The 57,671-nt window shown below is 45.3% G+C and carries 54 protein-coding genes and 1 pseudogene (2 of these 55 cut by a window edge); 38 read left to right on the top strand and 17 right to left on the bottom strand.

Annotation, left to right across the window (positions count from 1 at the left end):
- The 11 genes from AC1RR2_RS10385 to AC1RR2_RS10335 form a co-directional block, all read left to right on the top strand.
- Positions 1-201: the end of a three-Cys-motif partner protein TcmP gene (locus AC1RR2_RS10385; protein ID WP_493222184.1), read on the top strand. 1,083 nt of this gene lie to the left of the window's left edge; the window shows 201 of its 1,284 coding nt (coding positions 1,084-1,284); its start codon lies off the left edge, out of view; it ends in the stop codon at positions 199-201.
- Positions 202-257: 56 nt separating this feature from the next.
- Positions 258-1,451 (top strand): three-Cys-motif partner protein TcmP, encoded by a 1,194-nt coding sequence (tcmP, locus tag AC1RR2_RS10380; protein WP_493222183.1) that lies wholly within the window; start codon positions 258-260, stop codon positions 1,449-1,451.
- 99 nt (positions 1,452-1,550) lie between these two features.
- Complete coding sequence (locus tag AC1RR2_RS10375; RefSeq protein WP_493222182.1) at positions 1,551-3,488, top strand: HsdM family class I SAM-dependent methyltransferase; 1,938 nt, start codon at positions 1,551-1,553, stop codon at positions 3,486-3,488.
- Complete coding sequence (locus AC1RR2_RS10370; RefSeq protein ID WP_493222181.1) at positions 3,475-4,431, top strand: restriction endonuclease subunit S; 957 nt, start codon at positions 3,475-3,477, stop codon at positions 4,429-4,431. Before AC1RR2_RS10375 ends, AC1RR2_RS10370 begins: the two co-directional genes overlap by 14 nt.
- A 152-nt stretch (positions 4,432-4,583) precedes the next feature.
- A complete protein-coding gene (locus tag AC1RR2_RS10365) occupies positions 4,584-5,168 on the top strand; it encodes a phospholipase D-like domain-containing protein (protein WP_493222180.1) in 585 nt (194 codons plus the stop codon).
- 240 nt (positions 5,169-5,408) lie between these two features.
- A complete protein-coding gene (locus AC1RR2_RS10360; RefSeq protein ID WP_493222179.1) occupies positions 5,409-5,867 on the top strand; it encodes a helix-turn-helix domain-containing protein in 459 nt (152 codons plus the stop codon).
- Positions 5,868-6,564: 697 nt separating this feature from the next.
- Positions 6,565-7,821, top strand: a complete 1,257-nt coding sequence (locus AC1RR2_RS10355; RefSeq protein WP_493222178.1) for a nucleotidyltransferase domain-containing protein — start codon at positions 6,565-6,567, stop codon at positions 7,819-7,821.
- Positions 7,818-8,252, top strand: a complete 435-nt coding sequence (locus AC1RR2_RS10350) for a type II CBASS E2 protein (RefSeq protein ID WP_493222177.1) — start codon at positions 7,818-7,820, stop codon at positions 8,250-8,252. Before AC1RR2_RS10355 ends, AC1RR2_RS10350 begins: the two co-directional genes overlap by 4 nt.
- A gap of 102 nt (positions 8,253-8,354) precedes the next feature.
- Positions 8,355-9,134 carry a hypothetical protein gene (locus AC1RR2_RS10345; RefSeq protein ID WP_493222176.1) on the top strand — a complete coding sequence of 260 codons (780 nt, stop codon included), beginning with the start codon at positions 8,355-8,357 and terminating at the stop codon, positions 9,132-9,134.
- 197 nt (positions 9,135-9,331) lie between these two features.
- A complete protein-coding gene (locus tag AC1RR2_RS10340; RefSeq protein ID WP_493222175.1) occupies positions 9,332-9,490 on the top strand; it encodes a hypothetical protein in 159 nt (52 codons plus the stop codon).
- A 110-nt stretch (positions 9,491-9,600) separates the two neighbouring features.
- Complete coding sequence (locus AC1RR2_RS10335; RefSeq protein WP_493222174.1) at positions 9,601-9,876, top strand: hypothetical protein; 276 nt, start codon at positions 9,601-9,603, stop codon at positions 9,874-9,876.
- 146 nt (positions 9,877-10,022) lie between these two features.
- Here the strand turns inward: AC1RR2_RS10335 and AC1RR2_RS10330 are convergent, their stop codons facing one another.
- Positions 10,023-10,679 (bottom strand): ArsR/SmtB family transcription factor, encoded by a 657-nt coding sequence (locus tag AC1RR2_RS10330; protein WP_493222173.1) that lies wholly within the window; start codon positions 10,677-10,679, stop codon positions 10,023-10,025.
- Positions 10,680-10,935: 256 nt separating this feature from the next.
- Between AC1RR2_RS10330 and AC1RR2_RS10325 the strand changes: the two genes are divergently transcribed.
- Genes AC1RR2_RS10325 through AC1RR2_RS10315 form a run of 3 tightly spaced genes read left to right on the top strand, consistent with a single transcriptional unit; the run spans position 10,936 to position 13,352 of the window.
- Entirely contained in the window at positions 10,936-11,289 is a 354-nt protein-coding gene (locus AC1RR2_RS10325) for a DsrE/DsrF/TusD sulfur relay family protein (RefSeq protein WP_493222172.1), read from the top strand.
- A 34-nt stretch (positions 11,290-11,323) separates the two neighbouring features.
- Entirely contained in the window at positions 11,324-12,073 is a 750-nt protein-coding gene (locus tag AC1RR2_RS10320) for an MBL fold metallo-hydrolase (protein WP_493222171.1), read from the top strand.
- A 4-nt stretch (positions 12,074-12,077) separates the two neighbouring features.
- A complete protein-coding gene (locus AC1RR2_RS10315) occupies positions 12,078-13,352 on the top strand; it encodes an MFS transporter (protein WP_493222170.1) in 1,275 nt (424 codons plus the stop codon).
- A 19-nt stretch (positions 13,353-13,371) separates the two neighbouring features.
- On the opposite strand, the gene AC1RR2_RS10310 is transcribed toward AC1RR2_RS10315, so the two are convergent.
- The 3 genes and pseudogenes from AC1RR2_RS10310 to AC1RR2_RS10300 all read right to left on the bottom strand — a co-directional run bounded on the left by AC1RR2_RS10310 (position 13,372) and on the right by AC1RR2_RS10300 (position 15,772).
- On the bottom strand, positions 13,372-15,180 hold the full coding sequence (locus AC1RR2_RS10310) for a hypothetical protein (protein WP_493222169.1): 1,809 nt from the start codon (positions 15,178-15,180) through the stop codon (positions 13,372-13,374).
- Between the two features lie 93 nt (positions 15,181-15,273).
- A pseudogene (locus AC1RR2_RS10305) lies at positions 15,274-15,507 on the bottom strand (magnesium chelatase domain-containing protein); the annotation flags it as partial.
- A 22-nt stretch (positions 15,508-15,529) separates the two neighbouring features.
- Positions 15,530-15,772, bottom strand: a complete 243-nt coding sequence (locus AC1RR2_RS10300; protein ID WP_493222168.1) for an accessory factor UbiK family protein — start codon at positions 15,770-15,772, stop codon at positions 15,530-15,532.
- Between the two features lie 496 nt (positions 15,773-16,268).
- Between AC1RR2_RS10300 and AC1RR2_RS10295 the strand changes: the two genes are divergently transcribed.
- The 3 genes from AC1RR2_RS10295 to AC1RR2_RS10285 all read left to right on the top strand — a co-directional run bounded on the left by AC1RR2_RS10295 (position 16,269) and on the right by AC1RR2_RS10285 (position 19,117).
- Positions 16,269-17,027: a TorF family putative porin gene (locus AC1RR2_RS10295; RefSeq protein ID WP_493222167.1), complete on the top strand. Its 759-nt coding sequence runs from the start codon at positions 16,269-16,271 to the stop codon at positions 17,025-17,027.
- Between the two features lie 82 nt (positions 17,028-17,109).
- Positions 17,110-17,448 carry a P-II family nitrogen regulator gene (locus tag AC1RR2_RS10290; protein ID WP_314862757.1) on the top strand — a complete coding sequence of 113 codons (339 nt, stop codon included), beginning with the start codon at positions 17,110-17,112 and terminating at the stop codon, positions 17,446-17,448.
- Positions 17,449-17,512: 64 nt separating this feature from the next.
- Positions 17,513-19,117, top strand: a complete 1,605-nt coding sequence (locus AC1RR2_RS10285; protein WP_493222166.1) for an ammonium transporter — start codon at positions 17,513-17,515, stop codon at positions 19,115-19,117.
- A 111-nt stretch (positions 19,118-19,228) separates the two neighbouring features.
- Here the strand turns inward: AC1RR2_RS10285 and AC1RR2_RS10280 are convergent, their stop codons facing one another.
- A complete protein-coding gene (locus tag AC1RR2_RS10280; protein ID WP_493222165.1) occupies positions 19,229-22,117 on the bottom strand; it encodes an ATP-binding protein in 2,889 nt (962 codons plus the stop codon).
- Positions 22,118-22,331: 214 nt separating this feature from the next.
- Here AC1RR2_RS10280 and AC1RR2_RS10275 point away from each other — a divergent pair, with 214 nt between their 5' ends.
- The 4 genes from AC1RR2_RS10275 to AC1RR2_RS10260 all read left to right on the top strand — a co-directional run bounded on the left by AC1RR2_RS10275 (position 22,332) and on the right by AC1RR2_RS10260 (position 26,578).
- A complete protein-coding gene (locus tag AC1RR2_RS10275; protein WP_493222164.1) occupies positions 22,332-23,804 on the top strand; it encodes an AlkA N-terminal domain-containing protein in 1,473 nt (490 codons plus the stop codon).
- 22 nt (positions 23,805-23,826) lie between these two features.
- Positions 23,827-24,315, top strand: a complete 489-nt coding sequence (locus tag AC1RR2_RS10270) for a methylated-DNA--[protein]-cysteine S-methyltransferase (protein ID WP_493222163.1) — start codon at positions 23,827-23,829, stop codon at positions 24,313-24,315.
- Between the two features lie 217 nt (positions 24,316-24,532).
- Positions 24,533-25,099, top strand: a complete 567-nt coding sequence (locus AC1RR2_RS10265; RefSeq protein ID WP_422993345.1) for a phasin family protein — start codon at positions 24,533-24,535, stop codon at positions 25,097-25,099.
- Between the two features lie 300 nt (positions 25,100-25,399).
- Positions 25,400-26,578 carry an acetyl-CoA C-acetyltransferase gene (locus AC1RR2_RS10260; RefSeq protein WP_493222162.1) on the top strand — a complete coding sequence of 393 codons (1,179 nt, stop codon included), beginning with the start codon at positions 25,400-25,402 and terminating at the stop codon, positions 26,576-26,578.
- Positions 26,579-26,642: 64 nt separating this feature from the next.
- On the opposite strand, the gene AC1RR2_RS10255 is transcribed toward AC1RR2_RS10260, so the two are convergent.
- The 4 genes from AC1RR2_RS10255 to AC1RR2_RS10240 are packed head-to-tail and all read right to left on the bottom strand — an operon-like array spanning position 26,643 to position 31,521.
- A complete protein-coding gene (locus AC1RR2_RS10255; RefSeq protein WP_493222161.1) occupies positions 26,643-27,512 on the bottom strand; it encodes a M48 family metalloprotease in 870 nt (289 codons plus the stop codon).
- Positions 27,512-28,024, bottom strand: a complete 513-nt coding sequence (locus AC1RR2_RS10250) for an SH3 domain-containing protein (protein WP_493222160.1) — start codon at positions 28,022-28,024, stop codon at positions 27,512-27,514. Before AC1RR2_RS10250 ends, AC1RR2_RS10255 begins: the two co-directional genes overlap by 1 nt.
- Positions 28,021-29,862, bottom strand: a complete 1,842-nt coding sequence (locus AC1RR2_RS10245) for a CHASE2 domain-containing protein (RefSeq protein ID WP_493222159.1) — start codon at positions 29,860-29,862, stop codon at positions 28,021-28,023. The genes AC1RR2_RS10250 and AC1RR2_RS10245 overlap by 4 nt, the downstream gene beginning before the upstream one ends.
- 15 nt (positions 29,863-29,877) lie before the next feature.
- Positions 29,878-31,521, bottom strand: coding sequence for an HD domain-containing phosphohydrolase (locus AC1RR2_RS10240; protein WP_493222158.1), 1,644 nt, complete (start codon positions 31,519-31,521; stop codon positions 29,878-29,880).
- 572 nt (positions 31,522-32,093) lie between these two features.
- Here AC1RR2_RS10240 and AC1RR2_RS10235 point away from each other — a divergent pair.
- The 4 genes from AC1RR2_RS10235 to AC1RR2_RS10220 all read left to right on the top strand — a co-directional run bounded on the left by AC1RR2_RS10235 (position 32,094) and on the right by AC1RR2_RS10220 (position 37,395).
- Positions 32,094-34,583, top strand: coding sequence for an alpha/beta hydrolase family protein (locus AC1RR2_RS10235; protein ID WP_493222157.1), 2,490 nt, complete (start codon positions 32,094-32,096; stop codon positions 34,581-34,583).
- Positions 34,584-34,672: 89 nt separating this feature from the next.
- Positions 34,673-35,116 carry an ANTAR domain-containing response regulator gene (locus AC1RR2_RS10230; protein WP_493222156.1) on the top strand — a complete coding sequence of 148 codons (444 nt, stop codon included), beginning with the start codon at positions 34,673-34,675 and terminating at the stop codon, positions 35,114-35,116.
- 109 nt (positions 35,117-35,225) lie between these two features.
- Positions 35,226-36,569: a sensor histidine kinase gene (locus tag AC1RR2_RS10225; RefSeq protein WP_493222155.1), complete on the top strand. Its 1,344-nt coding sequence runs from the start codon at positions 35,226-35,228 to the stop codon at positions 36,567-36,569.
- A gap of 70 nt (positions 36,570-36,639) precedes the next feature.
- Positions 36,640-37,395 (top strand): LytR/AlgR family response regulator transcription factor, encoded by a 756-nt coding sequence (locus tag AC1RR2_RS10220; RefSeq protein WP_493222154.1) that lies wholly within the window; start codon positions 36,640-36,642, stop codon positions 37,393-37,395.
- A 24-nt stretch (positions 37,396-37,419) separates the two neighbouring features.
- Here AC1RR2_RS10220 and AC1RR2_RS10215 read toward each other — a convergent pair whose 3' ends face one another.
- Both AC1RR2_RS10215 and AC1RR2_RS10210 read right to left on the bottom strand, forming a co-directional pair.
- Complete coding sequence (locus AC1RR2_RS10215; RefSeq protein ID WP_493222153.1) at positions 37,420-39,588, bottom strand: peptidase domain-containing ABC transporter; 2,169 nt, start codon at positions 39,586-39,588, stop codon at positions 37,420-37,422.
- Between the two features lie 208 nt (positions 39,589-39,796).
- On the bottom strand, positions 39,797-41,110 hold the full coding sequence (locus tag AC1RR2_RS10210) for an HlyD family secretion protein (protein ID WP_493222152.1): 1,314 nt from the start codon (positions 41,108-41,110) through the stop codon (positions 39,797-39,799).
- 137 nt (positions 41,111-41,247) lie between these two features.
- Here AC1RR2_RS10210 and AC1RR2_RS10205 point away from each other — a divergent pair, with 137 nt between their 5' ends.
- Genes AC1RR2_RS10205 through AC1RR2_RS10195 form a run of 3 tightly spaced genes read left to right on the top strand, consistent with a single transcriptional unit; the run spans position 41,248 to position 41,764 of the window.
- Positions 41,248-41,418 (top strand): hypothetical protein, encoded by a 171-nt coding sequence (locus AC1RR2_RS10205; RefSeq protein WP_493222151.1) that lies wholly within the window; start codon positions 41,248-41,250, stop codon positions 41,416-41,418.
- Between the two features lie 51 nt (positions 41,419-41,469).
- Positions 41,470-41,607, top strand: a complete 138-nt coding sequence (locus tag AC1RR2_RS10200; RefSeq protein ID WP_493222150.1) for a class IIb bacteriocin, lactobin A/cerein 7B family — start codon at positions 41,470-41,472, stop codon at positions 41,605-41,607.
- 16 nt (positions 41,608-41,623) lie between these two features.
- Positions 41,624-41,764, top strand: a complete 141-nt coding sequence (locus AC1RR2_RS10195; RefSeq protein ID WP_493222149.1) for a class IIb bacteriocin, lactobin A/cerein 7B family — start codon at positions 41,624-41,626, stop codon at positions 41,762-41,764.
- A 615-nt stretch (positions 41,765-42,379) separates the two neighbouring features.
- On the opposite strand, the gene AC1RR2_RS10190 is transcribed toward AC1RR2_RS10195, so the two are convergent.
- Entirely contained in the window at positions 42,380-42,901 is a 522-nt protein-coding gene (locus AC1RR2_RS10190) for a hypothetical protein (protein ID WP_493222148.1), read from the bottom strand.
- A 137-nt stretch (positions 42,902-43,038) separates the two neighbouring features.
- Between AC1RR2_RS10190 and AC1RR2_RS10185 the strand changes: the two genes are divergently transcribed.
- The 3 genes from AC1RR2_RS10185 to AC1RR2_RS10175 all read left to right on the top strand — a co-directional run bounded on the left by AC1RR2_RS10185 (position 43,039) and on the right by AC1RR2_RS10175 (position 44,679).
- Complete coding sequence (locus AC1RR2_RS10185; protein WP_493222147.1) at positions 43,039-43,233, top strand: hypothetical protein; 195 nt, start codon at positions 43,039-43,041, stop codon at positions 43,231-43,233.
- Positions 43,234-43,361: 128 nt separating this feature from the next.
- A complete protein-coding gene (locus tag AC1RR2_RS10180; protein ID WP_493222146.1) occupies positions 43,362-44,225 on the top strand; it encodes a hypothetical protein in 864 nt (287 codons plus the stop codon).
- 13 nt (positions 44,226-44,238) lie between these two features.
- On the top strand, positions 44,239-44,679 hold the full coding sequence (locus AC1RR2_RS10175; RefSeq protein WP_493222145.1) for a hypothetical protein: 441 nt from the start codon (positions 44,239-44,241) through the stop codon (positions 44,677-44,679).
- A 759-nt stretch (positions 44,680-45,438) separates the two neighbouring features.
- Here the strand turns inward: AC1RR2_RS10175 and AC1RR2_RS10170 are convergent.
- Complete coding sequence (locus AC1RR2_RS10170) at positions 45,439-46,347, bottom strand: LysR family transcriptional regulator (RefSeq protein WP_493222144.1); 909 nt, start codon at positions 46,345-46,347, stop codon at positions 45,439-45,441.
- 118 nt (positions 46,348-46,465) lie between these two features.
- Between AC1RR2_RS10170 and AC1RR2_RS10165 the strand changes: the two genes are divergently transcribed.
- Positions 46,466-47,881 (top strand): S41 family peptidase, encoded by a 1,416-nt coding sequence (locus tag AC1RR2_RS10165; RefSeq protein WP_493222143.1) that lies wholly within the window; start codon positions 46,466-46,468, stop codon positions 47,879-47,881.
- Between the two features lie 113 nt (positions 47,882-47,994).
- Here AC1RR2_RS10165 and AC1RR2_RS10160 read toward each other — a convergent pair whose 3' ends face one another.
- The 3 genes from AC1RR2_RS10160 to AC1RR2_RS10150 all read right to left on the bottom strand — a co-directional run bounded on the left by AC1RR2_RS10160 (position 47,995) and on the right by AC1RR2_RS10150 (position 51,553).
- Positions 47,995-48,417, bottom strand: coding sequence for a fucose-binding lectin II (locus tag AC1RR2_RS10160; protein WP_493222142.1), 423 nt, complete (start codon positions 48,415-48,417; stop codon positions 47,995-47,997).
- Between the two features lie 592 nt (positions 48,418-49,009).
- Complete coding sequence (locus AC1RR2_RS10155) at positions 49,010-50,518, bottom strand: M35 family metallo-endopeptidase (RefSeq protein ID WP_493222141.1); 1,509 nt, start codon at positions 50,516-50,518, stop codon at positions 49,010-49,012.
- Positions 50,519-51,034: 516 nt separating this feature from the next.
- On the bottom strand, positions 51,035-51,553 hold the full coding sequence (locus tag AC1RR2_RS10150; protein ID WP_493222140.1) for a hypothetical protein: 519 nt from the start codon (positions 51,551-51,553) through the stop codon (positions 51,035-51,037).
- Positions 51,554-51,692: 139 nt separating this feature from the next.
- Here AC1RR2_RS10150 and AC1RR2_RS10145 point away from each other — a divergent pair, with 139 nt between their 5' ends.
- From AC1RR2_RS10145 to AC1RR2_RS10130, 4 genes are read left to right on the top strand one after another with little or no spacing between them, the layout of a single operon-like run.
- On the top strand, positions 51,693-52,055 hold the full coding sequence (locus AC1RR2_RS10145; protein ID WP_493222139.1) for a bleomycin resistance protein: 363 nt from the start codon (positions 51,693-51,695) through the stop codon (positions 52,053-52,055).
- Positions 52,052-52,486 carry a hypothetical protein gene (locus AC1RR2_RS10140; RefSeq protein ID WP_493222138.1) on the top strand — a complete coding sequence of 145 codons (435 nt, stop codon included), beginning with the start codon at positions 52,052-52,054 and terminating at the stop codon, positions 52,484-52,486. The genes AC1RR2_RS10145 and AC1RR2_RS10140 overlap by 4 nt, the downstream gene beginning before the upstream one ends.
- Before the next feature lie 35 nt (positions 52,487-52,521).
- Positions 52,522-53,079, top strand: coding sequence for a hypothetical protein (locus tag AC1RR2_RS10135; protein WP_493222137.1), 558 nt, complete (start codon positions 52,522-52,524; stop codon positions 53,077-53,079).
- A gap of 30 nt (positions 53,080-53,109) precedes the next feature.
- Positions 53,110-53,460 carry a DUF6404 family protein gene (locus AC1RR2_RS10130; protein ID WP_493222136.1) on the top strand — a complete coding sequence of 117 codons (351 nt, stop codon included), beginning with the start codon at positions 53,110-53,112 and terminating at the stop codon, positions 53,458-53,460.
- An 84-nt stretch (positions 53,461-53,544) separates the two neighbouring features.
- On the opposite strand, the gene AC1RR2_RS10125 is transcribed toward AC1RR2_RS10130, so the two are convergent.
- Positions 53,545-55,854 carry a carbohydrate binding family 9 domain-containing protein gene (locus AC1RR2_RS10125; RefSeq protein ID WP_493222135.1) on the bottom strand — a complete coding sequence of 770 codons (2,310 nt, stop codon included), beginning with the start codon at positions 55,852-55,854 and terminating at the stop codon, positions 53,545-53,547.
- A gap of 346 nt (positions 55,855-56,200) precedes the next feature.
- On the opposite strand from AC1RR2_RS10125, the gene AC1RR2_RS10120 reads away from it, so the two are divergent.
- Entirely contained in the window at positions 56,201-56,395 is a 195-nt protein-coding gene (locus AC1RR2_RS10120) for a hypothetical protein (RefSeq protein WP_493222134.1), read from the top strand.
- A gap of 47 nt (positions 56,396-56,442) precedes the next feature.
- Positions 56,443-57,671, top strand: the 5' portion of a protein-coding gene (locus AC1RR2_RS10115) for a penicillin acylase family protein (protein WP_493222133.1). It continues 1,006 nt past the right edge of the window; only the first 1,229 of its 2,235 coding nucleotides appear in the window; the start codon lies at positions 56,443-56,445; the stop codon falls past the right edge of the window.

Raw genomic sequence — 57,671 nt, 5'->3', positions numbered from 1 at the left:
TTTATTCAATTGCTGGAAAATATTGCAAACCAGACGAATGCGACGTCGGATATTGTCCGCGAAGCTCTGCACGAACATATTAGGACTAAAGATCTATGTGCGTTGAAAACAGACGGTGGCGCTAGGATAAAAGCGAGTGCTATCCATCAGAACGACATCTTAATTCCCAATAGACAAAAATCAATATTTTTGTTTGGTTAAACGAAAAACATTGTACATCCGTGGGTGAAATCCCGAACTCATTGTACCGATCACTTATGACACTATTCGCACCACACGAGATTATTCCAACAGCATATCGCGGACGAGAGCAAGCATACATAAAGCATCTCTTACTTGAAGGGTATCTTGAGAGGTTACTTTACATAATTGGATGGAATGCGAGCAATTTGGGGCTGAGTGAGGTTGCGTTTGTCGATTGTTTTTCTGGGCCATGGCAAGACGAGAGTGAAGACTTATCTTCTACTTCAATTGCGATTTCTTTAAAGCTTCTTGAAAAAATCCAAGTTAATTTGGCTGAAGTTGGTCACTCAGTAAAATTTAGAGCGATCTATGTTGAACAAAACCCCAAATCTTTTGCTCGTTTAAAGAAATTTCTTCTTGAAAGCTCCCCAAAAAATGTAACGACAACGGCTATTAATGGTGACTTTGTCGAACAGATTCCAGTACTGCTAACGATGCTTCATTCTGACAGTTTTGCGTTCTTCTTTATTGATCCAAAAGGATGGCTTACTGTTCGACCAAATATTCTTGAAGCCCTATTGAATAGGCCTAATAGTGAATTTTTGATCAATTTTATGTACGACTTTGTGAACCGTACAGTGTCAATGCCGGATTTGAAAAAACAGATTTCAGAGCTATTTGATGGCGCAATTAATCTTGATCTATTACCTCAGGAACCGACTGAGCGAGAACGCTTCTTACTAGAAAAATTTAGATTAGCCGTGACTTCTCGATCACAAATTAATAATTTTCGAACGATGTCCGCCTATGTCACTATCCTCGATCCGTTGAGGGATCGAACGAAATACCATCTTTTATATATTACTCGCCATCCACTAGGAGTTATTGAATTTTTGAAGCAATCAGAAATTTTGGATGGCATTCAAAACACGGTTCGAGCGGCGGCGAAACTTGAAAAAAATAATGCGAACAAAGGAATGGATGATTTGTTTGGTATTGATACTGATCAGATTGAAATGATTGGTGGGTCAGATTTAGAACATGTCGGAAATTATGTACTAACCCTTTTTAAAGATAACTCGATCACTATGAATCGAGATGTATTCGCCAGCATTCTTTGTAAAACAAATTGTTACCCATCAGAGCTTCAAGTTGCAATCAAAAATTTAATTGACAAAAATGTCGTGACAATTCCAGGTGTGAATATTTCACGCCGAAGGAAAAATTTTATAAATTATGAAAAGAGCGAACAATTGAGACGAATGTAGTAAATAGAAACGTCAAGAAGTTAGATAATTTACTTTCAATGCTAGTGAGCATGGAAGGAATTAGTTGTGTAAACGTGGGAAAAAAATTGAAAAGTCAAAATGCTGAAAAATACTTTGAAAGTCAAACCAAGCCAAACCAAGCAAAGCCGAAATGAGAAAATCACTGAAAATTTAGTTCGTGATCAACTGCGAGCCTTAAGCTACAGCGAACCCGACAACGGTATCACGGTAGAAGAGCAAAAGTCGGAAATTGCTAAGGTTAGATCACTACTTTCAAAAGCCAGCAAAAATGCCAAAGGCAATGCGGGTTATCCTGAATTTATTATATCGAACCGAAGGGATACAGCATTTCTAATTGTGTTTGAGTGTAAGCCAGACGTAAAGAAACATGAAAGTCCCACTAGGGGAAAGCCGGTTGATTTCGCAGTTGATGGTGTCTTGCACTATGCCAAACATCTTTCCAAGCATTACACAGTCGTTGCTGTTGCTGTCAGTGGCTCAACCTCTAGTTCCCTTAAGGTATCTAATTTTTTAATTCCAGCTGGTACGGTCGAAACAAAGAACCTTACCAATGAGTCTGGGATGTGTGTCACGGATATTCTTCCATACGATGACTACTACCGTCTGTCTTCATTCGATCCAGATGTGGCTAAGAAGCGCCATTCTGATCTTTTAGCTTTTTCTAGGGAGCTTCACGAACTGATTTGGACGAAAGCAAAGGTATCTGAAGAAGATAAACCGCTATTGGTGAGCGGAACATTGATTGCACTGATGAATTTGCCATTCATGAAGACATTCTCTGCTTTACCCGCTGAAGATCTACAAGATGCATGGCTTGGCGCAATCAAAAAGGAACTGGATAAGGCTGAAATACCGCAAGCCAAGAAGGACACAATGCTTCAGCCCTATTCAACAATCGCTGTGCATCCTGTGCTTGGTAAACCCGATAGCAAAACAGCCAAAGAGTATCCAGATGGAGTTTTTAAAGAAATTATTACACGCATTTGCGATAACGTATGGCCATACATCAACGTTTATCATGATTTTGATGTTGTGGGACAGTTTTATGGCGAATTTTTGAAATACACCGCTGGCGACAAAAAAGCATTGGGAATTGTCTTGACACCGCGCCATGTCGCCGAATTGTTCTCCTTGATTGCTAATGTTGGTCCAGAATCGAAGGTGTTAGATATTTGTGCAGGGACAGGCGGCTTCCTCATCTCTGCAATGCAGCACATGCTGAGAAAAGCTGTTACTGAAGAACAGCGAACCGATATCAAGAAAAATCGTCTGATTGGTATCGAAAATAGCCCCAAGATGTTTGCCTTGGCTGCATCGAATATGATTTTAAGGGGAGACGGAAAGGCTAATTTGCACCAAGCAAGCTGCTTCGATGATGCCATTATTAAGGCAGTAAAAAAATTGAAGCCTAATGTAGGCATGCTCAATCCGCCTTACGCCCAGTCCAAAAGCGATGCTGAATTGCATGAGCTCTATTTCGTGAAGCAGATGCTTGACTGCTTGGTGCCCGGTGCTATTGGCATAGCTATCGTCCCAATGTCGTGTGCTATTTCAGCCAATCCGGTGCGTGAAGAATTGATGAGGCATCATACTTTAGACGCGGTGATGTCGATGCCGCAGGAGCTTTTCTATCCTGTAGGTACTGTCACCTGCATTATGGTCTGGATTGCAGGTAAACCTCACGCAAAGTCAGATCGGAAGACGTGGTTTGGTTATTGGCGTGATGACGGCTTCTTAAAAACCAAGCACAAAGGCCGCATTGACCAAAATGATACTTGGGCTATGATTCGTGACCGATGGGTGGAGTTATATCGAAACCGTGAAGTTCACGCTGGCGAAAGTGTGATGCAGGTAGTGTCTGCCGCCGAAGAATGGTGCGCTGAGGCTTATATGGAAACGGATTACCAAACGCTTACTCAGGCCGATTTCGAGTGTGTAGTGAGGAACTACGCGATGTTTCGCCTATTTGGTTTGGAAGGCGAACTTGAACAAGAGGTACCAAGTGCCAACGATTAATGAACTCTTCACTTTAGAGTATGGTCACAGCTTAGAGTTGAACCGCTTAGAGCAGTCGTCTGGGCATGATGCGGTCAATTTCGTCGGGCGCGCAGCCCGAAACAACGGTGTGACCGCACGTGTCAGTCCAATTACGAATTTGGCTCCAGCGCGAGCAGGAACAATCACCGTCGCACTTAATGGTCAGGGCGGCGCTGGAGTCGCGTTTTTACAGCCATTTCCCTATTACAGTGGCTTTCACGTAATGATTCTTACTCCAAGACGGGCAATGACCGATCAGGAAAAGCTCTGGTGGGTTTTGTGCATCACAGCCAATCGGTTCCGATTCGGTTTTGGCCGTCAGGCGAATAGAACGCTCAAAGACCTAGAACTTCCTGAACAAGAAATAATTCCAACTTGGGTAGCGAAAACTGATATTGACCGATATCAAGGTGCTGACGCCCCTGCGCAGTTTGACGGAAAAATTCCTTTAAATACAAGTTTGTGGAGAGAATTTGCCCTTAAGAAATTGTTTGACCTTAGAAAGGGACAGCGATTGACAAAGGCCGACATGCTCACTGGAATCACTCCCTATGTAGGTGCCTCGGATACTGCAAATGGCGTCACAGCCAAGGTTGGACAGAAGGCCATTCATGAAGGTGGAACGATCAGCGTAAGCTATAACGGCTCAGTTGCTGAAGCATTTTTCCAACCAGATCCGTATTGGGCCACTGACGATGTGAATGTATTGTATCCAAGAGATTTCAAGCTGACGTCAGCCACCGCATTATTTTTCTGTACGATTATCCGCAAGGAAAAATATCGTTTCAATTATGGGCGAAAGTGGCATCTTGATCGAATGCGAGAGTCAATCATTAGATTGCCAGTTCTGAACGATGGCAGTCCCGACTTCGCCTATATGGAGAAATATATTAAATCTCTACCATATAGCTCGCAAATTTGAAGTCCGTGTATGCGAATTAAGAGTTCAATATTGGAATATATTTTATAGCAAACAGTCATGCCTTTAATCGAGAAAGATCTGAGTGACTTCAATTTTCTAAAATGACTTGTCTAGAATTCGTGTGCAAATTTTATATGAAAGCTTGATATTCAATGATAGATCGATTGCCGGCATTGATTTGCAAAACGCTTATTTTCATGAGTGTTGTTTTTTTTCATGAAACAAACGCACAGTGCTTTACTGCTGAGGGAAATTTGGTCGCTCTTAATTCTGGGACTTGCATTGAAAGCGCATTTTCGCCAGAGTTGAACGCTGAGAAATTGGTGCTAAAGGCGATTTCGTCTTCAGCATTTAGTATCCGCTTAGCAGCATATTCATTCACATCTCCTGCAATCGTGGCTGCATTACTAGAAGCGAAAAAGCGTGGCGTAGATGTAAAAGTTGTTGTCGATGAAAAAGGTAATCAGTCAAAAGCAAGTCTGGCTGCGCTGAATGTATTGATGCTTGCTGATATTCCGACCAGGGCAATTTCAATTTATTCGATTCACCATGACAAGTACATCATCATTGACGAATTGCACGTTCAAACAGGTAGTTTTAACTACAGCAGAGCAGCAGCAAAATCAAATAGTGAAAATGTTATTGTTGTTTGGAATAATTCGAAATTAGCCTCTTCATATATGACGCATTGGCAAAGTCGGTTTGATCAAGCAAATACTTTAAAAATCTCATATTAATTTAATGAGTTAACGGATTTTGACGCTTACCCACTGGTCACAAAGGTCTTGTACTAGTTTGTAGTAGTTGGTATGCCATTAGCTTGGTGTACTTTATTTGCGTATTACTTTAGAAGACATCTAGACCCCCTACCCTAAAGTCAAATACACCTCTTCCGATTAGTCGTTCTTGACTAGTCCTAATCTATTCCGTTTCCTCATTTTACCCAGTATATTGTTACAAACTGAATTGGAGAGGTTATGGCAAAAATATTAGAAAGCGTTGATCGAACAACACCTGATGCTATCAGCATTTCTGACAAGAAATGGGGAAAGCAAGTGATGAAATTAGGGTTTTGTATCATTCCTTCGATGTTGCTTCAAGCTCAACAAAGATTAGGCCTTTCCCCAACTCAGCTAGCCGTACTCCTACAATTAGCTGATTTTTGGTGGGATAACGACCGCAAACCGTATCCAAGTAAGGAGGCACTCAAAGATAGATTGGGGCTAAGTACACGCCAAATTCAACGCCATATCGCAGACTTAGAAAAGGCGGGTTTGGTAAAGCGTATTGAACGTCGTGCCGCAAACCAAGGAAAAATCAGTAATGAATACGATTTATCAGGGTTAGTCGAGCGATTGAAAGCGATTGCTCCTGATCTAGAGAAGGCAAAAGAAATTAAGCGGCAAGCAACTCGCAAAGGAGGGCTTCACAAATAGATTGATTCTGAAAAGCAATAAATTGCCATTGGTTGACCTGATTGGATACACAGTATATTCTGTAATGCCATAAATATTTCAGATAAAATAAGGTTTATGACATAAGTCGTCTAAAGTAATCTAAAGGTGTTTTTGGGGTGTTGGTCTGAATTGATTGCCGACTATACCAAATGGTAAAAAGCGGCTAAAAATGGCCTCAAATGGCTTTTAAATCGATATTATTTAGGGGAAATGGAAATATTTTTAATTTTGTTAGCACTCTTTGTTATTGAGTGCTAAAATTGTAGCGTTAGAAAAAGAAAAACCGGCAATGCCGATGGCATGCCGGTTATCTTTCGAAACATTGTCAAAGCGCTAGCATTGAATCTTGGCGGACCTATGCGAGCGCTTGTTTTTCTTAACAGCGAAGGAAATTATATGATGTGAAAGTACATCAGTAAAGAGAAATTTAACGGTTATTGATTGAGATTTTTGTTTGTCAACCGCTTTTTTTTAGATTTCTGATGCTCTTTTTGATCATTTAATGACCTTTGCTTTGGCGTTAAAAGGAGACTCCTATGCCAAAGTGTGTCATTACGTGCAATGCTCAAAATTTGAGTAAATGCATATACTTATCTTCATCTTTCGATATTTCGTCCGAAATATCTTTATGCCAATTAAAAAATAGCCTGTCGGTGATTTGGAAGGAAAGCTTCCAATGAACAAGAACATTTCTATTTTTCCAAATAGGGCTCACATCTCGACAAATTCATCTGCGCGGTTTTTTTATCTTATCGATGCAATAGCGCGAAACAATGAGCCAACAGCAACACAGTTGGATTCTTTGGAATCTTCTTACCGAAGTACAGGTGATTTTCTGTCCGAATGCCCCGAATTTTCAGACTTACTTCAACATATTCACCCTCAAGGATCGCGCCAACTTGGAACAATTATTCGACCAATGAATAATTCGAGAGACGGTTTTGATATTGACCTTGTTGCGCGCTTGGATCGACGTGCAATGCAGAAATATGGCGGTGAAAATGGCCCATCTTTGCTTCTAAAAAATCTTGGCGATGCACTTAGTCGATATGCAGATAAGCATCAACTTGGGATTAAACGTTGGGAGCGTTGTATCACATTGGAATATGCAGGTGGAATGTGCGCTGATATTGCACCAATTATTGACGATCCAATGTTGGCGACACGTTTCGGCGATACGCATGGAAGAATTCCTGACCGCAAATTGAAGTTGTATGACTCCACTAACCCACGGGGGTACGCAAAATTTTTTGACGAAATTGCTGCAATTTCTCCTCGCTATATAGCGATGGAGGCACTAACAAAGACATTTGACAGTGTAAGGGCGGAAATTATGCCATTGTCCGAACCACAGGAAGTTTTCAACCGCCTACTGAGTCGGTTGGTTCAGATTATGAAATTGCATCGAAATCTGGCGTTTTCTTCGGAAGGCATAGATCAAAACCTAATACCGTCTTCGACCTTTATTACATCTTTGGCGGCGATGTGTTACGCCAAAAATGCAATAAATGAACACTTTAGCCCGCTTGATCTCATGCTGGACATTGTGGAAGACATGCCAACAGCATTTCAAAGAAACGTCTACCCAGATGGCACCGAAGAATGGGTGTTAGAAAATCCTTCTGCTCCAAACGACAACCTTGCTAGCGGTATGAACACATCAACGAAACAAGCTGCATTTATTTGGTGGCATGAGCGTCTGGTTAGTGACTTACGTGGATTGCTCGAAGCGATAGAAGGTCGATATGGAATGAATGTTTTATTGGAGCGAATCAGAGATGCCTTTGGTGAACGAGCTGTTGCAGCAATTCAACGAATTGAATCCGACAAATTTAGTAGGCTAAAAAATGTAGGAAAAATTTCCATAATTGCTGCTGCTTCAGCGCCAATCAGTGTGCAAGCTCGACCTCATACATTTTTCGGATCGAAATGATGAATCATCCTGCACAAAGAAATTTATCATTGGCTCAACGAGCACTCGAATTGAAACGATTAGACCTGCCTAATTCTGAGGTCAAAATTTGGTCTGGGCGCGAATTACACTACAAATTCACAACCTCACCGAGTCACTTTTCAAGAAGTTATGAGTGTCTCTTGCGCGTAACACCGGACGCTCGAATTCCACAGTTAATAGTCCTGTCACCAGACCTCGAATTGATTGCTGAGAATAGAAAACTTCCTCATATCTATACCCATAAGGGAAAAGGTACCAAGTTATGTTTATGGTACCCGCGAAAAAGAGAATGGCTACCGCAAATGAAATTTACAGATACGTTCATACCTTGGACTACGGAATGGCTTTGGTATTTCGAAGATTGGCTATATACAGGTGTTTGGGCTGGTGGAGGCGTTCATCCCGATTAAGCTTTAACTAAAAATATGGTCTTAGTATTCAGCTAGATATGAGTGCCATCTGGCATCAAAATCATTAGAGAGCTTCACTTTCAAATTTATAGGTGGTCAAATATGAGTAATACATTTAAACGTGAAGATCCCATTCGGGAAAACCACTATCGGCCTTTAGAATTGGCCGAGAAAATTTCAGACGGTATATTTTACGTCGGTGTCTGTTTATCGATCGCTGTTTTGATTGTTGACAAAAAAGCGCATCCTTCTGTTTCGCAGTTTTTTCAGCATGTTTTCGAGATCGTCGGCATTGTGTTTTTTGGACTTGGTATATTCATTCGCCTGTATTTTTTTCCTAGGGCGGAAGATGCGAGGAGAAAGGATTTTTTATCTAATGTCTTCAACATTGAACTTACTCATGAACGTACCGTCGGCTATTACAACAATGAAGAAAAGGAACCTTATCGACGCCTTATCTTGTGTGTCTTAGAAAACGCTTTTTTTAGCAAATCAATTCTATTAAAGATGTTGGCACTTGAACGTGCAAAAGTCCTCCTCTGCGCCGGTGTATTTTCATTGCTAGTCTTTTATAGGGAAGGAACACTTGATTGGACAATAATATGCGTTCATCTTCTATTTAGCGAAACTATCATTTCAAAATGGATCAGAATGGAATGGTTGAGAAATCGCGCAGAAAAATTGTTTCAAAAGATGATTTCTTTAATTTCTGTTCATCCAAAAAATGCACTTATCCAAGTGCATGCAATTGATCTATTTGGTGAGTATGAAACTGGTAAGACGCTATGCGGTATCTTGCAGTCAGGCCGCGTGTTCGAAAAAATGAATCCGTGTCTCTCGCTCGAATGGGAAAAAATAAAGAAAAGCTTGGGCAGTACCTAATTTCCCTTTTTGGATAACTGACCTGATAGTCGTCGAAAAATCTGGGTGCCCTCTTCACCGTAAATCTAAAGATTAATTTGACTCCGCAAATTGTGAAAGTAGATCCATTTAGAGCTAAGTTTTCGGTAGGTTTATGTACCCAGTTTCGTGCTATATTCGAATGATGAACATGTGAGACTTTTGTGGGGAACCGTAAAATGAAACGAGTAATTGAACAAATTATTATTGCAGCGAGAGAGACACCGAGAGAATTTTTTGCGCCAATTATCGGTGCATATAAAGGTATCAGACGTGAATATAAGATGCTTGCTTATTTACAGGCAAAAAAGTATCGGATTAATAACAGTAACCACTAAAATTCTAAAGTCAGAAATTTTAGCAATTAAATTGAGTCATATATTTAAATAATTTCCAAGGCAATTAGATTTAGGATTTCGCGTGCGCGAAATTTTTTGAATAGACTCAAATGACAAGACAAGCACCAGTCTGGACACATGAAGAAGGATTGAATTTTGAAAATGGTCGAGCGTTGATCACTGAGCTTATGGGTATTATTAATGCCGAAAGATCAACCGAAAAAGATCAAGCAAAAATTCAAAATCTTAACAAACGTCACCAGGCTCTCTCTGAAGAACGTACTTCCATGCATGTGGGAAATCAAGAACACATTGCAGAAGTAATTTATAAGTATGGAAATGAAGTGCGTGCTTATTTTGAGGCGCTTCAGTCGAGCGGACGATAATCAGTAAAACTCTACTCAACTGAAGTGACTTCAATTTTATTCATCGCTAAGAGATCCGTTCTTCAGGGACAAGTTCAGTATAGCGGTGATAAGTTCCTCGTCTTCGGCTGAGCGAAGCGAGGGACTTATCTTGACATGTTAAAACTTTAGATCACAAGCGTTTCTTTATTCCATTCTGCAATACCGTCACGCAATTGGACAGCTTGTATCCCTTGAGCACGTAATAAGCTAACAGCATCCGACGACATAAAACAAAATGGTCCACGACAATAGGCAACGACAGGACGATCATTAGGAAGCTCTGTCAATCGTTCTTTGAGTTCCGCTAAGGGTATAGATCTTGCAAAAGGTAGATGACCCGCGAGGTATTCCGATTCAGGTCTGACATCAATCACAATAATGTCGCCAGACTTTGCTTTACGCAAAAGTTCTTGTCGATTGTTTTCTTCCCACTCATGCGTATTCGCGCTGAGTTGCTTTACCGCGTCTTGCAATTCAAAAAGTCTGTCTTCTGCCAAGAGTCGGATAGTGACCCAAAACCTGGCGACATCGTCATTGGCGATGCGATAAATCATGTATTTACCTTGACGAACATTCTCAACCAAACGCGATGCTTTCAATTCCTTCAAATGGGCGCTCACCAGCTTGACACTGATGTTTGCGTCTTGTGCCAATGCTTCGACCGTTTTGGGTGACTGACATAGCAGCTCTAATAATTCCAATCGCTTAGGGCTAGCGACAGCTTTGCCAATACGGGCAACTTGCTCATAGAGAGCGTCTTTGATAAGGCGGTTTTGTGTCATTTGTTTTTTTCGGTGAGAGTGCCTGCATTTTATCGTTTATGACGGTGATTTGTTTTGCAATCGCTTTAAATTTAGTCGGATTTCCGCGCTCGTTCAGAGCACTCAGCTCATCTGAACGCCACGAACTTAATAAATACCCGCGCAAATAAATGAGCAAATGCATGAGCAAATTCAGCTTGACACCATTTCGTCATATCAAGTACATTATATTCTAATGATCGTTGGAATGTTAGTTTAATTATTGTAAAGGCGAAACATGAACATCCTATTTATTCTTAATGGTGCGCCTTATGGGAGCGAAGCAAGCTATAACGCACTTCGTTTAGCGGGGGCACTTAGCAAACGCGACGGCAATGTGGTTCGGGTATATCTGATGGGCGATGCCGCAAGCACGGCAAAGAGCGGCCAAAAGCTGGCAGCGAATCACGGCAATCTTGAAGCGATGCTCCATGTCCTTGTACATGCTGATACCAACAACATCGCGGCCTGCGGTTCTTGCCTAGATGCGCGCGGGTTAAATACCGAAGACCTGACGCACGGTGTGCATCGGGGTAGTTTGGAAGAGTTAGCTGACTGGACAGAATGGTCAGACAAAGTACTCGTATTTTAAGCACTGATTTTGCCTATGATTTTGAAAGTGAGCTATGTTCTTTAAACAAAGAGTCAACGATGATGCGTCCATTTCCTACTTTTTTGGTTGTGGTGGACAAGGTAAAGGTGTCGCGGTAGACGTACTTGCGGGTGACGAAGCTTGGTATCTGGCGCAAGCACAGCTTTTGAACGTGGCAATTACAACAGTCTTCGATACGCATATCCACGCTGATCATTTATCGGGTGGACGACAACTTGCAGAGTTATGTGGTACTGATTATGCGCTGCATGAAAGCAATCTCGGAAAAACCACTTTTCCTTTCCTTGCTTTGCAGGATCAACAAATCATCATGGCGGGCAATACGCGCATTCAAGTACTGCACACACCTGGACATACCGAAGACAGTATTTGTCTTTTGGTTTCTGACTACCGCCGTAGTGAAGCGCCGTGGTTCGTAATCACAGGTGATACTTTATTTGTGGGATCGGTTGGTCGTCCAGATCTGGCGGGACGTGAGCAAGAAATGGCAGCGCGCTTGTGGACTAGCTTGCATACACAATTATTGAATCGCATGGATGACTTGGAGATTTTTCCGGGACATCAGGCAGGAAGTAGCTGCGGTGCGGATATCTCCGGCAAACCATCTTCCACCATCGGTTTTGAAAAGCGTTGGAATCAATTACTGGAACTGGATCAGCAAGCATTTGTCGATGCAGTGACTGCCAATATTCCGCCTAGACCTGTCGATATGGAACGTCTGATTGCCAGTAATTTGGGTATAGCATCTGAGGCGACCTCGTAAGCACATGCCAAATAAAGCAAGCTCAAGGAACGCCCTGACCAACGCAGTTAGTTCAACACCACAACTAGGATTGCGTGCCAATCTCGCACAGTTTAGTTTGCTGGTGCTAGTCAATGCCTTTGTTGGCGCAATGGTCGGCATGGAACGTAGTATCTTGCCAGCGATTGCAGAGCAAGAATTTCATTTGGCAGCACGTAGCGCGATTTTAGCTTTTATCGTCGTCTTCGGCGTATCCAAAGCCTTAACCAATTATTTTGCTGGACGCTTTTCGGATGTCTATGGACGCAAGGTGATTCTCATTGCTGGCTGGGTGATCGCGATACCTGTACCATTCTTATTGATGTGGGCACCATCATGGAATTGGATATTATTGGCAAACCTATTTTTGGGTATTAGTCAGGGACTCACTTGGTCAACCACGGTGATCATGAAAATTGATCTGGCCGGATCTCGGAATCGCGGTACGGCGATGGGCATTAATGAATTTGCTGGTTACTTTGCAGTGGGATTGGCTGCGCTGGCCACAGGTTGGATTGCCACTAATTACGGATTACGACCACAGCCATTTTATTTGGGCGTGGTGTTTGTTGTGGCAGGTCTATTATTGTCAGTGCTATTGGTGAAGGAAACCAAAGGTCATGCATCGCAAGAAGCGACATTAAGTAGCCAGACATCACAAATACTGCCTTCGCAAAAAGACATCTTTTGGCAAACAACTTGGCTTAATCCCAATCTATCGGCAATCAGTCAGGCTGGCTTAGTGAACAACCTTAACGATGGCATGGCTTGGGGATTATTCCCCTTAGTGTTCGCCACGGCTGGCATGAGCTTTACGCAAATAGGAACACTGGCTGCGATTTATCCCGGCGTTTGGGGTATCTGCCAGTTGTTTACAGGTGCCTTATCTGACCGTATCGGACGCAAGTGGTTAATTGTTGTGGGCATGTGGGTACAGGCTGCAGCAATTGCGCTCATCATTATCTATAGCAGTTTTGCGTGGTTTATGTGCGCCGCTATTTTATTGGGCATTGGCACAGCAATGGTCTATCCAACTTTATTGGCTGCCATTGGCGACGTGGTCAATCCCGCTTGGCGCGCTTCCACGGTCGGCGTTTATCGACTGTGGCGGGATATGGGATATGCCATTGGCGCATTGCTATCTGGCGTGATAGCCGATGTATTTGGTGTGGCAAGCGCAATGTGGTTTGTCGCTGCTTTGACGTTCCTATCTGGTGTCATTGCAGCGGTGCGGTTGCGAGAATCTTTGCGAAAGCAATAACGCATTAGATTGGGGCATCTCAATCTTCAACTGTCGAGAAAATGCGTTCAAGAAAATATAAGCCACTTTTGAGTACGTCGGGCGCCATGGTATGTTTTCTGTGGCCAATTTTTATATCATTTATGCCGCTTCGGTTTTTCATTACCGAACGAGCTTGGGCAAATCCACGAATCAAACGTAGCAAATCGAATGTAGTAATTTCTCTTCCTGAATCACTCCAGACAATAACAATATTTGAGTTTTTTGGATTCGGTTCAAAATCTAAAATATAGCGAGTGTCAGCCCCTTGTGGGCTATTATTTGGCAGAGTGATTTTGGCGGCAAGGGCTAAACGTGATTTTTTAGATTTAGTCTTATGTAGCCAATTATAAGACTCGCTGCTAATTTTTCTTGGTAATCGAAATAACTCAAATGTCTCGATTGGAATAGGTTTTCCCCATAAATGGAGAAACTCCACGCTGGCATCGGTCTTTTCTCGAATATTCACAAGCCCTTGCGCGATTGTGAGCAAATCATTGCTGGGTGAATGCAGTAAATCATCGTCTTCGTCGATTTCGTCATCTTCAAACTCCAAGGAGGTCAAAAGTTGTAAATCTTCTGATGTCAGAACGACGGACTGAACTGCGGCAGCAGAACTTGTTCCTTCCATTGTAGATAATAATGTTGTCCATCGATCATTAAGTAGCTTGATGTATTTATCGCCTTCAAAATGTGTTTCCAATTGAGGAAGCTTATCTACTTCCGCTGCTATTAGCCATTCAAACCTATCATTTATCTCTTCTATAGAAATAATCTGTGATGGCAACGCTGAATTTGAAGGTGAGTCGATCAAATCGATAACGTCATCTGGAGAGTCAACATTCGTTGGTCTGCCATTGTTGGTCGGAGGGCGAAAAATTGGTTCCTTTTCACTTTCATCTTCCTTGTCCGTACGCCGGCCATCATTATCTCGATCATATTGCAGTTTATTAAATGGTGGATGCCAGTCGGTCGACAATATCTCAGTAATTACCTTCGTTATTGAACCCAAGCCATTCTTAATTGGAATCCATTTCGCTTTTAAAATTGATCGATCATGCATAGGCGGGACAGCACGTAAGATCCGATTTTGATCCACCGCTATTGAGCGAAAGATGTTCATTCCACGTTCAACCGAAATTGGATCAAAAGCCAATGACGCTATAAACCACGCGTCTTGATCTAGCATCCATTGCCTGAGCCAAAGAAGGGCTTCCTTTCTTTCAAAGTCAATAGATGACCTTTCTGCGTTCCATATGTACCGATTCCAATCTAGAAATCGAGAATCGAGAAATACACTCGCCATTCGGCTTGAAACAGCATAAAAAAATCTAAAGACTTCATAGCAAGGTATTGCGTAGGCAAAAGGATTGTCACCTTCTCCAACATACAGAAGACATCCTCTGTAATTGGAGTCTTGTGGTAACGAACTAGGTGCACGGGGCAATAAAAGTTTATCCGAGGCTAGCGAAGTCTCGTCGCCACCAATGTGCATCCAACGATCAATAATTCTTACGTTTTCATCTCCGAAGTCCAGACTAATAAGGCTATCATGAATAGATTTTGAATGGACTTTGGTCTGATTGACCGGGACTCCACGATGAAAAAGAGTTCCAATAGGTATGTCAAGTATGTCCCCAATTGGAATGTCTTTCCAGAATGCCTCTCCGACTCGCTTCGCGTCAGTTTCCCCGTTTGACGGAACTAAAATTTTTGTGAAATATGCTCGAACAACGATATTTTCCTTTGGCCCTGGAACGCTGATTAGCCTGCCCACCCAAGTAAGTTGGCACAGTCCGTCGAAGTCCAAATAAGTTCGTCGTATCAGTGGAGTCAAAATTAATTCTCACATATCTCTGTTTATTCGCAAATACCGATGGTTATTCGCAGATAACAATGTTTTTGACACCTTGGGTAAATCTGCGGGTGCTAAATTGACTGTGATCTTCTGCGCAGGAAAATCAAAGCGGGCATTTTGTAGTGCGGCACGTACCCGGTCTTTGGATTCTTTGACTTCGGTTTCCGGTAAACCGACGATAGCAAATGCGGGCAAGCCATTCGCCAGGTGAACTTCAACCGTGACTTCGGGTGCTTCCATGCCGTTTAAGGCGCGACTTTTTAAAACGGCCAATGCCATGTAAGCAGCCCAGATTGAACAATTACGGTTTATTTGATTGTGCTTCTAGTTCCGCGATACGCGCTTCTAGCGCCTCCAGTTTGGCTCGGGTTTTCGCCAATACCTGTGCCTGAATATCAAACTCTTCGCGAGTGACCAAATCGAGCTTTGCAAAGCCTTGACTCATCATAGCCTTAACATTTTTTTCTATGTCTTTGGCGGGTGAGCTGTCCAGTACCTGTTGTACTTTGCTTTGCATATCGTTAAAAAATTGATTGGGTTCCATAGTTTTTCTCTGATTTAAAAAAAGGTCGAAGACATTTTTGTTGCCGAATTGTGCGAATTTGTCTGTCTTATCTGGCATAAAAGCGCTCTTGCGGTGCATTATAAAGTTCTCACCTATAAAGAATGCGCCATTTTAGTGCGTCATTTTAGTGTGCCATGTAATGCGATAAGTAGAAAATTAACATAAATGAAAATTATTTGTGTATTTTTTTGCAAATTAAGCGCTTGTCTAGTTCGATTCTCCTTGCTTGTCATTTCGCAAAAAGTTTCTTGCAGTTAGTTGTTGTTTCATAGCGCGCTACTCGCTTGCTTACCATACCACTCTTCAACTTTGCCACATAAAAGTACCTTCTCGCCTGCTTCGCAATAAAGCTGGCACGAGTTCTGCTAGTACACCTGAGTAAAAACGTTGATTTCATCTATGAACGAAAACAACGCCGGCAAGTTTCAGTTCCAGTAAAGCAGTCTAAATCAAAATCTACCAATGGGGAAACATCATGAAAACGATTTTAATGTGCGCCGTAGTCACTAGTCTTATTGCAGGTAGTTTCGTCAGTCAAGGCGCTGTTGCCCAAGAAGCGAAACCTGAACACGATGTGAGTTTCAATCTGGGTGCTGTCAGTGATTATCGTTATCGTGGTATTTCCCAATCACGCCTGAAACCAGCGCTGCAAGGTGGTGCGGACTATGTCAACAACACCCACGGTTTTTATGCCGGTACCTGGCTATCGACGATTAAGTGGACTAAGGATGCGGGTGGCAGTGGCGAAGTCGAAATGGATTTGTACGCAGGCAAACGCGGTGAAATTACGCCGGATGTGACTTACGACGTCGGCGTTTTGTCCTATGTTTACCCAAGTAATGGTTTAAAAAATGTGGCGGGTTTTGCCGATGCGAACACGACAGAAATTTACGGTCAGATTGGCAGCGGCCCTTTTTACGTCAAGTACTCGCATTCTGTAACGAATTTATTCGGTTTTGTTAACAGTAAAAACAGCGGCTATTTAGATCTGGTCGCCAATCTCGACATGAGCGAGGGCTACACCCTGAATCTGCATTATGGTCGTCAAACCGTAAAAAATAATACTACCTACTCGTACAACGATTGGAAAGTGGGCGTCACCAAAGAATTGGTCGGCGTGAATTTCAGTTTAGCCGTCATCGGTACCAGCGCTGACGAAAAGCTGTACTACACCCCTGCGGGCAAATTTACCGGCAAAACCAGCTTGGTACTGTCCGCTGTGAAGACATTCTGATTCACCCACATTGCATTAACACCGAGTGAATTCACTCTTATCGAACAACAGGTGTTTTGTTTAATACATCATCGAGACCATCATGAAACTGATTACTGCCATTATTAAACCATTCAAATTGGATGAAGTCCGCGAAGCGCTGTCAGAAATTGGCGTGCAAGGAATTACGGTGACCGAAGTTAAAGGCTTTGGTCGTCAAAAAGGCCACACCGAGTTGTATCGTGGCGCGGAATATGTCGTTGATTTTTTGCCTAAAACAAAAATTGAAGCGGCGGTTGAAGACAATATTGTTGAACGCGCTTTAGAGGCGATAGAAAACGCTGCTCGTACCGGAAAAATTGGTGATGGCAAGATTTTCGTCTATTCATTGGAACAAGTGGTACGGATACGTACCGGTGAAACGGGCAACGAAGCGCTGTAAGCGACTTCCTTGTGTCGCCACAAATTTGATCCTATTCGACCATATAGAACCAATGAGACCTATTATGAATAAACTATTTAAAATTCTCGCTGCGAGCGCCTTCGCGTTCGCCATCGGGCAAAGCGGTTTGGCGTTCGCAGAAGAGCAAGTGGCCGCTTCCGCTAGTGCAGTGGCCAGTGCAACATCATCCGCTACAGCCACCGTCGCTGCTGCGGCTTCCGTAGTTACGGCGGCGGAAGTTGCCAGTACACCGGCAGCAAGTACAGAAATGGCATCAACGACGACAATGGCAGCCGCAACCGCGGCTCCAGCTCCAGCCCTTGCAGCAGTGGCCGCGCCAACCCCAAACAAAGGTGATACGGCATGGATGTTGGTCGCTACTTTGTTGGTCACCATGATGGCAATTCCTGGCTTAGCACTATTTTATGGCGGCTTAGTACGTGCAAAAAATATGCTGTCCGTGTTGTTACAAGTATTCATGATCTTTTCCGTGATCATCGTGTTGTGGTGCGTCTATGGCTACTCCTTAGCCTTCACCGAAGGGTCAAGCTTTATTGGTAAATTTGACCGTGTCTTGTTACAAGGTATTTGGGATCCGGTACAAGCTAGCTTCACCACGGCGGCTACTTTCAGCAAGGGTGTTGTGATTCCGGAGTTTGTATTCGCCGCTTTCCAGGCGACCTTTGCGGCAATTACTTGCGGTTTGATTATTGGTGCCTTTGCAGAACGTGCCAAATTCAAAGCCGTGTTGGCCTTCATCGTGATCTGGTTCACTTTTAGTTACTTGCCTATCGCTCACATGGTGTGGTTCTGGACCGGTCCAGATGCGATCAAAGATGCGGCCACTTTGGCGACAGAAACTGCAAAAGCGGGCTTCTTGTTCCAAATGGGTGCTCTCGATTTCGCCGGTGGTACGGTGGTGCATATCAACGCAGCGGTCGCCGGCTTGGTGGGTGCCTTCATGATCGGTAAGCGTGTCGGTTACGGTAAAGAAGCGATGGCACCTCATTCATTGACGATGACGATGATCGGTGCGTCTTTGTTGTGGGTAGGCTGGTTTGGCTTTAATGCAGGTTCTGCGTATGAAGCGAATGATATCGCGGCATTAGCGTTTATCAATACCCTGTTAGCCACTGCAGCGGCAACGGTTTCCTGGGTTTTCGGTGAATGGATGACCAAGGGCAAACCTTCTATGCTGGGCGCGGCCTCTGGTGCTGTCGCTGGTTTGGTTGCCATCACACCAGCTTGCGGTTATGTCGGCCCTATGGGGGCTCTGGTGATTGGTTTGGCCTCGGGCATCGTTTGCTTGTGGGGCGTGAACGGATTGAAACGTTTGCTCGGTGCGGATGACTCGCTGGACGTATTTGGCGTGCATGGTGTTGGTGGTATTTTGGGCGCTTTGATGACGGGTGTCTTTGCTTCGCCATCTCTGGGTGGTCAAGGGATTTTTGACTATGTCGCGAATAAGATGTCAGCGGATGCTTACAGTATTGCGGCTCAGGTTACGACACAAGCGACTGCTGTTGGTGTGACTATCCTGTGGTCAGCCGTGGTTTCTGTGATCGCCTATAAATTGGTGGATCTGGTCATAGGCTTGCGAGTACCAGAAGATGAAGAGCGCGAAGGTTTGGATATCACTAGTCACGGTGAATCTGCGTATCATTCCTAATCGAATAAGTGCCAGGCGATCATATCGTCTGGCATATGATAAAAAATAATTGTAAAGATTTCTTGGTGGGACTTTCACGCCTCTCAGTCACTTGGGAGGCGTTTTTTTATATTATTTCGCCTTGACCGGTAGGTTCAAAATAATGGTCGTACCCATGCCAAGTTTGCTACTGACGACTATCTTGCCACCCAAGAGATCGGTGACGATATTGTGTACGATATTCATACCTAGGCCGCTACCGCCATGCCCTAGTTTGGTGGTGAAAAAAGGATCAAATACGCGCCGCAAATGTTCAGGTGAAATACCGCGGCCATTATCGCTGAAATAGATTCTGATTTGCTCAGTGTCGATCTGTTCGGCACGCAGCAACATTTCGCCTTTATTGCGATCTTCAAATCCATGAATCAGGGCATTGTTGATGAAATTGCTAATGACCTGACCATAGGGGCCAGGGTAGCTATCAATTTGTATTTCAGCAGGAATATCGACCTCGATTTGGTGACCGTGTTTTTGAATACGAGCCTGCATGGTGCGTATGATTTCCATGCTGGTTTTGAGTAAATTAAACTCGCGTCTTTGTTGGCTGGTCTGGTCGACAGAAACCTGTTTAAAGCTGCTCACTAATTCCGTGGCGTTAAATAAATTGCGCGTCAACATTTCATTTGCTTCGCTTAAGGCACTGGTAAATTGACTGAGTCCTGAACGCTTTAAAGTACCATCCTCAAGTTGACGTATAAATTTCGTGGTGTTTTCTTTCAAGGTGGTTGCGGTGAGCAGACAATTTCCTAACGGCGTATTGATTTCATGTGCAATACCGGCGACCAAGGCACCAAGTGCAGCTAGCTTTTCCTTTGACATTAATAACTGCTGTGCTGAAGACAGTTGTTGGTAGGTGTCAGCATTATCAAATGCGACCGCGGTGTAGGCAGCTAAGGTTGTCAACATGTCGACATGCATGCGCTCAAATGCATCAACATGGCTGCTTTGCATAGAAATTAAGCCTAGCAGTCGCCCCTTGATGATGAGCGGTACATAGATCAGCGATAAAGGATAAAAATCTTCATCTAACTCGCTTAAAGTATCAGCAATCACTAATTTATCTAGACCCTCTACCCCTATGTAATGCACATAATCTTCACGTACATCATTAATATAAATGGGTTTGCGGTGTTTGATACACCATACGGAAAGCAAATCGGGATCGAGCAGGCTACGATGGTAAGGGCGCAAATTTTTTCCGTGCAAAATATTGCACGGAAAATCAATCATGTTCTGCTCCGCTTTGTAAGTGCCGACTGACAGTAATTCAGCCGGCATTAACTTAGTCACATGCTGGTATAAAGTTTGTACTATGCCTTCGCGATCGAGTTGTGACGTGATTTCCCGCCCAATTTCGCTCAACATAAAAATGTTTTGATGTGCGGTGCGCAATAACTCGGTTCTTTGCTGTAATTCACGAGTGCGCTCAGCAACCCGTTTTTCCAGGCGATTTTGCTCCTGACGATATTCATCATGACTGATGACTTGCTGCACCAGATTGGCCAGATGGCTACCGAACAAGACGTCTTCTCTGGTCCAGTTTTTTTGAGTCTTGGCCTTACCAAAACTAATTACCCCAATTTGTTGACCGTGCAGGCGTACCGAAATCTCTAACAATGAACGCAGATCGCAGTCGCTATACAAACGGTTTAGTTCATTCGCTGCCGGATGGATGCGCAAGTCGTGAGTGGAAATGGGCGCCTGAATTGCATGAATGACTTGTAGATAGCGCACATAATCTTGCTGCTTGAGGATGCTTCCAATTTCAAATTTGAATGGCAAATCACCGACTATGATTTCGCAACGTAATTGTTGTTGATCCTTTGCTTTGAGCCATAGGCAAATACTGTCTATTTGCAAAATTCTTAAGGCTTCATTGCATATGAGATGTAAGGCATCGGCTAAGTTTTTTTCCTCTAATTGACTATCAGATGAAAGATCCAACAAGAGTTCTACGGGGGGCTTTCGAGACAAATCGTATTCGTGCAATCCGCGAAATTTGTCGATCACACTACCCTCTGCGATTTCCTTAAGTAGTTGATGGTGGCTTCTGGCGTAAGTCAGCGCAAGGGCAGGACGGTCTATTTTTTCATACAGTAGCGACAAGGCATTGCTACAGTGAGCGCGTTGTTCTCTCGATGCTATTTGTTCTGCATGCGCAAGTGCACGCAGATAAATTTCTATCGCAGCTTCAGTCTCACCGCGGTCATCGAATATTTCAGCCAGACTATGTGCTGCTGCACTAAGCAGCCATGGATACTCGTGGCTTTCGGCCAGCTGAATGGCGAATCGAATTTCTTCCTCAGCTTGCGCCAATTGGCCTTGTTGCTTGGCCAATAGTCCTAGGTACCAATGTGCTTCCGCCACATACCCCGGGATTTCGCCACGCCGTGCCTGAACTATGGCTTCCTTGAATAAGCGATTGGCGACATCCAATTGTCCTAAATGCATATGGTTGACCCCGAGATTAATCGCTTGTTTGCTTTTCAAATAGGGGCGGTCGAATTTTTCTAATAATTTACCGGCATCTTGATGAAACCTGGCGCCTGTTTCCCAATCACCTAGGGCGTCATAAATTTGCCCTAATCCTATACGTGCTTCGATCAGAACTTCGGTATCGTGGGTCACCTGAGATAAATCTATGCATCGCGTCCAGTAATGCACCGCTTCATTGTAAATACCTGAGGTGTACCGGATTCTGGCGAGACACTGCATCAATCTTCCGGCTTGATAAGGCAGGCCGGCTTGTTCCGCTTTTTGCAAGCCCAGGCATAATTCATCTTCCATGGTCTTGCCATTACCCAAACGTTCATTGATGAAGAAACGCAGACCCAAGGCATCTAAACCTAGTGATAACTGTTCTTCTTGGTAGGCGCAGTTTTCCAATTTGCGAAAAAGCGCAAGTGCGAGATGTGGATGCCGGCGCGCACAGGTTTCAATGCGCTGGAGAATTTCATTCATTGCTAATGTCGACCTAGTGTTTACTGATTCGAAAATACCTGTCCGAATATGGCTAGAAGCTTTCTGTCGATTCACGTATAACGTCAATTAGTGTTTTTCGCTGACGCGCTATTTTCTCTTCCGTTTATCGCTAGTCAGAGTTAAATCAGAGAGGAGATTGATTTCGCAGTTTGCCTCAAGTTTTTTTGTAAATATTTATTGCAAGTTTTGTGACATGACAACAATTTCCCGCCCCGTTACCGATCAGTCGCACGATTACTACCGTGCGCTAGCTGCCAAAGATGCGCGTTTTGACGGCGTGTTTTTTGCAGGTATTACGACCACAGGAATTTATTGTCGCCCAATTTGCCGGGTTAAAACACCTAGGCCTAGTTCTTGTGTCTTTTTTAGTTCACAAGCGGCGGCAGAAGCGGCAGGTTTTCGCCCCTGTTTGCGGTGCCGCCCAGAGTTAGCGCCGTATGACTTGCAACAAAATTTGGCGCATGCGATATGGCAAAAAATAGCGGCAGGAGCGATGAATGAACAGGGCGTTGAACAGCTTGCCAAGGCAGTAGGCTTGTCCTCGCGCCAGTTACGTCGGGTGATGTTACAAGAGTTCGGTGTTAGTCCAATTGAGTTGGCGCAAACACAGCGTTTGTTGTTCGCCAAAAAATTATTGCAAGAAACAAGCCTGAACATGACAGAGCTGGCTTTTGCAGCAGGTTTTGGTAGCGTACGTCGGTTTAATGCTTTGTTTGAAGCCCGCTATAAATTAACGCCCGCTTCGATCCGACGTTCACATTCACCTGCGGAGTCAGGCATTGCATTGCGCTTGGCATATCGTCCGCCGTATGCATGGGATGCCTTGTTAAATTATTTACAGGGACGCGCCATGTCTGGCCTCGAATATGTGGATGGTGTGCAAGGCTGTTATCAACGCAGCATACAACTGGAAGGAAAAAGCGGTTGGTTAAGCATTCATCATGACCCCGACAAGCAACAACTAGTACTGCATATCGCACCGAGTTTAAGTTCGGTGCTTATGCCTTTGTTGGCAAGAATTCGTCAGCAGTTTGATGTGGAAGCAAATCCCGTTCTGATCGCAAATCATTTGCAAGCAGACCCCCTGTTGGCAGCGCAACTGCAACGCACGCCAGGCTTACGCGTGCCCGGAAGTTTTGCGCCTTTTGAATTGGCGATACGGGCGATTTTAGGCCAACAAGTGAGTGTCGCTGGGGCGACGACGGTAGCGGGTCGATTGGTACAAAGATTTGGCGATGCTGTGCAAACACCCTGGCCACAAGTCAGCCATCATTTTCCTTCACCTGAACGATTGGCCGCGCTGAGCATAGAAGAAATCGCCAGTATTGGCATACCGAAAACACGCGCTGCCACGATACACAGCTTTGCCGTCTTTAGCGCAGCAGGAGGTCTAGAGCTCATACCAGGAACCAGCCTGGAACAAGTGATAAAACGCCTGGTCGCTTTGCCCGGTATCGGCGACTGGACGGCGCAATACATCGCGATGCGGGCATTGCGCTTTCCGAATGCCTTTCCGTCCGGTGATTTGGGTTTGCAAAAGGCGGCGACAGAATTACACCAAACGCGCTGCAGCGCCCGCGCTTTAGAACAGCGCTCGCAGGCCTGGTCGCCGTGGCGTAGTTATGCCGCTTTGTTGTTATGGGAGTCACTGGCTGTAAAAGCCTAATTGCTAAGGGTTCGAATCCATTATGAATAAGTATTTGATTTTTTCTTCTCCTTTAGGTGATTTACGCCTGTTAAGAACGCCGCAAGGTTTAGCGGGTGTCTATTTTCCTGAACATAAGCACATGCATTGGGATGCAAGGGTCCAGCATGCGCCGCAAGATGCGCTGCTGCAGCGGACTACTGAGCAATTGCAGGAATATTTTGCAGGACAGCGTTCGGACTTTGATTTAGCCCTGGACTGTAGTCAGGGAACGGATTTTCAAAAAGAAGTCTGGCGCGCGCTGCAAACGATACCTTATGGCGAAACCTGCAGCTATTCTGCGCTCGCACAAAAAATCGGGCGCCCTAAAGCGATTCGTGCTCTGGGTGCAGCAAACGGACGTAACCCATTGTCTATCATTGTGCCTTGCCATAGAGTGATCGCCGCCAATGGCGATTTACAAGGTTACGCTGGTGGACTGGAAAATAAGCGTTACCTGCTCGATCTGGAACTTAGCAGAGCTTTAAGTTAAATGCTTGAAATACAAGGAAAAATTGACGTAAAGCAAACAAAAAAGTGAGCTTTAGAACTTTTTTGATGCAATGCACAAAAAAAGCTTGACGCTTAAAAAATAGTCAGTAGAATGCGAATTGTTGCGGTGCACCATGTTTAAAGATTTTTTGGGACTCACTGCCATTTTGATTCAAACCGAATCGTCAATCTGAATCGTCAACTTACCGGAGAATTCCATGTACACAACACCAGAACAATTTATCGCTGCTACTAAGACTAACTTGGAAGCGCAATTCGCTGCCATCACAGCATTGAACCAAAAAGCATTTGAAGGTTTGGAACAGTTCGTATCTTTGAACGTGAACGCTGCTAAAGCGACTTTCGAAGAAGGTACAGCAGCAACTCAACAATTGTTGAACGCAAAAGATGCACAAGAATTGATCGCTTTGGCATCCGCTCAAGCTAAACCAAATGCAGAAAAAGCATTGGCATACGGTCGTCACTTGGCAACAATCACTTCTGCAACACAACAAGAATTCACTAAAGCAGTGGAATCTCATATCGCTGAAACTAACGCAAAAGTGGTTTCTTTGATCGACGAAGTGACAAAAAATGCACCAGCAGGTTCCGAGCAAGCGGTAACAGCATTGAAATCTGTCGTTGGTAACATCAATGCAGGCTACGAGCAATTGTCTAAAACAACCAAGCAAGCTGTTGCAACTTTGGAAGACAACTTGGCAAATGCCACTAAGCAATTCACACAAGCTGCTGAAAAAGCAACAACAACAGCAAAAAAGAAGTAATTTAGCCGATCAGCCTCTGGCAACGTCAAAGGCTAAACGACTAAGAAGTCGCAAATTTCGTCCACAAGTGCAGCTAAGCTTGTTTGAACAATAGTAGCGTCTTCGAAGTAAAAAAAGCTTTCTGAAAAGGAAGCTTTTTTTTCGCCCAAATTTTCATGAAAAATAAATCGATTGCGTAAAAATTCAGCAATTCTGATGCGGCGCAATATTTTCTATGGCAATTCCGCGCCAAGCCTTACAGACTGGTGTAATCTTATGAACTCATCGCAACCTTGATTCAAACTATTTAGGGAGTTTCACATGCAAGAAGTCGTAATCGTCGCCGCTGGACGCACCGCGGTTGGTAAATTTGGTGGTTCATTGGCAAAAGTAGCGGCATCTGAGTTGGGTGCACATGTGATTAAAGCCTTGATGGCAAAAACAGGTTTGAGTGGCGCAGCAGTTAGTGAAGTCATTTTGGGACAAGTATTAACCGCGGGCGTAGGTCAGAATGCAGCGCGACAAGCCGTTATTCGTGCTGGTTTGCCAAACACAGTACCAGCGATGACCATCAATAAAGTATGTGGCAGCGGTCTGAAAGCGACACATTTGGCAGCGCAAGCAATCATGGCGGGTGACGCTGAAATTATGATCGCTGGCGGTCAGGAAAACATGAGCGCCTCCCCGCATGTGTTGTCTGGATCACGTGACGGCTTCCGCATGGGTGATGCAAAACTCGTCGACACTATGATTGTCGATGGCTTGTGGGATGTGTACAACCAATACCATATGGGCATTACGGCAGAGAACGTCGCAAAGAAACATGGCATCACACGCGAAGAACAAGATGAGTTCGCATTAGCGTCGCAAAATAAAGCCGAGGCTGCACAAAAAGCGGGCAAGTTTGTCGATGAAATTATTCCTTACGACATCGTCAGTAAAAAAGGTACAACAGTGTTTGAAACTGATGAATTCATCAAGCACGGTTGTACTTTAGAGTCACTCGCCTCTTTGCGCCCTGCTTTTGATAAAGCCGGTACCGTGACTGCAGGGAATGCTTCCGGTTTAAACGATGGTGCAGCGGCAGTGATCATGATGTCAGCGAAAAAAGCGGCCGAATTAGGTCTGCCAGTGTTAGCCAAGATCAAGGCTTATTCCTCCGCTGGTATCGATCCAACCGTCATGGGTTTGGGGCCCGTACCCGCCGCTCAGTTGTGCTTGAAAAAAGCGGGTTGGACACACGAAGAAGTCGATCTGATGGAGATCAATGAAGCTTTCGCGGCACAAGCTATCGGTGTCAATCGTGAAATGGGTTGGGATACCAGCAAGATTAACGTCAACGGCGGTGCCATCGCCATCGGTCACCCTATCGGTGCTTCAGGTTGCCGTATTTTGGTGAGTTTGATCCATGAAATGATACGTCGCGATGCTAAGAAAGGCCTGGCAAGTTTGTGTATCGGTGGTGGTATGGGCGTGGCGTTGGCAATAGAACGCGCTTAAATTTCATATTAAGTGCTGAGAAACAAGCGGCCGTGGATCAAATTTGATCCACGGTTTTTTTTATCTATTTTTTCTTTGCCGAAATAAGATCTTTAATTTTCGCAAAGCGTTGTTCGACTGCGGGTTGGGTGTCATAGCGGTCAAAGCTTGTGCCCATGGCGCGATCAAGGCTGTTCAAACGATCTCCCGCTGGCGGATGGGTAGAGAGTAGAAAGCTGAGTTCGCCCCCCTTGTTGCCTTGTATGGTTTGTAAGACGGCAGGCAATCCGAAAGGATCGTAGCCTGCTCTGGTGGCCAGCACCACACCCATGCGATCCGCCTCGAACTCCGAGTCCTTATCTAAGCCAACTCCGTACAGCGCCATGCTAGCGCTTACAAGTTCCAGCACCGCCTTGTTTTTGCCGCTTGCCTTCCCGGTGGCATCCAAAATATTGTCCCCCAGGCCTTTCGCAAAAGCGATAGTATCGGCCTTCTTTATCGCACTCAGATGGTGTTTGCGGACGACATGAGACGCTTCATGCCCGAGTACGCCAGCAAGTTCTGCCTCACTGTTTAATTTCAGGAGCAAACCCTTTGTAATCACGATATAACCGCCCGGGGCGGCAAAGGCGTTAACATCCAACATGTCGAGTACCACAAAAGTCCAAGGTAAGTCGGGACGTTCGCTGTGCATAGTGACCCAACGACCAACGCGATTTACGTAGTCTTGAACTTCTTGATTGTCGAGTAGCGGTGCCAAACTTAGTAAATTTGCTGTGACTTCCTGACCCAAGGCTATCTCATCAGGTTCCGAAAATTCCTTGGCTGCTTTGGTAGCGTCGGTGGCGGTCTTAAACAGCTTAGTCAGATTGAATTGGGGCGATGGCGTTGCAGTTGCAGGAGCCAACATAAGACCGAGTCCAAGTACGGTCGTTGTAAGGAAATATTTGGCCATTATTTATCTCCTTCTGCTTTCAAGTAAGCTTGTTCTTGCTCACTCAGGTTTTGTTGTGCGGCAAAACTCTTCGCGTCAGGCTTGTTGGCAATAAAGCCCTGCATCTTTTGGAGTCGGTCGGTGTTTGGAGATAAATTTTTAAAACTCTCTTTGTCCAGTCCTTTGACGGCGGTAGTTGTGGTGCTACCTGTATCTGTTCCGCGTCTCAAATCCAGTCCTGATTGCAGAAAGCCACCCAGATTGCTGCCGCCTTCTTTTCCTTCAAAGCGCAGGCTTAACATTTTCACCCAACCCAAAGTGTCTTGAGCCTTTACTTCAGTCCAGCTCGCTTTGCGCGAGACCACCTCGAGTTTCTGATTTTCTTTGAGGGACTTGAGCGTTTCTGCATCGCTAAATGGTTTCGCTTTTAATTCTGTACCACGGATAACGATGGCTTGGTTTTGTGTTTGGCATAGTCCTTGTGAGCACATGAATGTACCGACAAGTAATATGGGAGCCGTATAGCGTTTCATATTGTCTTCCTCGAAATGGGGGCAAATAACTCAACTTCCTGTTCCCTACCTTTTACCTTATAGGAGCCAAAGGCTGCAAAGTCAAGCGCGTCGCCGCATTGCAACATGGTTTCCTTCGATACCAGAATGCGCGATACACCTTTGGTCAAGCCCTCTATGCGACTGGCGAGGTTGACAGTGTCACCGATCGCGGTGAATTCTTTTCGTTCGGATGAGCCTATGGAGCCAACCACAGCGAGGCCAGAATGCAGGCCTATCCCGACGTCAAAATCGGCTGACAAGTCACCCAACTCTAATTTGAATTTTTCCAGCACTTCAGACATTTCGACTGCAGCCCTGACCGCATCGAGTGCGTGTTGTTGACTATCAAGCGGCGCGCCCCAAAAAGCCATAATGCAGTCGCCAATAAATTTATCTATCGTGCCGTTATAGCGAAAAATCACTTCGACTTGAAGCGTGAAATAGCGGTTCAGCAGATCGACGATTTGTTCGGGAGTGCGATTTTCAGACAGTGAAGTGAAGCCACGAATATCCGAAAATAAAACCGTAATCTCGCGGCTTTCGGCTTTCTCACCGACATGCTCAGAGCCTTCGCGAGCGACCCATTCTTTGACCACATGGGGGTTGACGTAACGTCCAAACTCTTTGATCGTGGCTTGATAAGATCGATGCACTATCCAATATTCACGCAGTGCTAGCGAGAAGTAATAGATCCAGGCAAAAATCAGAGGAATGAGAACATGCAGCAAGACACCCTGTGAAAGGGCCCAGTAGGCAACGCCAATGGCAGTGGGCGTAATTAAGGCCAGACCCAGTGCAGGAAAAAGTGCATTCACTCTTCGCAAGAAGCAAACATAAATGAGAGCGATGGCTGTTAATGTCGCCAATAGCATAGTCCATGCAGGCGGCGTGTAGATGAACTGTTGATTTTTCAGATTGTCGATAGCAGTGGCAAGAATATTCGAGCCCCAATATTGGTTATCAATCGGCGTCACCCGCAGATCATGTAAAGACGAGGCGTTGGCACCGATGATGACGATTTTGTCTTTGAACTCTTGGGGGGAACGCTGGGGCTTTTCACGATCAATGTCGGCATAAAGGTCGGCAAACGAAATGCGTTGATAAGGGTTGCGGTCACCATGCCAAGTGAGCACTAAATCGGCTTTTTGTGGCACCGCGTAACCCAAGTCTTGGGCGACACGGGCTGGCAAAGAGGGCACTAACCAACCAGACATATCGGTATACAGTTCGTAGCGTCGTCCCACACCATCGGCATCCTCTGAGAAATTGACGCTTCCGATGCGCCAATGGTTGGGGTCTATCACCATGGGCAATAAAAAAGCGCCATGGGCAAATTCATCCGCGCGTGATGTCTTGATAAGACCCAAGCGAGTTTGCAAATCGCTGAGTTTTCCAACATAGGCCGCTCGATCCAATTCACTGCGGATAAATGGAAAAAAAACAGTAGCGTTGTCTTTTATCGCCTGGTTGAGCTGTTGGTCACTATCGGGTCTGTCCAAATCACGCTCGTTAAACGTGACATCAAATACGATGGCTTTTGGCTGTTGCCGCGCTATGGCTTCCACCACTTCTGCATAGACCGAACGAGGCCAAGGCCATCTGCCTACATTAGCTTCCATTTGAGTCAGACTGCGATCATCGATATTAAGAATGACGATGCTGGGATCCGCAGTCAATTTCTCGGCGTGGTGTTTTACCAACCAGTCGGAAAACTTGCCGTCGAGGTTGAGTAAGTAACGTGGCCATAGCACTTCAAAAGCTGCCAGAAGCGCGACTAGTAGCGTAAAGACATGAATAAAGCGCAGTGAAGATTTCATCACGAAGATGGCGAATTATTGAGCCGCGGATGGTGCCTGATAGCCGGGGATTTTACTTTCATCGACGACATCGATTTGCGCACTATCCATAAATTTTTCAGCGTATTCCAGGTACACTTTTTCTTTGACAAAGACATGAAATAACTCAGGGTCAATGTGCCCGTTCAAGCTAAATTTACCGAGAATATCGAGTGATTCCGTTAAGCTTTTTCCGGTCTTGTAAGGCCGATCTCTGGCAGAGAGCGCTTCAAAAATATCCGCAATCGCCATCATGCGTGCTTGCACTGACATTTGTGATCCGTGCAAGCCACGTGGATAGCCTTTGCCATCCATGCGTTCATGATGGCCGCCCGCGTATTCAGGGACATTCTTTAGATGTTTAGGCCAAGGTAAGGCTTCCAGCATGCGTATCGTGACCGCGATATGGTTGTTGATAATCTTGCGCTCATCTGCAGTTAAGGTGCCACCTTTGATTGTCAGGTTTTCGGTTTCTTCGGTATTGAGTAAATGTTGTTGTAGGCCGTGACTATCGATCCAGCGACGTTGTGCAATTTGCTGCACGCGTTGTATGTCCTCATCGCTCATACGTTCGCCACCGATATTGGCATGGCGTAAGAAGGCTCTTTCCTGATCTAGTTGTGCTAACGCATTCTTCAATGCTAGTTCCGCCGCCTGGCGTTGTTCGGAATGGGCCGAGAGTGTTTGCATTTGTTTTAAATGCTGAATCTCTACATCCCGTTTTAGGATTTCAAACCGCGCGTCGATCAGATGTATACGATCAAAAATGGTTTCTAATTTTGTCGATTTCTCGATAACGTGTACCGGCGTTGTGATCTTGCCGCAATCATGTAACAGCCCTGCCATCCACAATTCGCGCCGGTCACGATCGGTCATTTTGAATTCTTTAAGCGCCCCTTCATCGTGTCGGTGCGCAGCTTCTGCGAGCATCATCGTTAATTCCGGTACATGCTGGCAGTGACGCCCCGTGTTCGGTGATTTTTCGTCGATCCCGATATTGATCAGGTTGACCAAAGATTCAAACAGGTTTTCCAATTGAAAAATTAATTCCTGATTGCTCAGAGCAATCGCGGCCTGAGAGGCCAGTGCTTCGATAAATCTTTGGTCGGTTTCGGTGAAACTGCAAATTTCCTTGCTGACAGGATCGATGGCATTGATCAATTGCAGCACGCCTATCAGCTCGGACTCATGATTGAGCATAGGTACGGTTAGTAAAGACTTACAGTGATAATTATTCAATTCATCAAAGCGCCGCATTTCTGAAAAATTGAATAAATCCGCCTCATACACACTGGCGATGCGTACCGATTGTTTGAGATTTGCCGCATAGGCGACTACCGCACTGAGATTTTGATGCCCTTCTTGATCGAATAGAGGGATCGATTTCATCTTAGACGATTTTTCGTGCGAGCCACCAAAGTGCAGATTCAAGGTGTCATTCATCGCCATATCAAATTCCAGGCTATTCTTGTCCGCGCTAACACGATACAGCGTACCGCCATCGGCATGCGTCATGGTTTTTGCCGTCGCTAAGATGCGCTCCAATAGATGATTCACATCTTTAATGCCATTTAACGCGACACTGAGCTCGGTCAAATGTTGCAGGCGTTCGGCAATTTGTTCGTGATTCAGTTCTGACATGGACTTACATCATTCTAAGAAAAAAAGGAAATCAGGGAAGAAATAGCAGCTGTGCTGTGGAGTGGCCGCTGGCGTTTTAAGAATTGACAAAACGATAGAGAAATTTTTATGTAATGCTTAAGTCTACTGCTTTCCCTTACTGTACGCCTAGTATTTCCAGTTTCCAAGCTTGAATTTCTTCGCTTAACACAGGCAAAACAACAGAGCTTCGAGCTGTTTTAGCTGGATAAAATTGTATAGACAGGAAGTTTGCAAATATGAGGGCCTGATTCATACTTTCTGGCAGCGCTGTTGCACTTAAAATTTTAACTATGGTTTGCTATGGTCTTACATAATAATTTTCCAACTATGTTCCTGCTTCGGTTTAATTAAACTGACTTTGATCGCCGTATTGCGGCAAAATACGACACATTGTGAGAAAGTCGCGTCAAATGTGTCTTTAGCTTGTCAAATTTATCAAGGTAAACACCATAAAGTATGCCCTTGTTTATGAACGAGGGTAATTTGTTTAGCAATCGCCGAAACTTCGCATTAATGCCGAGGTTTCACTTGAGTCAAGAAGGATGACATCAATGTCGTCACATGGTTTTTTGTCCGCCTCATCGCAGATTTTTGCGAAAGCGAAAGTGTTTTCCTGTGCACTGGCGCTGAGCTTTGCCGTCAGTCCAATCAGCTTAGCTAGTGATAGCAAATATCAGATCCCCGCTCCTGAGCTACAGGTTTTGGTTGATGCGCCGCGCGGCCCTGAGTTTCGCCTTGGCCCATTAAATAAGATGGGCTTGTTAATCAGCATCCCTGGCTTACCGAGCATCGCCGAAATCGCTCAGCCAGAATTGAAACTGGCGGGATTGCGTGTGCATCCGCGCTTGCGCGCTGCCAGCCGTACCAGTTTTAGTGATGGCTTGAGTTTATTAGAAATCGCTAGTGGCACCACGCGCAAAGTGACCGGATTGCCGAGTCGAGTGCAGATTGCAGATATGGCGTGGTCGGCCGATGAACGTTGGCTGGCTTTTAGTTGTTGGGGCAAGCGTGGGGTCGAGTTGTGGTTGTTGAACGTCAAAACCGCGAGTGCGCACAAGCTGATAGACGAACCACTGAACGCCGTGACGAGCGCGGGATTTTCCTGGGTCAGCGGCAATGGGCAAGCGGATCAATTATTGGTTCGCCTATTACCACGGGCGCAAAAACCAGCACCACGTGAAAGTCAGGTGCCGGCGGGTCCTTCTATGCAGGAAACCCGTGGCGGCAAATTAGCACAAACCCGGACTTATCCCGACTTACTCAGAAATCCACATGATGCCGATATGCTGGATTGGCAATTGCAAACACAGTTGGCGATGGTCACTGTACAAGGCAATGTGCGACGCTTTGGCCCCGTGATGAATTTGACCAAAGTGCTGGCTTCGCCCGACGGCAAATGGGTATTAACGACGCAAATCAAACGTCCCTATTCTTATCAACTACCTTTAGAGCGCTTTGGTCAGTTGATTGAGGTGTGGGGTGTCGATGGGAAGAAGTTGAAAACCATCGCAGAACTACCTATGCGTGAACGATTGCCTAGTGCGAATGATGCGGTACAAGCAGGCCCGCGCAATTTTGCCTGGCGTAATGATCAGCCAGCCACTTTATATTGGCTAGAAGCACAAGGCGGCGGTGATCCCGATTCCAATATTAAAGTACACGATATCTTGATGCAGCACGGCGTGCCGTTTGGTGGCGCACCGCAAAAAGTAATGGAAATGGCATGGCGCTTTAATTCCGTGGTGTGGGGTAATGATCATTTGGCTTTGGTGACAGAAAACTGGGGCAAGACACGAGAAGTGCGTACGTGGCGCATACAGCCCGGCGCACCATATACCAAACCCGAATTACTCTTTGCACGTAAGTCCGAGGATCAATACGCCAATCCGGGCGTGCCCTTGATGGAATTGAACCAGTATGGCCGCTCGGTGATTCGCCTGACTCGCGATGAACAATCCATGTTCTTAATTGGCACCGGTGCCAGTCCAGAAGGGGATCGTCCCTTTATAGACCGATACCATTTGCCGACTGAAAAGGCGATACGCTTATGGCGTTCTAAGGCACCGTACTACGAAGAGGTGCTGGGTGTGCTTGATGATCAGGGAACTCAGTTGATTACTAGCCGTGAGGCGCAAGATGAACGTCCAAATTTGTATCTGCGTAACCTTAGTAGCAACGCGACGCCTAAAGCTTTGACCAACTTCCCTCATCCGACACCGCAATTGCGCGGCATACAAAAGAGGCAGTTGCACTATGAACGTCAGGATGGTTTAAGTCTCAGTGCGACTTTGTATTTGCCACCCGCGTATGACCCAAAGCGGGACGGTCCGCGCCCGATGTTGATGTGGACTTACCCACGTGAGTTCAAGAGCGCGGAAACTGCGGGCCAGGTTACCAGCTCACCGTACAAATTTAATCGTATCAATGTGCAGGGGCCGCAAGTCATGTTGGCGCGCGGTTATACCGTCTTGGATGGGTTTGCCATGCCTATTGTGGGCGAAGGCCGTAAAGAACCCAACGATACCTTTATCGAGCAAATTAAGATGAATGCCGAAGCGGCGGTCGATGAAGTCGTGCGTTTAGGCGTGGCGGATAGGCAAAAAATTGCAATTGGTGGTCATAGCTACGGCGCATTTATGGCCGCGAATTTGTTAGCGCACACCAGTTTGTTTCGTGCTGGAATTGCCCGTTCCGGCGCTTACAACCGCAGTTTGACGCCCTTTGGTTTTCAGGCGGAAGATAGAAATTATTGGAAGGCGATAGATACTTATCAAGAGATGTCGCCGTTTAACTACGCTGATGAGATTGATGTGCCCTTGCTATTGATACATGGCGAAGATGATAATAATCCCGGTACTTTTCCTATGCAGAGCGAACGCATGTATCAGGCTTTGCAAGGTTTAGGCACGCCGGCACGCTTAGTCATGTTGCCTTATGAAAGTCATAGTTATCGGGCCAGGGAATCGCTACTGCATATGTTGTGGGAGCAGGATCAGTGGTTGTTACGTTATGTGAAGAATGCGAAACCGACAGCAAAATGAGCTGGTCTTTGACCTGTGCGGCGGAATATCTTGGTTCCTTGATGATTTTTGACTTATGATGTCTAGCATCGTTTCTACTCAAATTCCCCATGCTAAGAGCCTACATACTTGATAACCAAGCCGTTGCCCGTAATCTCTTAGGTTCGGTGCTGGCTAGCGGCGGACATGAGGTGGTCGGTGATGGTAATCCTAGCTCTACGAATCTGGCCAAAATGGTCAAGCTACAACCGCAAATCATATGTGTCGATATCGGCGAGGCGGATAATGACGGTTTGGCCTTATTAGATAATTTGCGCGCCCAATTGCCTAAAGCGCTGATTTTTTTGGTATCCGCAAAAATGGATGCTGACACTATACAAGCGGCACAAACTCGGGGGGTGGTTGGATTTATTGTAAAACCATTTAATGCGGTGGCGGTTTTGACCTCTATTCGTAATACCATACTGCGTATCGCTTCTCAAAGCCGGCAGAAATCGGCAGAAAATACGTCGACTGACACCAATCAAACCGACCAATCCGCAAACCCGGCTTGATCCGTCCTCCGCATATTCGATTTCATCTGCGATTAGCTAATTTCATCGCATTCTTACTTCACGCAAACTATCTGGCATACAGTAATCCTTAATTCGCCAGGAGCCTCTTATGAATACCACTATCTCAAGTCCTCAATCACTGATGTCTGAACAGGCCTTACCGGCTGAAGTCTCGATACAAAGTGACACCTGGCTTAATCGCTATCGTAACTACCCCGTCTTTTCACGTACTTGGTTCCGTCATCGGGCGATCGCTTTTGGTGGTACCTTATCCATCTTATTCGTGGTGATGTTAGGTATTGTTTTATTGACCACCGAGCGGGTGAGCCTCTTCTTCATCTGGACCGTCCCTTTTTTTGTTGGTGCAACCTGTCTGTTTTTAATCGGACAGGCGATGGCAGTTTGGGTTCGCCTGCAAAGCTATTCTGAACGCAAAGAATCGATAGGCATAGTCTTGGCTTTGATTTTAGGGCTGGCTCTAAGCTTTTCGATAGGCTATGTTACCCATCTTGGCTTCAATTACGCCCTGAAATCAGCGGATAAAAAGACAGAAATTACCGCGCCTGCTCAAACTAAATCTGCAACACCTTCGGCGACTGCGGAGGCAACTAAGGAAGTCGCCAAGCCTGAGGACAAGAAGATAGAGGTCAACGAAAAAACTGAAAAACAAAAAGAGTTAGAGCGCGGCCCGCTGGTCAATGGCATTATCACTTTGTTGAAATGGACACCTTTGACGATAGGCTGTCTTTATTGGAGTAGCTTTTTTGACCTCTTAGTATTTTTCCGTCAACGTAAACGTTTAGCCGAAGCACTGCGCCAACAAGAGTTAAAGCGTGCACAAGACGCTCGTCGTGAAGCCGAATTGCGCCTCTCGGTTCTGGTTGCCCAAGTAGAGCCGCACTTTCTATTTAACACATTAGCCGGTGTACGATCGGCGATCTTGACGGAGCCTTTACGGGCTACCGCGATAGTCGATCACCTAGTCGATTATCTACGCTCCACCATTCCCCAGATGCGCGGCGATGGCAGCTCTGAGCAAGGTCGCCTGGCTAAGCAATTAGAGGCGGCACGTGCCTATCTAGGTTTGATGCAAGCGCGGATTCCTCGTCTGACTTACAGCGTAGAATCCGAATTAAAGGACGCCGCATTCCCGCCTTTGTTACTAATTTCTTTGGTAGAAAATGCGATTAAACATGGAGTAGAACCAAAAATTGGGCCAGCACACGTGAGTGTCAGTGCGCGCTATTTTGATCAGGACGATGAAGAAAAACTGGAAGTGGCTGTCAGCGATAACGGCGTTGGTTTTGGCGGCACGACTTCTGGTTCTGGCATAGGATTGGCAAATATCCGTGAGCGCCTGGAATCCATGTACGGTACCCGTGCCAGTTTAGTGTTAAAAGCCCGTCCTGAAGGCGGCGTGACGGCTAGTATTGTGATTCCCTTGATCGCATAATTCGCTTTTGATTAGTGAGTCCAGCTTACCCAATAATGTCCTACCGTAAATTGTCACAAAAGGAGTTCCCATGACGACTGCGATTATCGCCGATGACGAAGATCTACCCCGTAAAGACTTGCGCCGTATGTTGGCAGAATTATGGCCAGAATTAGAGATACTGGCAGAATGTGAGCACGGCACCGAAGCGCTAGAAGCGATCCATCAATACAGTCCCGACATCGCCTTTCTCGATATCCGTATGCCAGGTATGACAGGACTCGATGTCGCGAATGCGACCAAAGGACGTTGCCACGCGGTATTCACGACCGCCTACGACAATCATGCGCTAGAAGCTTTCTCTGCTGGTGCGATTGATTACCTGTTAAAGCCAATTTCGCGTGAACGTTTAGTCGACGCTATTACGCGCCTCAAAGAACGCATGGCAAGTAAAGCCGCGCCATCCGATCTCAGTCAACTGATGCAAGAACTAGACAAGCGCCTACGTCCTCAAACAGCGGAACGGATACGCTGGATCAGTGCCAGTGTTGGTGACACGATTAAGATGTTCCCGATTGATAAAATTTTGTTCTTCACTTCAGATGAAAAATACACGCGTGTCGTCTGTACCGATGATGAAGCGCATGTGCGAAAACCGCTCAAAGAAATCATCGACGGCTTAGATCCGGAAATATTCTGGCAAATCCACCGCAGCGTCGTCGTTCGCGCCGAAGCTATCGCCAAAGCGCATCGCGATGAGCTCGGCAAAATCACGGTGGAATTGCGTGGTACCAAAGAGATATTGAAGGTAAGCCAGGCCTACGCTTGGCGCTTTAAACCTATGTGATTGCGAGTTTGCGCTATAGATCAATTATTCTGGCGTATTTGTCTCAGTCGGCTTTTGTGTAGTGGCTGTATTTGTTTGAGGCACATCTTGCACGATAGCTCCCTGCTGCAACACCACAACCCGCTCCGCCATGCCTATGGTCTCAGGTCTGTGCGCAACGATGACGCGGGTCAGTGGAATTTGTTTGATGGCGGCATTGACTGCTTGTTCATTCCATACGTCAAGATGACTAGTCGCCTCATCGAGCACTAACAGTTTCGGATTTTTATACAAGGCGCGTGCCAGCAAAATCCTTTGTTTTTGTCCGCCCGATAAACCTGTACCGATATCGCCGACCAAGGTGTTGTAGGCCATAGGCATTGCCATAATTTCGGGATGAATGGCCGCCAATTGCGCACAGGCCGCGATTTGTTCTTGATTAGGCGTTGGGTCGAAGAAACAAATATTGTCAGATATGGAGCCTGCAAATAAGCTATCGTCTTGCATCACCGTCCCCAACAATTGGCGGTAATTATTCATGCCCAATTGCCTCAAAGGCAGAGCGACTTTCTCTTCACCGATCAGAATTTCACCTTCACTCGGTTCTAACAAACCTAAGAGTAATTTCATCAAGGTGGTCTTGCCGCAGCCAGAAGGCCCCGTAACCGCGATGCATTGTCCCGCAGGAATCGTTAAATTTAAATCTTTCAGAACATAGGGCTCGCTATCGGCATAACGAAATGAAAGATGGCGAAATTCAATTCTGGGCACGATATGTTCCGCATCTATCTCGACATCTTGAGTCTCTTCTTCCGCTTCGGTCATGACAATATCAGCGACCCTTTCTCCATGCAACTTCATCATGCGCAGTTCAAATAATTTATCGACCAAACTTGCCATGCGTTGGCTAAATTGGTCTTTATAACTAATGAAGGCAAATAACATCCCTACCGAAAATTGTTTGTCGAGCACGGCCAAGGCCGCGAGCCAAATGACGATGACGCGTTCAGCACCAAATAATAAATTATTCGCGGTTTGATAAGACACCGACAATTTTGCGATGCGTAATTCTGCATTAAATTGATCGACCAAGGCATTCATCCAGCCGCTACGACGCTCTTCAGCGCGAGAAAATAGACGCACACTTTGCACGCCGCGTATCGATTCCATAAAATGGGTTTGCTGTTTCGCCGCATGGATGATTTGTTCTGCCGTGGCTTCTCGTATCGCGCGAAAGATCGTCCAGCGCAGCAAGATATAAAGTACGACGGCGACGCAAGCAACCGCTGCCAAGATCGGGCTATACAGCAGCATCATAATAAAGGTACCGATGACCAACACACCGTCAATCACACCTTCGACAAACTGCGTAGTCAGACTGCGCTGTATGGTCTGGATAGAACCAAAGCGCGACACAATATCGCCGGTATGACGTTTTTCAAAATACGGCAATGGCAGTTTCATCAAATGGGCAAATGCATTGCCTAGCCACTGAAAATTCAAATTCGTCGCCAGTACGGTCGTCACCCAAGAGCGCACCGCACCTATGCTGGTCTGTATCACCACTAACAGTAAAAACCCGCAACCAAGTACTGTGATTAAATCCCGATCGGCTGCTAGCAATGCTTCATCCACCAGCCACTGCATGTAGAACGGCGCAACTAGTGCACAAACCTGCAGCGCCAAGCCCAATAATAAGATTTGGATTAGGCCGCGCTTTAAACCAATGACCCGACCCATTAAAGACAGTAAAGAGTAATTTTGTACTTCAACTTTTTTAGTGAACTCTGCGGTAGGCGTTAGCTCCAACGCGACGCCGGTAAAGTGTTTTGCGAATTCCGCTAACGGCAAACGACGTTCGCCTACGGCTGGATCGTGGATCACTGCATGTGTTGTGGACACGGATTTCAACACGACAAAGTGATTCATGTCCCAATGTAAAACACAGGGTAGCTTCAATTCGGGTAAGTGCTCCATATCCAATTTTAAAGGGCGGGTTTGCAAGGCCAAGCCTTGCGCCATCGCCATTAAGCCCTTGAGCGTGACACCCTTTAATGACACAGAAAAGCGCCGACGCATGCTGGCGATATCGGTTTTGTGACCCCAATAACTTGCTACCATACATAAGCAAGCCAAACCACATTCAGCCGCTTCGGTTTGCAATAAAACCGGCAGACGCTGGTTGCGCCAGAAAGAAAAAGAAAGTTGAGTCATGGGAAATTACATCGCATATTGAGAAATAGAAGTAACGAAATGTTGAAATATCGAAATGGGTAAGCGCACTTCATTGATCGAAGAATGGCGTGAGCAAGCCTGCCATTTGAAGATCGTCATTTCCGCATGCTTTTAGCGGGAATCCAGTGTCGTGAAAGATATCGGTACTGTTGACTGACGGGCACTCAAAATTACATCACTACATCAACTACATCCGCCCAGAAATAGAAAACAAAGGCTCCAACACCCATTCATACAAACGTCTTTGCTCCAACAAAATACTGGCATCGACCAACATGCCCGATTTCAAAGGCAAGGATTTGCCATACGCCAATACATCTTGTTTCGCTAGTGTCAAACGGATGCGATACACAGGCTCGCCATTCGCGCCGTTAGCAGCACCCGGCAGTGCTAACTCTTCAGGACGCAAAGAGGTACTCGCCACCTCGCGCACAGTGGCAGCATATTGACCAAATTTTTGATAAGGATAAGCCTGATAGCGAAGCAAAACTTGCATACCTGGTTTCACAAAACCGATAGAACGAGATGGTGCGTAAATTTCTGCTTCCAGCATACTGCCGCTAGGTAAAATCGATGCCAGCGCTTGATTGGCCGCGATAGTTTGGCCTGGCTCCGCCGTCATCGCAGTCACCACACCGTCTTGCGCGGCGGTCACTACAAACTCGCGCCGTGATTCATTTTCAAGGAGATCTTGTTCGACACCTGCCGCACTACGTTGCAAGCTAGTTTGCTCGCGTAACGCAGCAATGCGCGCGTCATTCAACTCTGCCTCAGTACTGTTCAATTCACGTTGATTGTTCGCCTTCACTCTTTGTAGGTCCGCCAGACGCTGTTGCTGATCAATCAGTTCAGCCTGTCTATCTTGTAATTGCGCGGCAGAGATAAAATTGGTCGCCTGCAAATCTTTAAAACGTTTCACATTTTGTTCTGACAAAGTCACACGCTGTTGCTGCAAAACAATCTGCGTCTCGGCTCGTTGCGCTTCAGAGCGGATGTCGGCGAGACGCTGTTGCAAGGCTGCCAGACGTTGCTGCGACTGCGTACTCGATTGTTTTAACTCAGCACCAAAACTGTCGCGGCGCTTTTGCAATATGCCGGAGATCGCCTTCTGCGCATCAACAGGCGCTGATCCCTGACTCAAATTCTGCCCTTGACGCTCACTGCGTAACACATACAAGACTTCACCAGCTTTCACCAGTTGTCCTTCTTTAACGCGTTTTTCCGTGACGATGCCATTTTGGTTCGCCATCACCTTGATCACACCGCTATCAGGCAACAAGACACCCGAAGTCTGGGCTTTGCGGGTGGTCGAAAATAGCGCAAAGAACGCAACAATGCTGATCGCGATCAAGACAAAAAGTGTTGCAAAAAAGCGATGACTAAATGATTTTGCCAGGATGACTGTGCCGTATTGTTTGGTACTCAAATGGCTGAGTGCTTGCTGACGAAATAAGGGGCGAACGGGATTTGGTGGCGTCGCGGGTGTTGCATTGGAGCTCATTATAATTATTAAAAAATATTATTAAAAAAGTAGAAATAGCTTGACACACTATTTTTTTTTTAGCAATACTATTGTTGTTGAGATAATTCTATTTCAACAATTTAGTGTTTTTTAATTTACTTTTTTTGAGGTTTATTATGCAAGAATTGAACATGGTTGAGGTTGATGAGGTTAGTGGTGGTGAACCGGTTACTGGTGCTGCGGCCGCGGCGGGATGGGCGGCGGTTGGAGCAGTTGGTTTAGGGATTGTAGTAGGGGCCGCATTGGTAGTGGGTGGCTTTTATGCATATAAATATTTTACTAAATAATCTATTTTGATTAAATTTTTTAATTTAGTTAATATGTAAAAAAGGAAATTTATGCAGGAAATGAATGAATTTGACATATTAAGTGTTTCTGGTGGAATCGTACCTTTAGCAATATATTTTATTGCAGGCGTGGTCATAGGTGCGACAGGAACTTCCGTTGGTATGTACTGGGCATCAACTTCAAAATAGACAAAAGGTAAATAGTATGAATGAATTAGAAGGCAGTGAAATAGATAGAATTTCTGGTGGTGTCGTTCCACTAGTAGTATATTTTGTTTGGGGGGTGTACATTGGTGCAGCAGGTACTTCAGTAGGAATGTATTGGGCGTCAACTTCCCAGAAGTAATTATTTTCCTCCCGATAAACAATTTATTGGGAGGACTTAATCTAATTTAATAGGATATTTAAAATGGGTAAAATAACCTTAGAAAATTTAAATCCTTCAACATACTTAGGCTTGTTTGCAATTGGTACATTAGTTGGTATGTTTTTAGGAATTGTGATAATTGAATATTTTAAACTTTGACCTTGTCCAGAACAACGTATCTTTTACTTAGACTCAAGCGGCTTGCTTCAACTGTGATGCAAGCCATTTTTTTTGGATAACTGGCAGTAACTGGGGTTACCCATTAGCCCCCAGTAGTCAAGTAGTCGAACCAAATACTCGCAAATTACCGCGATAATTCTTAATCCGCCATCACACGCCTGTTTCAAAATGTCATCGTGCCTTTTGCTTCGCCGTGTGGTTGCGTTTGAATCGCACCAGTCACCCATGTGGTTCTAGCGAAAATGATGTTACTGTTTTCGCCCAAGTAGCGTCGCTACTCCAGAAGCATCTCAGTACCGCTTTGCGTCCAAGTGATGGGCAGATCTGTGGCTACCAATGATGGTTCCAACCCCGTGTGGCTCGCATTGCAGACGACTCATTTTAAACAAATTCATGGGATAACTGGGGTCAGATTTAGTTAAACATCTGCCATTCTGAGCCACGAGCAATAATGCGCTTTTGACGGGATGCCATATGACAGTTAAAAAAGTGAGTAGACTTTTTGGCTTGGCGCATGTCAGACAGTTCTAAAATTAAATTTAATCTGACCCCAGTTATTGCTGATCCCTGACTCAAATTCTGCCCTTGTCGCTCACTGCGTAACACATACAAGACTTCACCAGCTTTCACCAGTTGTCCCTCTTTAACGCGTTTCTCCGTGACGATGCCATTTTGGTTCGCCATCACCTTGATCACACCGCTATCAGGCAACAAGACACCCGAAGTCTGGGCTTTGCGGGTGGTCGAAAATAGCGCAAAGAACGCAACAATGCTGATCGCGATCAAGACAAAAAGTGTTGCAAAAAAGCGATGACTAAATGATTTTGCCAGGATGACTGTGCCGTATTGTTTGGTACTCAAATGGCTGAGTGCTTGCTGACGAAATAAGGGGCGAACGGGATTTGGTGGCGTCGCGGGTGTTGCATTGGAGCTCATTGTAATTATTAAAAAATATTATTAAAAAAAGTAGAAATAGCTTGACACACTATTTTTTTTTTAGCAATACTATTGTTGTTGAGATAATTCCATTTCGACAATTTAGTGTTTTTTGATTTACTTTTTTGAGGTTTATTATGCAAGAATTAAGTTTGATAGAGATTGACTTTGTCGCTGGTGCTGCACAAGCGTGGACAACCTTGTGTGCTGCAATTGGCTCTATATTTGGTGGTGCGGGAGCAGCAATTGGAACTATCGTGGGTTGGATTATCGATAACTATGGCCAAGATATTGCGGACTGGTGGAAAAATGGCGGTCCTGCTGCACCATAATAACGAAAAGCTTAACAAGATCAAGTTAGCAGTATTGCGCTTGTTTTGACTGATTAAGAGAGGCGTAGCAATAGCCTCTCCCAAATCGACTTTTTATTTAAAAAATGCGCATAGGCATGGAATAAATAGTGAAGAAAATATTTTTCATTTTGACGTTTTTGTGTTGTTCGAACCAAATCCATGCGAAACCTCAAACCAGTAATTCTGAGGCAACGATTGAGACTGCACACAAAATAACGATCAGTACTTTACGTGATCCTGTAGACAAGTCATTTCGCAAAATGATGAGCGGCGTAGCCATCTATGTAAAGCATAAGTATCTGGCACCTGACTCTAGCTTACGTTTTAAGTTGCTACCGCGACAAATAGATGTGGATATCGAAACGGTTCGCTTGAAAGTGGTAGGAGACAGCTTCTCAAAAAGCATTGATGTCGCCAGCGATGCGAGCTTTACGCTTGAGATGGACGAAAAGGCGATGAACGAAGACGCCTCAGTGCGACCGAATCGAAAGATTGGCAGCCTGACTTGGCGGGCACTTGTCCGCACTCCAGGTCTCCCCGAAAACGTCTATCGCTTGGGAGATCTGCGATTGTCATGCCTAGTTGGCAAGGAAGCGGGCTTAATCTCCAATTTTGCGTGGACTCGTAACATGCTATTTGCAACAAGTGATTTTTGTAACGATGAGAACTCTAATTATTTATTCTTTTCTGAAAAACCACTGTTCGGTGTGCGCTTAGAGGCTGGTGTACGCAAAATGGACATTCCTGTGGATAGACTGTATGCGGGATATAGCTTGGCAATATTTAACAAGGAAAATCTTGAAACTTGTGATTGTCAAGTGATGATAGATCGCACCTATCACCTACCACTGGGCGATTTGTCTTGGCCAAACGATACCTTGATCAAGATCGAATATATGAAGGATGGGGCATCGGAGAACCACCAGCAAGCTGTATTGGTGCCCAAGCACGCTGTACTCCCGGTCAAATAAGGTGTCGCATTCCATGAAACTCATTTACCTCCTCATTCCATTAGCCTTCACAGGCTGTACCACAATAAGTCAAATAAAAATGGCGGGTGACCTTAGAAGAGCGCAACAAACAGAGCTCGAACAAGGACTCAATGTCTCGAATACAACTGTTGTACCTATTAAAAGTGTAGGGGCGAAGTTAATTCAATTGGATCAGGCTGTGCAATCTGTCGTGCTTGGCATTAGCGATAGAGTTGAGGTTGCAAAAAGACTTGGCGAAACTAAGATTCTACGTTTCGACAGTAACTATGAAGTTTGGATATATCAATTTGCCTCGCCTGAAGCAACGCGAGTGTTGAGAAACGAGAATCACAAGCAAACCGCCCAAGAGCACAAGATGCTCGAATTACGTGAACTCAGAATACTATTTAACCCAGCTGGCATTGCTATCAAACTAAAAACTATACATAACTGAAAGGCAGCAACCACTATCCTTCTAGAGTAACAGAAGATAACTGAGAAGATAACCACAAACATAACCAAACGGCGGGCACCCATTAGCCCCAAGTAGTCAAGAAGTCGAACCAAATACCGATTCCCGCGAATTGATGGGATTGAAAGAAACATGGGGTCAGAAGAAACATGGGGTCAGAAGAAACATGGGGTCAGGCCTTACATTTGACATTCTAGAAATGAGTAACGTATAGAGCAGTTACTGGCTATCTTCCCTCATTAAACCGTGCATGCATTTTCCTATATTTGTTTTTCTAGTTCTTTAGGCGAACATCTTACTGAACCACCCATTTGTAACGATACGGATCAAAGTTAACTGAGTAAATATCTTCGATCATTCTGTCGGCTTCTTTTTTCTGACGAGTGAAGTAAAGTTTATCTTTGGGATAGCTGGGGTCAGATCAAATTAAATATCTGCTATGCAAAGCCACGAATAATTCGATTTTGACGGGACGCCGAATGACAGCGAGTAAGATCGGGAGGCCAGTTGGCTGGCGTAAGGCTAACAGTCTAAAAATTTAATTTTATCTGACCCCAGTTATTATTGAAATGAAAAGAGCACGTTTGACCTTGTCCAGAACAACGGATCTTTTACTTAGATTCAAGCGGCTTGCCTCAACTGTGATGCAAGCCATTTTTTTAGATAAAAACGAATAGTAGAAAATGCAGAATGTAGAATTCCTCAGTGACACAATCTAATCCTTCCTTATTTATCGCCCTGCTACGCGCGCCATGGCAGCGGTGATAACACTTGCTTCAGAGCAGACAAAAATAGATTGGTACGCGCAGAGCGACTGCCTTCCTTTGAGCCCAGTAAAGCAACTACATCGGCTGAGGGCAGCTTGTGGTGAGGTAATAGTCGTACTAAACGACCATCGTGTAACTCTTTCGCGACATCCCATTCGGAACGTTGCATGATTCCATACCCATTTAATACCCATTGCTTTACTACGCGGCCGTCGTTGCTGGCTAGCTTGGGATGGACGCGAATCGATTGCATTTTTTTCTCGTTGGGCGCCTGTATTTTCCACAGCGTGACGTCCTCCGCATTTTCTCTTAGTGCGATGCAATGGTGGTGGTGCAGATCTGCGATGGTGGTTGGCATGCCATATTTTTCTAAATAGCTTGGCGCCGCACATAGGTAACGTTGATTTGCTGCCAGTACCATTTTCACCAACGATGAGTCGCGTAATTCGCCTATGTGAATGAGAATATCCCATTCTTTGTTCAACTGATGAGGATTGTCGGATAGTTCCAAATCCACAGCCAAATTGTTGTGATTGGCTTGAAAACTTGCTACCAACGGAGCAATAAATTCATGTCCAAAGCCAAATGGTGCCAAGATGCGAAGTCGTCCTACGATATCCTTTTTGTAGCTTGTGATTGACGATTCTAAATCTTCTAATTCTGTCACGATCAATTTGGCGCGCTCATAGAAATGGCGGCCCTCATCAGTGAGCTTGGTTTTCCTGCCCTTCCGGTTAATTAATTGCAGTTGTAGTTTTTCTTCAATCGCTTGCAGTCTTTGCGTGATGGATGGCGGTGAAACATTGAGTAGCCTTGCGGTCGCAGCGAGCGAATCTTGTTGAGCCAAAACGCAAAAGAAACGTAAGTCTTCACTATTGATCATTAAGTAGCACCTTAATTCATGAGTAAGTATTTCTTAATTTTACTATTTACCTGCTTAGCTTATTCTATAAAAAAGAGCGGCGTTGTGGCTCTTACAATAGTTAACTAGAAAGTGAATGATGGTAAAGAAGATTGTATTGGCAATATATTGCGGTTTGGTCGTAGCCATTTGCCAGGCAAATACGGCATTTGGGCAACAGAAGTCGGTGCCAGATTTCAAGAGAACTGCTCCTGAGGCGATGTTCAGTCCAGCACAATTGCAAGAGGACTTAGCTTTTATTAAAAACAGTATCGCCACAGTGCATCCGGACCTAGCCTACAGCGCCGACCTCAAGCAACTGGTACGCGTGTATCAAGAGCTAGAAATTGCTTTTCAAAAACCGATGAGCAAAGACGCTGCATGGCTTGAATTGACGCGACTAAATCCCTATTTCGCTGATGGTCATCTATTGGTGTCGTATGCCAACATGCGCAAGGAAGCGGAAGACCATCTCGCAATGGGGCAAGGCTTCTTTCCTTTTGAAGTTTACGTTGAGCTTAATGCTAATGGCGATACGCAACTCTTTATTCGAGACACACTTGATGGCTCCCCGAGTGAGCTGAAAGGTAGTCGTATTGAGCAAATTAACGGCGTGCCTGCAACTCGTATCGCGCAAGAGTTATTGACAAGAATGGCTGGCGATACACCGGCATTTCAAGCGAATCTATTGAGCCGACGTTTTTGGTTGCCGTATATCAAAATGTACGGTGCACCAACATCATTTGACCTAGTGCTCAGTCGAGATGGCGCGACAACACAGGTGCAATTTCTGGCAATCAAGCGCTTACCAAAAGCGATGTTGGATGCGAATAATTTTGACCAGCAGTTTCGATTTGAAATGCTCAGCAATCAGACTGCGCTTTTAACCATCAAAAATTTCATGTGGGAACAAGATGAAAAAGTCTTTTTTGAATTTACCAAACAAGCATTTAAGACGATAGCGGAGAATAAGATTAGCCATCTGATTATTGATATTCGCGAGAATACAGGTGGCAATGATAATTTTTGGAAAGATGGCATTCTTCGTTACATCGCCGATAAAACCTACCGTAATGGCTCCACTTATCGAAAACGTGTATTGGCAGGGCGCCAAAGTGGTACGGAAAAAGTGGGGGACATTGTCGATGGCTCGGTCGATTCCTGGGTTCAGCCTGACCTGAATAATCCCTACTTTTTTAAGGGAAAGACATACTTGTTAGTCGGCAGGCTAAGCTATTCCTCATCCGTGTTATTGAGCAATGTTGTACAGGATTTCGGATTTGGACAATTGGTTGGACAAAGCGCCTATGTCAGATCTCGGCAGACAGGCGGCATCAATCAAATCAATACTTTACCAAACACCCGATTGGAAATAGTTGCACCGCGTTTTATCTTAGATCGTCCTTCTGGAAAGCGTGATCCTGTGTTGCTGCAACCGGATATCATTTTGCCTGATAGTCCATTTGATGAACGTCGATTGATATTGGCCTTGCTGGAAAAATTAGAGACGAAATAGGACTTGATGTCATCGTCGAGGTGAGTGCTTTCATAGTTTGCTTTGAACGTCTCCTTAGCTCGTACTCGTAAGCTAAGGAGATTCGTTACAGCTCAGGAAGAAATCTTTACTGATCAGGACTTGGTGTACTGCATGAATGTGACAGTTCCATCATTGAAGTCATTGTCTGAAGCATCTTCAGACACGACTACTGCCATATTAAGTTGCCCACCAGCGGGTGATGTGGAGGTGAAAGAGTTCGCTTCTACCGGATTCGATTTGCCATTTGAGCTGACGGAAATGGTGTAAGTCGATAAAGTGGATGAGCCGCCCGGTGGGGTAAATGAGGCCTGGCCTTTCGGGTTGCTATTGGCCGTGAGGAAACCGGGTGTCGTCAATGCCATTGCCACATTGCCTTCACCATTACCTGTGAAAACAGCAGCAGCCCCAGACGGTGGCGTGATGGTAATTACCTGCATGTATGAAGCGTTTGCAAGTCCTTGAACAAAGACGATATTGCCGCCAGCAAATTTGACGCTCGCAGTATTAGTAGCCATAAAATATCCTTTAAATGTAAGTTAGAAAATTAAAAAACCGCTCATATAGTTTTGGCTCCGCCCTCTTCAAGTAGAACCAAATAAATCGCTAATTCAATTTCTCAAACAATCAATACGAATACATTGATTTCATGAGTCTGCACTCAAACTAGCGCTCACTTTCTTCATTGGTAGTCAATGCCTGCCGTTGAATAAGCTTATAGCTTATATAGCAATTTCGATGCCAGCATAAAACCTAGTCAATTTTCAAAATTTAATGATAAAGCAAGCTTGTTTGACAAATTTTTACAAGTAATTTTGGGAGCGATTACATGTACAAAGGTGCTGTTTTGATGTAATTGTGGGAGCTGTATCATTTTTTGTGACATGCAAGGACTAGCTTCAACAATCCAAGTCATTGCCCAAATCTATTCGGGTAGGTTGCCGACATTCAGCATCACTAATATGCCAGCCAATCACAGGATGCTCTCGCGAAAGGCGTGCTTCGCAAAGTGAGCAAAAAGTGTGCGGCCTTTCATTTCGCTTATTCGTCGCAAAAAAAAAAGCGGCACGCATTTCTGCATACCGCTTTCATTCTCTTTTTTGCCAACAATTAAGAATCAACCTCACTATTCATAGGATCACCATAACCGAAAACAATCTCTACATGAGTGCCGTCGCTGACCACGGTATTGTTGCCGTTATAGGTCATTGTCCACTGGTAAATGTAATTACTCAAAGTTCCCCGACTTGCAGGGGTTAGTGTGAAGTTGCCCGTGGTGGATTGCGCATTGTAGAAAATATTGTCCGCGGTGGCGGTGGGATTGCTCGTGATTTGACTGATGCCATTCGTACTGAGTAATTGCCCAGAGTTAGGAACAAATAGGCTGGTAGCCTGGCTTATTAGCGCGGCAACACCGACCTTGTCGGTATCACTACACGCTCCAGCACACAGGCCTGCGTATTCGCCTGCGCCCGGTTGTGGTGAGATCGGAGGATTCAAGTTAAAGGTGCATACTACGGTTAGTTGGTCGCCATCCAACCAACCACCTAATTCGTTGGGATTACAAGGCGACCAAATTGCGGTGGTATTGCTGCCCGTGAAAATACCGCCTCTGACGACGATGACGCCTTTAGGTAAAGTTAAACTATATTGCATGGTGCTAACCCTCGCTGAAAAATATCCGATGTTGTAGGAGCAAAACATGGCGTTGCTGCAATCAGGTGCCGAGCAAACTGCATGCGATAGCTCATGCACCATTATTGCCGCCTGACTGAAATCCCCTTGCAATGGCGGAAAACCAAAAAAGGAGGGATTGAACCAGATTTGACTACTATTCAAGTAGGTGTAAGCGATAGCACCACCGTCTTGAGTCGGATTAATCGTCAAACTAAAAGTCGTGCTACCCATGCCCGTTTGCATCTGGCTGTAATAGCCCGATACGGTCGCCTTGTTATCCGCGTTGGCCGGCACTTGAAACACGGCGGTAAAGATGGAGTCATTCTTGCTTGTCGCTAAAGCGCTGATCGAGCGAATCTGAAAGCTATAGGCATTCAACCATGCCATCCCCAACGCCCCCTGCTGCTCCGTCGTGCCACCGCTGATTGTCGGTGTCAAAGGCGCACTCGCGTCGAGCGCCGAGAGTGCGCTGCTTGCTAAGTTTCTATGTGCCATGCCTTCCGTTTTTCGCGGTGCGGCATCGGCGCTTGTGACCTCGATGCTGGTGCTAAATTTTTGTACCGCGGGTGCGGTAGCAGAGGCAACATCATCAAGTAACACCAGCTTGCAGGCGACCTCAACTTGATATGTGCCAACTTGGTCGAAGTAATAGGCATCACTCAAATCAAACTCAGTCGCGACCGATGCACCCGCTGCGATGGTGACGTAACAGTCAGGGCTTGGCACTGGTGCCCGCAAGACATATTTACCATCGTATTTGAGTTTGTTTCCCGCACAAGTGATGTGGAAGCAATCACTCATCAAGCCTTCCAATGGTGTATTCCAAATCAAAACTTTTTGTTCCACCGCACTCAAGTTCGTCAGCGTAAATGCAGCGCGTACCCGCGCCCCTATCGTTACGCTCTTTGATAGGTCTAGCCTGATTCTAAATAGATCGTCCATAGCTTTCCTCTGATTGAAATAAACACTGAAGGGCTCGGCCTTCTTGTACCCAGTATCAACACAGCAAAACCTGTGCCATCGTTCAAAATGTTCATCACGCCAGAGGACGGCGAAAAGGGAAGGACTAAGCGATGTGAACTTACATGTGAGGAGGCGAACCTTACATGCCAATTCTTTTTTGATTCACATTGAAGCAGGCATAAAGTACCGAGCGGCGTTACAGCAATTGAACCCAGAATTTCCATTGGGATTTGAGGCGATGGTGGATGCACTTTTCGAGGCAGTTTTTACGTGAATGAGGCGCAAATAGCTAGCTATTTGCAACGAAGAACGAAAAAAATGACCGAAAATGCGCCGCCAGCGCTCAAATAGCGTCGAAGACGCGCCTAATGGAAAATCTGGGTTTAATCCGATACGGCACAGCGCAGCGAGAGCGATGCAGCACAGCAAGGCCATGCCACCTACAGAGCCGTTCCTGGAGCTAATCTTGCTTGAGAGTTCTTCTTTTAGCGACATTCACGGAAGAGGATTTGCTTTGCTTTCATCATCCCACGTCTCCGCCAAAATCCAATACCGTTTGCCGTCGAAACTCAGCATCAAATTATTAATACCCCGGCCTATCACCGGACCATCTTGCGTTCTGCGCATTTCGTAAGTGCTCCAGATTTGGATGGAATGGCCGAAGCGTTTTACTTCACGCTTAATTTCATTTTCAAAGAAGCCGCCATCAAAGAAGGGCTTGGAGTTGTTGTGATATTCCTCCACCGTGTGTCGTTTTAATACACGTTCTTTGTTGGCATTGCGGGTATGAATAAAAATAGCGGCCTCTGGATGATGTAAAGATAAATCACGCTGCATATCACGCGCCACGCCTGCCCCGCCAGAAACAACTTCATAATAAGCGCGCATCAATCCATCTATGCTAGTAACATCCTCTGCGCGTGGCGCTTTTGATTCTTGGGCAAATCCACTGCCTGAGATGAGTAAGGCGCACAAGGCGAAGCGCGAAAAATGAGTAAGTGATTTGAACAACATTCGAGTCTCCTGGAAGAAATTGAATTCTTTGGACTTTGCTGTCTGATATTAGTTCGAAGCGGCTTTGAAAAATCCTGAAGACGGAATGCCAAATTAAATCTAAGATGCGATATATCAAATTTATTGATAAGGACTTTAAATGACTAGCATGACCGAGTTTCTATCCGCTACGCCCATACTTGCTTCCTTAGACATCGCCAAAACAGTCGTATTTTATGAAACGAAACTTGGCTTCACGACCTTGTATGCAGCCCAGAATGAATACGCGGTGCTGCGTAAAGACAGCATTGGTCTGCATTTCTGGGCGTGTCAGGACCCAGCCATTCCAGCGGCGACCGCCTGTCGTATTCAAGTGCGAGGGATACAAGACTTATACGAACAATGTCAGCGCGAAAAAATAGTACATCCGAACGCCAGCTTGGCCGAAAAACCTTGGGGTAGTTTGGAGTTTGGGATCGTCGATGAAGACAAAAATTTGATGACGTTTTACGAAGAAATTTGAACAGAAGATCTATCGACTATCAATACACCATGCCAATAACGATCAGTAAATTTCTCCTTGCGCTTGAGGCCTTGTTCTTGGTATTTCCCATCACCGTTTTATTTTCGCTTTGGGCTTCACATTTCTTTACTGCGATAATAGAGCCTAAAGCATGGTTCGTGGCGCTCATCATACTCTTAAGTACCATGGCCTTAATCGCTGGCTGGCGGCTCATGTTGGCGTTCTGGTTGGGTGGTTCAAGTAGTTTGCGCCGGGTTCAACCACTATTTTGGTTCCTTGCTGCGGCAGGCGGCATAGCGTCCGCCGGTATTGTATTGCTTGCGTTAATGAATATTGGACATGAGGTCAGACGATATGTAGGTCTGCTAGGCTTCGGCTCGCCATTGATTATTCCTTTCCTACATTTACGTTTAGAACTAAGACGGCAGTAGCTTTTACCCCTAACTTTCAGTCAATTTTTCTGGTTATGACGATCAAAACGATTATCCGTATAGGCATTATTCTTGGCCTGCTCTCTCAGCTCACCGCCTGCCTTATGAATAGTGTCCGTCGCTTAGATCGCGGCGGTGTGCCGCAGTCGGATACTTCGGTGATCGTTTACGGTGTGCGTCTCGACACTGCCTGGAGTGCTCCTCAAATGATGTTTAGCGTGGATGCTTATGATATAAAAAAACAGGCGATAAAAGGCGATTGTTGGCATCTTGATCGTGCCCAAGTTTTGGTATCGGGTACCCCCGGTGCGATACAGTATTTTGCCTTTGAGGTACCAGCGGGTCATTATGTTTTTGGTGCCTGGAGTACGGCCACAGCTATTACGCAAGAGCGCGTCTTTTTTGCACCTGAATCTGAGACCGTGTTCCTGGGAAATTTTATTTATACGGCGCATCAGAAAATTGACATACAACGCGATCTGATGACGACGAAATCAGAAATATTGACGGCATTGCCCAAGATTAAGCCGACGATTTCACTGGCGCCAGCGCAAGTGACTGGACAGGTAAAATTGTTTATATGTACGCCTTAGATTTAACGGCATTCTTAAAGTGAGGAAAAAATGAATTTCGAAGACAAATATGCATTTGCATTAAACGAACTTGAGCGCAGTAAGATCTGGCGCTCAAATTACTATCCGCCGCTAATTCGTTTGATCCATCACCTCGGTCTTAAAGTGCCACCGCCGCATTACAATTCCTTTTTTGGGAATGCCATTTTGATGGGGACGATGTTCGGTATTATTTGGGGAGTGTTGATGTATCTGATGTTGTGGCAGAGCCAAAATATGGCTGCTGCAAACATCTTGACGGCGGTAGTCATTGCAGGATCATTGTTTGGGTTCAGTATGGCGAGCTATTACAAGTACAGCGCCAAGAAAAATGCACTTACCCCTTGGCATGCTATTGCTTAAGAGCTGACTTAAGCGCAGTCTCAAATAAAAAAAGGAGCGACAGAAAATTATTTTTGCCGCTCCTTTTTTGTATCGTCCATCCGTCTATAGTTGGAACAGGTAATTCAATTTCACAAATACACTGCGACCAGTTAATAGATCTAGTTTGTCAGTTTGTACCACACGCTGTGGATTACTAACCAAGGCCAGATTTTCTTGTCGATCAGCATAGCCTGCATATACCGTGGTTCCTGGACCTAAGACATAGCTCAGCTGCAGATCTTTATTCAATTGCTTACCCGATTTTATGCCACTTAAAAGAGGGTTAGTTTGCAGATTATGATAGTCGAGCACCAGACGTACCCCCAAGAAACGATTGTGCTGATAGGCGATCTTAGTGCGGAATACCAAGTCGCGATAGATACTGCTGTCGGCAGCTTGTCCTCCGATTGCTCGCATACTGCGTAAGTCGTTGTAGAGCAAGGTCTCATCGATACGCAATTGTGAGTGCGGTTTGAAGCCCAAGGTCAAGGAAAAATCACGCGCTTTATTCAGACTAGGATCTTGCCCTTTTGCGGGTACATAATTGATCAATTTATCGGTGCCCGTCACAAAATTGACGCTTAACCAGTCGAGTCGTTCGGACACAATGCCGATGCCATTACCGTATTTTTGAAAACCTATACCTTCATATAATTCGTAGGAATTCAGATTGACCAAAGTGATGTCCGTCGCAAATTTAGTGCGTAAAATCAGGGCGCTTTCGAGACTCCAGTCTTGTACGACATTATTGTGATCGCGTGCGACCACGGCTTTGAGTTGTGGCCCCGCTTGATTGAAGACGAGTGGCTCGGAGAAATCCCAGATATAGCGAATCTGTTGTGAGAATTGACGGATATCATTACGTGGCAGGTAGGCGAGTTTCCTATCGAATTTTTCGCCGATATCGAGGTATTGGCTGGTGAATAGAAAATTGCGTCCTGTATGTTTAATTTCAAAGAAACCCAGGTTGTCATTTAGATTGATCGCATCGCCTTCTTTCGTTTGACTGTGCGCGAGTTGAGCGGCGATATTCCAGTTTTTATCTAATTGATGGCGCAGATCAAAACTGGCGACCGAGTTGCTGATATTTCCGAGGCGGCGTTCGGTTAACATGGCACCGAGATTTGATCCTTTTGCAAAATCGTTTTGTACACGGGCAACCAAAATATTGGCCTTATCGCCGTAGCTGGTATGATTGCTTGGCAGTAATTTGCCGACTGCTGCATCGTCGATCGCCAGGCCGCCGAATGACCAATTCCCTTCACGTCCGGTAATCCGCGCACCCGCTTTCGGTTCTATGATGCGACGTGAAAAAAATAGATTTTGCGGCGTTTGAAACATGCCGGCGTTCTCTAAAAAGAAGGGCCGTTTTTCTGGAAACAAGACTTCATAGCGTTTGTTCACCAGCGCTTGAGGTTCGTCGGACTCCACTTCGCTAAAGTCAGGATTTAAGGTTAAATCGAGCGCCATCGCTTCGCTCAGTACCCATTTTGCATCCAGTCCCGGACGCGACTTATTTTCTTGTTGCCATATGGGTGCGTTTGGATTGCTGCTGTTTAAGAGCTTTTTCTGTCCGAGAAATAAAGAGGGGTTCAATTGAAAATTGCGCCCGGGTGTCAATTTTGCTGGGATAGAAATTTCTGCCATTTGCCCGACAAAACTTGCGTCTTTGTCCGTAATGTAAGGCCAGAATGACCATTCATTAATACCACCCACGATACGTCCCACCGCGATGCCCCAGTTCTGCACATCCGAGGCATTAAAGCGCAAACTCTTAAATGGAATTGCCATGCTGACGACAAAACCATCTTGAGTAAGCTGGCCTTCCGACTGCCACTGGGTATCAAAATTAAAATCGATGCCTAAGCCTTCGGTACGCTTGCCATCAAACTGTACGCCATGAGGATTGGCATGAAATACAAAGGCGCGTTGTTTATCGTGAAATGTGTCTAGCTCTAAAACAACTTCGTCGTCACCCATAATGTTTTCGCGCTTGGCGATATTCGCTCGCACGTTTTTAGGATCCGTTTTGACGACAAATACCGCGTAGAAGTGTTTGTCGTCGTAGGACAAGTAGGCTTTGCTGTCTTGTGATGCTGGTGTGCCATTGCCGGGTTTGTATTGACGAAAATTGTTTACTTCGACGCCGTGGTCTGCCGGTATCTTGGCCACATAGTCGGCCAAAACGGGAGGCTTATTGGCTCTCGGAATTTGCAAAGCTTCCGCCGCTAGAGAAGCATTGCTGATACCTAAAGTGCTGGCTAACAAAATCATGCCAAGGGAGAAGGTTTTCACCCGATCTGAGGGAGCTCTTGTCAAGAGATAGTTAATTTTCTTCTTGAACGAGCTCGGTAAATTAGTTGTGTGTTTCATGATCTGCCTTTTTTTATTGTTGAAATCTACGCATACCGGTTTTTCCAAAGTACAGGCGTGATGAGATAGGCATCAGACCCTTGAAAAATCGAAGGTAATACCTGTCTGTAGCAAGCAAGACTGAATGGATTGGGGACGCAAAAAAGGTATGCGACAAAAATGAATTCGCGCCAAGAAGATGGCTGAAATTCTCTTGATTTGTGCGCAGTTCGACTGGAATAGAAAACGCTAGTTCAACATTTTTTGAAAATTAAAAATTGAACTTTTTTTTGGAGAAGTTTGTCCGCGCGAGTTTTCGCTAGTATCTCTGATCATCAAATAGGCGGCGAAAGAGGTAGAACAGATCGTGATCGCTACTAAAAATGGCGATCCCGCAAAAACCGGCATCATCAAAAAGCCGTTCTCCGCTTGGGATAAGAACAAGGCGATCGAGTCCAATTTACAACACCGACACCTGAGCAATCCGGTGCCTGTTTTATTTTCGGCCTTGTTTATTTGTGATTGCAAGTTTGCGATTAATAATTGGAGTGACTTGTGTTAGCCTTTCGCAGGGAAATCTAGAACAAAAACAAGCAAAGGAGCACGCAGATGTTAAATCCCCAGACCAAGAGAACCACAACCCAAAAAATGAGTTTTACCTTAAGTAAGACTGTCGCCAGTTTAGGCTTTTTACTGTACGCCAGTTTGCACATCGCTACTGCACAAAGTGCGCCAGTTGCGGTGTCGCAGGATCTGGCACGATGGCAAGCCACAGCGCAGAAAGTCACGATCTCGCGTGATAAGTGGGGTATTCCGCATGTGGTCGGCAAGAGTGATGCCGATGCGGTATTTGGATTATTGTATGCGCAGGCAGAAGATGATTTCAAACGCATAGAATTAAATTACATCAATGCGTTGGGACGTTTGGCCGAGGTGGAAGGCGAGGCTGAGATCTGGCGTGACTTACGCATGAAGCTATTTATCCAGCCTAAGGACTTGCAAGCCAAATATGCGGCTAGCCCCGCCTGGCTCAAAGCCCTGATGAATGGGTTTGCTGATGGTTTGAATTATTATCTGCATACCCATCCCGAAGTGAAGCCTCGTTTGATCACGCATTTTGAACCGTGGATGGCCTTGGCATTTAGTGAAGGTAGTATTGGTGGCGATATCGAATCGATCAATCTCACACAATTAGAATCTTTGTATGGCAAGCGCCCCGAGTTAACCGCTCTGAATACAGATCCTGTGATGCCAGAGCCACGTGGTTCTAACGGTTTTGCGATCGCACCATCTCGCACCGCAAATGGTCAGGCGATGTTATGGATTAATCCGCATACCTCGTTCTACTTCCGTCCTGAGGTGCAGGTCACCAGCTCACAAGGTTTGAACGCTTATGGCGCGGTGACCTGGGGACAGTTCTTTATTTATCAGGGCTTCAATCAATACAATGGCTGGATGCATACTTCAAATGCGGCCGATGTGATTGATGAGTTTGCCCTCACCGTCAGTCAAAAAGCCGGTAAATATTATTATCTGTTTGAAGGCAAACAACGAGCTTTAAAAGTCGTAGAACAAATCCTCCCCTACAAAATCAATAGCGGCATGGCTAGCCGCAAGATCACCACTTACTTTAGTCATCACGGTCCTGTGGTGCGTGCTGCCGACGGCAAGTGGATCGCTGTGCAATTGATGAATGAGCCTGTAAAAGCCCTGATGCAATCCTATCTGCGTACCAAGACACGTGACTACGCTGGATTTGCCAAAGTGATGGACCTGCGTGCCAATTCGTCTAATAACACGGTGTATGCCGACCGCGATGGCAATATTGCCTATTTTCA

Source organism: Undibacterium sp. GW821-FHT11H02, from assembly GCF_058808015.1.
The sequence above is the reverse complement of the archived record's forward strand: the minus strand, read 5'-3'. Positions and strand labels throughout refer to the sequence as shown.

What these genes read in the sequence shown, in the direction of transcription:
- tcmP (WP_493222183.1), top strand. Translation starts at nt 258, where the DNA reads ATGACACTATTCGCACCACACGAGATTATTCCAACAGCATATCGCGGA.
- AC1RR2_RS10375 (WP_493222182.1), top strand. Translation starts at nt 1,551, where the DNA reads ATGCTGAAAAATACTTTGAAAGTCAAACCAAGCCAAACCAAGCAAAGC.
- AC1RR2_RS10365 (WP_493222180.1), top strand. Translation starts at nt 4,584, where the DNA reads ATGATAGATCGATTGCCGGCATTGATTTGCAAAACGCTTATTTTCATG.
- AC1RR2_RS10360 (WP_493222179.1), top strand. Translation starts at nt 5,409, where the DNA reads ATGGCAAAAATATTAGAAAGCGTTGATCGAACAACACCTGATGCTATC.
- AC1RR2_RS10355 (WP_493222178.1), top strand. Translation starts at nt 6,565, where the DNA reads ATGAACAAGAACATTTCTATTTTTCCAAATAGGGCTCACATCTCGACA.
- AC1RR2_RS10350 (WP_493222177.1), top strand. Translation starts at nt 7,818, where the DNA reads ATGATGAATCATCCTGCACAAAGAAATTTATCATTGGCTCAACGAGCA.
- AC1RR2_RS10345 (WP_493222176.1), top strand. Translation starts at nt 8,355, where the DNA reads ATGAGTAATACATTTAAACGTGAAGATCCCATTCGGGAAAACCACTAT.
- AC1RR2_RS10340 (WP_493222175.1), top strand. Translation starts at nt 9,332, where the DNA reads ATGAAACGAGTAATTGAACAAATTATTATTGCAGCGAGAGAGACACCG.
- AC1RR2_RS10335 (WP_493222174.1), top strand. Translation starts at nt 9,601, where the DNA reads ATGACAAGACAAGCACCAGTCTGGACACATGAAGAAGGATTGAATTTT.
- AC1RR2_RS10330 (WP_493222173.1), bottom strand. Translation starts at nt 10,679, where the DNA reads ATGACACAAAACCGCCTTATCAAAGACGCTCTCTATGAGCAAGTTGCC.
- AC1RR2_RS10325 (WP_493222172.1), top strand. Translation starts at nt 10,936, where the DNA reads ATGAACATCCTATTTATTCTTAATGGTGCGCCTTATGGGAGCGAAGCA.
- AC1RR2_RS10320 (WP_493222171.1), top strand. Translation starts at nt 11,324, where the DNA reads ATGTTCTTTAAACAAAGAGTCAACGATGATGCGTCCATTTCCTACTTT.
- AC1RR2_RS10315 (WP_493222170.1), top strand. Translation starts at nt 12,078, where the DNA reads ATGCCAAATAAAGCAAGCTCAAGGAACGCCCTGACCAACGCAGTTAGT.
- AC1RR2_RS10300 (WP_493222168.1), bottom strand. Translation starts at nt 15,772, where the DNA reads ATGGAACCCAATCAATTTTTTAACGATATGCAAAGCAAAGTACAACAG.
- AC1RR2_RS10295 (WP_493222167.1), top strand. Translation starts at nt 16,269, where the DNA reads ATGAAAACGATTTTAATGTGCGCCGTAGTCACTAGTCTTATTGCAGGT.
- AC1RR2_RS10290 (WP_314862757.1), top strand. Translation starts at nt 17,110, where the DNA reads ATGAAACTGATTACTGCCATTATTAAACCATTCAAATTGGATGAAGTC.
- AC1RR2_RS10285 (WP_493222166.1), top strand. Translation starts at nt 17,513, where the DNA reads ATGAATAAACTATTTAAAATTCTCGCTGCGAGCGCCTTCGCGTTCGCC.
- AC1RR2_RS10280 (WP_493222165.1), bottom strand. Translation starts at nt 22,117, where the DNA reads ATGAATGAAATTCTCCAGCGCATTGAAACCTGTGCGCGCCGGCATCCA.
- AC1RR2_RS10275 (WP_493222164.1), top strand. Translation starts at nt 22,332, where the DNA reads ATGACAACAATTTCCCGCCCCGTTACCGATCAGTCGCACGATTACTAC.
- AC1RR2_RS10270 (WP_493222163.1), top strand. Translation starts at nt 23,827, where the DNA reads ATGAATAAGTATTTGATTTTTTCTTCTCCTTTAGGTGATTTACGCCTG.
- AC1RR2_RS10265 (WP_422993345.1), top strand. Translation starts at nt 24,533, where the DNA reads ATGTACACAACACCAGAACAATTTATCGCTGCTACTAAGACTAACTTG.
- AC1RR2_RS10260 (WP_493222162.1), top strand. Translation starts at nt 25,400, where the DNA reads ATGCAAGAAGTCGTAATCGTCGCCGCTGGACGCACCGCGGTTGGTAAA.
- AC1RR2_RS10255 (WP_493222161.1), bottom strand. Translation starts at nt 27,512, where the DNA reads ATGGCCAAATATTTCCTTACAACGACCGTACTTGGACTCGGTCTTATG.
- AC1RR2_RS10250 (WP_493222160.1), bottom strand. Translation starts at nt 28,024, where the DNA reads ATGAAACGCTATACGGCTCCCATATTACTTGTCGGTACATTCATGTGC.
- AC1RR2_RS10245 (WP_493222159.1), bottom strand. Translation starts at nt 29,862, where the DNA reads ATGAAATCTTCACTGCGCTTTATTCATGTCTTTACGCTACTAGTCGCG.
- AC1RR2_RS10240 (WP_493222158.1), bottom strand. Translation starts at nt 31,521, where the DNA reads ATGTCAGAACTGAATCACGAACAAATTGCCGAACGCCTGCAACATTTG.
- AC1RR2_RS10235 (WP_493222157.1), top strand. Translation starts at nt 32,094, where the DNA reads ATGTCGTCACATGGTTTTTTGTCCGCCTCATCGCAGATTTTTGCGAAA.
- AC1RR2_RS10230 (WP_493222156.1), top strand. Translation starts at nt 34,673, where the DNA reads ATGCTAAGAGCCTACATACTTGATAACCAAGCCGTTGCCCGTAATCTC.
- AC1RR2_RS10225 (WP_493222155.1), top strand. Translation starts at nt 35,226, where the DNA reads ATGAATACCACTATCTCAAGTCCTCAATCACTGATGTCTGAACAGGCC.
- AC1RR2_RS10220 (WP_493222154.1), top strand. Translation starts at nt 36,640, where the DNA reads ATGACGACTGCGATTATCGCCGATGACGAAGATCTACCCCGTAAAGAC.
- AC1RR2_RS10215 (WP_493222153.1), bottom strand. Translation starts at nt 39,588, where the DNA reads ATGACTCAACTTTCTTTTTCTTTCTGGCGCAACCAGCGTCTGCCGGTT.
- AC1RR2_RS10210 (WP_493222152.1), bottom strand. Translation starts at nt 41,110, where the DNA reads ATGAGCTCCAATGCAACACCCGCGACGCCACCAAATCCCGTTCGCCCC.
- AC1RR2_RS10205 (WP_493222151.1), top strand. Translation starts at nt 41,248, where the DNA reads ATGCAAGAATTGAACATGGTTGAGGTTGATGAGGTTAGTGGTGGTGAA.
- AC1RR2_RS10200 (WP_493222150.1), top strand. Translation starts at nt 41,470, where the DNA reads ATGCAGGAAATGAATGAATTTGACATATTAAGTGTTTCTGGTGGAATC.
- AC1RR2_RS10195 (WP_493222149.1), top strand. Translation starts at nt 41,624, where the DNA reads ATGAATGAATTAGAAGGCAGTGAAATAGATAGAATTTCTGGTGGTGTC.
- AC1RR2_RS10190 (WP_493222148.1), bottom strand. Translation starts at nt 42,901, where the DNA reads ATGAGCTCCAATGCAACACCCGCGACGCCACCAAATCCCGTTCGCCCC.
- AC1RR2_RS10185 (WP_493222147.1), top strand. Translation starts at nt 43,039, where the DNA reads ATGCAAGAATTAAGTTTGATAGAGATTGACTTTGTCGCTGGTGCTGCA.
- AC1RR2_RS10175 (WP_493222145.1), top strand. Translation starts at nt 44,239, where the DNA reads ATGAAACTCATTTACCTCCTCATTCCATTAGCCTTCACAGGCTGTACC.
- AC1RR2_RS10170 (WP_493222144.1), bottom strand. Translation starts at nt 46,347, where the DNA reads ATGATCAATAGTGAAGACTTACGTTTCTTTTGCGTTTTGGCTCAACAA.
- AC1RR2_RS10165 (WP_493222143.1), top strand. Translation starts at nt 46,466, where the DNA reads ATGGTAAAGAAGATTGTATTGGCAATATATTGCGGTTTGGTCGTAGCC.
- AC1RR2_RS10160 (WP_493222142.1), bottom strand. Translation starts at nt 48,417, where the DNA reads ATGGCTACTAATACTGCGAGCGTCAAATTTGCTGGCGGCAATATCGTC.
- AC1RR2_RS10155 (WP_493222141.1), bottom strand. Translation starts at nt 50,518, where the DNA reads ATGGACGATCTATTTAGAATCAGGCTAGACCTATCAAAGAGCGTAACG.
- AC1RR2_RS10150 (WP_493222140.1), bottom strand. Translation starts at nt 51,553, where the DNA reads ATGTTGTTCAAATCACTTACTCATTTTTCGCGCTTCGCCTTGTGCGCC.
- AC1RR2_RS10145 (WP_493222139.1), top strand. Translation starts at nt 51,693, where the DNA reads ATGACTAGCATGACCGAGTTTCTATCCGCTACGCCCATACTTGCTTCC.
- AC1RR2_RS10135 (WP_493222137.1), top strand. Translation starts at nt 52,522, where the DNA reads ATGACGATCAAAACGATTATCCGTATAGGCATTATTCTTGGCCTGCTC.
- AC1RR2_RS10130 (WP_493222136.1), top strand. Translation starts at nt 53,110, where the DNA reads ATGAATTTCGAAGACAAATATGCATTTGCATTAAACGAACTTGAGCGC.
- AC1RR2_RS10125 (WP_493222135.1), bottom strand. Translation starts at nt 55,854, where the DNA reads ATGAAACACACAACTAATTTACCGAGCTCGTTCAAGAAGAAAATTAAC.